The sequence below is a fragment of the Stenotrophomonas maltophilia genome (assembly GCF_003970865.1).
Classification (GTDB): domain Bacteria; phylum Pseudomonadota; class Gammaproteobacteria; order Xanthomonadales; family Xanthomonadaceae; genus Stenotrophomonas; species Stenotrophomonas maltophilia_AR.
Genome location: NZ_RXLZ01000003.1, coordinates 1 through 55,911, shown reverse-complemented (window position 1 = coordinate 55,911; position 55,911 = coordinate 1). Strand labels below are relative to the sequence as shown.

Sequence of the window (55,911 nt, the reverse complement as noted above, 5' to 3'; positions counted from 1 at the left end):
AGGTGGCGCTGAAGGGCATCGAGGAACTGAGCCAGCATTGCGACTCGCTGATCACCATCCCGAACGAAAAGCTGATCACCGTGCTGGGCCGCAACGCGACCATGATCCAGGCCTTCCGTGCCGCCAACGACGTGCTGCAGGGCGCCGTGCAGGGCATCGCCGACCTGATCGTGCGTCCGGGCCTGATCAACGTCGACTTCGCCGACGTGCGCACCGTCATGTCCGAAATGGGCCTGGCGATGATGGGTACCGGCACCGCCCGTGGCGATGACCGCGCCCAGGCCGCTGCCGAATCGGCCATCCAGAACCCGCTGCTGGACGATGTGAACCTGGCCGGTGCCAACGGCATCCTGGTCAACATCACCGCCGGTGCGGACTTCACCATGGCCGAGTTCGACGAGATCGGCCGCACCATCGATGGCTTCGCTTCGGAAGACGCCACCGTGGTGGTCGGTACCGTGCTGGATCCGGACATGCAGGACGAAGTGCGCGTGACCGTGGTCGCTACCGGCCTGAACCGCGTGTCGGCCAGCAAGACCCAGCGCCCGGGCGAGCGTGCGCCGATCAAGCTGGTCCGCAATGCCACCACCGGCCAGCCGGAATTCGGTGACTTCGACAACGGCGGTGACGCTGTGTCCAAGGCCGTCGGCGGCATGGGCCTGGGCCTGCGTCGCGCCAGCAGCGACACCGCGGCAGCCTCCACCCCGTCGGTCCCGGCGGCGTCGGCCCCGGCTGCAGCGGAACTGCCGAACGATTACCTGGACATCCCGGCGTTCCTGCGCCGCCAGGCGGACTAAGCGGGGCGCCCGGGGCTTGTCCTCCCCGGGTTGCGCCACCATGTCCTGAAAATGCGGGCGCCGGGCCAGGATGGGTCCGGCTGCCCTGCTTCACGCGCGTCCCCACGGCGTGCCGGTGCGTCCTGCCGGCGGCCTTCACTGGCGTTTCAGCCAGGGTAGGGGAGGGCGCGTGTTAATCTAATGTGTCACTTCCGGCCCATCCCCCATGATCCAGCAACGCACCCTCAAGAACACGATCCGCGCCACCGGCGTTGGCCTGCACAGCGGTGACAAGGTCTACATGACCCTGCGCCCGGCACCGGTCAACCATGGAATCGTGTTCCGTCGCGTGGACCTGGACCCGGTGGTGGAAGTGCCGGCCAAGGCCGAGCTGGTCACCGAAGTGACCCTGTGCACCGGCCTGACCTGCAACGACGCCAAGATCCAGACCGTCGAACACCTGATGTCGGCGCTGGCCGGCCTGGGTGTGGACAACATCATCGTCGAACTGTCCTCGGCCGAGCTGCCGATCATGGACGGTTCGGCCGGCCCGTTCGTGTTCCTGCTGCAGTCGGCGGGCATCGTGGAACAGGATGCGCCCAAGCGCTTCATCCGCGTGCTGAAGACCGTGGAAGTGACCGAGGGCGACAAGGTGGCCCGCTTCAGCCCGTACGAGGGCTACAAGCTGGGCTTCACCATCCAGTTCGATCACCCGATGATCCCGGCCAAGCAGTCGCGCCAGGAAATCGAGTTCTCGACGCTGGCCTACACCAAGGAAATCTCCCGCGCGCGCACCTTCGGCTTCATGCGCGACCTGGAATACATGCGCGAGCGCAACCTGGGCCTGGGCGGTTCGATGGACAACGCCATCGTGCTGGACGAGTTCCGCGTGCTCAACGAAGACGGCCTGCGCTACGCCGACGAATTCGTGCGCCACAAGATCCTCGACGCGATCGGCGACCTCTATCTGGCCGGTGGCCAGGTGCTGGGTGCCTACGAAGGCTTCAAGTCCGGTCACGCCCTCAACAACAAGCTGGTGCGGGCGCTGATGGCCGACGCCACTGCCTGGGAATGGGTCAGCTTCGACTCGCCGGCGACGCCGGACCCGGTGGAATATGCCACTCCGGCCTACGCCTGATTCCTGTAGATCGTTGAATTTAAAGACAAAAACGCCGCCTTCCAGGGCGGCGTTGTCGTTTCAGGCGTCTTCGGCGCATTCAGCATGCTTGAGGCGCGTCAAGGCCGGTTCGAGGTCACGGTTTTGTGAACCTGTTGGATCGGAAGCCTGAATTTAACGTAGTTTTAACAACAATCTAACGACAGGCCCCCGGATGGCAGCTAGGATGCGACCCGGCCCCCGAAATGTTTCACGCCGTGGTGACACGTGCGACGGGGAGCGGAGCCGGATGCTCCGTTGTCGTCAGGACCGCTTCTTCGGCTTCGAAGGAACGTCCTGCAGGCAAGCCAAGGCGTCGCGTAGCCCTTTGTGCGTGGCGGCTGAAACTGCGTGGGGTCCATTCCGGTTGTCGAGCGCTGGGGAGCGCGTGGGAGTGGGAGACGCAGTCTTGATGGTCACCCTGGTGGCCTTCAGCCCGATGGAACGGGCCGCGTCGAGCAACTGGGCTTCGGCAAGCCGCAACTTGGCATGCCAGACCGGGGACTCGACGAGAAAAACGAGGTGTTCCCCGTCCACATTGGCCAGCCGGCAACGGCTGCGCAGAGGTGGCGGCAACTGGGGGCGCAACTGACGGTCCAGCGCGTCGAGCCACAAGGCACGCCGCAGCGGGTTCCCGCTTTTGTCCGCCATCACCGCATCCAGCGCCGGTTTCGGCACTGACGCGGGGCGAACGCTGGATTTCGGCTCAGACATGAAAACTCACTGATGGCATTCAAAAAGATCGTAATCAAAACGCGTGAAGGACAGGCCAAATCGTCGCCCATCGCGCGTTTGCGGTTCTATTTCGAGGACCGCCCCCGCGCCCTGCTGGGCAGCGTGCTCGGGGTAGGCTGCATTATCGGCCTTGCCGGCGGCATTGGCGCCAGCGCGCTGAATGACTCCCGCCTGCAGGCCAAGGTCGAGCGCCAGGATGCGGAGCTGGCCAAGGTCAAGCGCGATGCGCAGACCCAGGTCAACGCGCTGGCGGCCCGCCTCGGCGAGCTGCAGGCCCAGGCCACCCGCCTCAACGCCCTCGGCGAACGGCTGACCCAGATGGGCAAGCTGGAAGACGGGGAGTTCGACTTCAACGAGACCCCCGGTCTCGGTGACGGTGACGCCGGCGGCCCGACCAGCGACATCCCGGTCAAGGACGTCAACGCCGACTTACAGGTGCTGGAGCAGCGCTTCGCTGCTTCAGGCCGCCAGTTGTCGGTGATGGAATCGCTGATGTTCGACCACCAGCTGCAGCAGAACGCCGTGCCCTCGCGCATGCCGATCCGCAACAGCTACGTGACCTCCGGTTTCGGCACCCGTGCCGACCCGTTCGGCCGCGGTGCCGCCACGCACAAGGGCATGGACTTCCACGCCAGGGTCGGTGACCCGGTGATGGCCGTGGCCGAAGGCGTGGTCAGCTTCTCCGGCGTGAAGGGCGGCTACGGCAACGTGGTCGACGTCGACCACGGTAACGGCTACGTCACCCGCTACGCGCACAATTCGCGCCTGGTGGTGAAGGTCGGCGACCTGGTCCGTGCCGGGCAGGAAGTGGCCAAGGCCGGTTCCACCGGTCGTTCGACCGGCGCCCACGTGCACTTCGAGGTGTGGGAAAACGGCAACGTGGTCAACCCGCGCAAGTTCCTCGGCGACGGCGGCAACACGCCGGTCGGCCGCGTCAGCCGCGGCTGATGCCCGGGTCGGATCCCTTCCGCGCCGCGGGAGGGCTCTGACCCGATGCGGTTGATCTGGTAGTGCCGGCCGCTGGCCGGCAACCTCATGATCTTCGGCAGCATCGCGTACCCGGCCAGCGGCCGGCACTACCCCTTGGGGTTGAAACCTCAGCCGGCCGTCCCAAGCTACAATGGGTGTTGCCATCGACAGGGCGCCAGGCGCCCTGTTTCGTTTGCGGCGGACGGATCCCAAGGGGGAGGCCGGGCGTCGTGTCCATCCAACCCGGTTCCTTCAATGATCAACAGCCTGCTTACCCGCGTATTTGGCAGTCGTAACGAACGACAGCTGCGCCAGCTCAACCGCATCGTCGCCAAGATCAATGCGCTGGAGCCGGAGATCGAGAAGCTTTCCGACGAGCAGCTTCAGGCCAAGACGCCGGAGTTCAAGCAGCGCATCGCCGATGGTGAAGCCCTGGACAAGGTGCTGCCGGAAGCGTTCGCGGTCTGCCGCGAAGCCGGTCGCCGCGTGCTGGGCATGCGCCATTACGACGTGCAGCTGATCGGCGGCATGGTGCTTCACCTGGGCAAGATCGCAGAAATGCGCACCGGTGAAGGCAAGACCCTGGTGGCGACCCTGCCGGTGTACCTCAACGCGCTGGAAGGCAAGGGCGTGCACGTGGTCACCGTGAACGACTACCTGGCGCGCCGCGACGCCGCGCAGATGGGCAAGCTGTACAACTGGCTGGGCCTGAGCGTGGGCGTGGTGTACCCGGGCATGCCGCACAGCGACAAGCGCGAAGCCTACGCCTCGGACATCACCTACGGCACCAACAACGAATTCGGTTTCGACTACCTGCGCGACAACATGGCGCTGTCCAAGGCCGACCGCTACCAGCGCGGCCTGCACTACGCCATCGTCGACGAAGTCGACTCCATCCTGATCGACGAAGCACGTACCCCGCTGATCATCTCCGGCCCGGCCGATGATTCCCCGGAGCTGTACATCCGCGTCAACCGCGTCGTGCCGAACCTGGTCAAGCAGGAAGTGGAAGACGGCGAAGGCGACTTCTGGGTCGACGAGAAGGGCAAGCAGGTGCACCTGTCCGAAGCGGGCATGGAGCACGCCGAGCAGCTGCTGGTCGAGGCCGGCATCCTCGATGGCGAGACCGAAGGCCTGTACGCGCCGCAGAACCTGACCGTGGTCCACCACCTCAACGCCGCACTGCGCGCGCACGCGATCTACCAGCGTGACGTGGACTACATCGTGCGCGATGGCGAAGTGGTCATCGTCGATGAGTTCACCGGCCGCACGCTGTCCGGCCGCCGCTGGTCCGATGGCCTGCACCAGGCCGTGGAAGCGAAGGAAGGCGTGCCGGTCCAGCGCGAGAACCAGACGCTGGCGAGCATCACCTTCCAGAACCTGTTCCGCATGTACAAGAAGCTGTCCGGCATGACCGGTACGGCCGATACCGAAGCATTCGAATTCCAGAGCATCTACGGCCTGGAAGTGGTGGTGATCCCGACCAACCGCCCGACCATCCGCAAGGACAGCCCGGACCAGGTGTTCCTCAACCGCAAGGGCAAGTTCAATGCGGTGCTGGCCGACATCGAAGAGTGCGCCAAGCGTGGCCAGCCGGTGCTGGTGGGTACCACCTCGATCGAAACCTCGGAAATGCTGTCCGAGCACCTGCGCAAGGCGGGCGTGAAGCACGAAGTGCTCAACGCCAAGCAGCATGACCGCGAAGCAACCATCGTCGCCAACGCCGGTCGTCCGGCCGCGGTCACCATCGCCACCAACATGGCCGGTCGTGGTACCGACATCGTGCTGGGCGGTTCGCTGGAAGCCGAAATCCACGAGCTGGGCGAAGACGCGACCGACGAGCAGAAGGCCGCGGTCAAGGCCGAATGGCAGAAGCGCCACGAGGCCGTCAAGGCTGCAGGTGGCCTGCACATCGTCGGCACCGAGCGCCATGAATCGCGCCGTATCGACAACCAGCTGCGTGGCCGTTCGGGCCGCCAGGGTGACCCGGGTTCGTCCCGCTTCTACCTGTCGCTGGAAGACAACCTGATGCGCATCTTCGCCTCCGACTGGGTGCAGAAGGCCATGCGCATGATGGGCATGAAGGAAGACGACGTCATCGAAGACCGCCTGGTCAGCCGCCAGATCGAGAAGGCGCAGCGCAAGGTCGAGGCCCACAACTTCGATATCCGCAAGAACCTGCTGGACTTCGACGACGTCAACAACGATCAGCGCAAGGTGATCTACGCACAGCGCGATGAACTGCTGGACGCCGAGTCGGTGAAGGACAACGTCGACGGCATCCGCGACGACGTGATCTTCGACGTGGTGGCCCGCTTCGTGCCGCCGAACTCGATCGACGAGCAGTGGGACCTGCGTGGCCTGGAGGCGACCCTGGAGTCGGACTTCGGCCTGCAGATGTCGCTGACCGACCTGGTCAAGTCGCACGAAGAGCTGGACGCCGAAGCCATCGCCGCAAAGGTGCAGGAGCGCGTCAACCAGCACTTCGCCGAGAAGGAAGCCGGCGTGGGCGAAGAGACCATGCGCGCGCTGGAGAAGCACGTGATGCTGACCGTGCTGGACCAGAGCTGGAAGGAGCACCTGGCCCGCATGGATTACCTGCGCCAGGGCATCTACCTGCGTGGTTATGCGCAGAAGCAGCCGAAGCAGGAGTACAAGAAGGAAGCCTTCGAACTGTTCTCGGACATGCTGGAAAACGTCAAGCGCGAAGTGGTGACCCTGCTGTCGCGCGTGCGCATCCGCAGCGACGAGGAAGTGCAGGCGCTGGAAGCGGCCGAACGCCAGCAGGTCGAAGCCCGCCTGAGCCAGTCGCAGTTCCAGCACCAGGACGTGGGCGGCTACAGCGCCGACGAGGAAGCCGCGCAGGTGCAGGCTGCCCAGCAGGGCATCGCACAGGTGCAGCGCGACGAGCCGAAGATCGGCCGCAACGATCCATGCCCGTGCGGCAGTGGCAAGAAGTACAAGCACTGCCACGGCCAGCTGAGCTGACCCCGAAGAGCCCCGCGAAAGCGGGGCTTTTTTTTCATGGCGGCTGTTTCGCGGGGCTGATCCGGCCCGATCCGAGATTGCGCGGGTCGCCCTGTTCTGGGCATTCTTCCCTCATGGCTTCCCCCACCCGATCGATCCACGTTGTGGCCGCCGTCATCACCGACGCCCGTGGCCGCGTGCTGCTCAACCGCCGTACCGAGAACCGCGACATGGCCGGCCTGTGGGAGTTCCCCGGCGGCAAGCGCGAATCCGGCGAGACCTCCGAACAGGCGCTGGTGCGTGAGCTGCGCGAGGAACTGGGCATCGAAGCCGATGTCGGCGAATGGCTGATGGATGTGCCGCAGCGCTACCCGGACAAGCACCTGACCCTGGAAGTGCGCCACGTGCGCAGCTGGAAGGGGACGCCGCGTGGGCGGGAGGGCCAGGCCATTACCTGGGTGGCACCGGACAAGCTGGGTCGCTATTCGATGCCACCGGCCGATCTGCCGGTGGTGGCCGCTCTGCGCCAGCCCGACAGCTACCTGATCACCCCGGCGCCGGCCGATGATGAGGGCGGCTTGCAGCATTGGCATGAACAGCTGCAGCACGTGGTGGCCGCGGGCCAGCAGCGCATCCAGCTGCGGCTGCCATCGGCGCATCCGCAGCGGCAGGCGATGGTCGAACAGGCCGTGCGGGCGCATCGTCGCAGCGGGGTGCAGTGGCTGCTCAACCGCGATATCGAGCTGGCACGCGCATTGGGCGTGGGCGTGCATCTGGGCAGCGAACAGCTGCTGGAGCTGTCGCAGCGTCCGCTGCCCGAAGGCCAGCTGGTGGCCGCGTCCTGCCACGACCTGCAGCAGCTGCAGGCCGCGCAGCAATTGGGGTGCGACTTCGCCGTGCTGGGCCCGGTGCAGGCCACGGCCAGCCATCCGGATGCGGTGCCTTTGGGTTGGGACGCGTTCGCCGAGCTGCGCGCGCAGGTGTCACTGCCGATCTATGCGTTGGGCGGAATGGGCCGCGGCCATATCGCCGAAGCACGTCGGCATGGCGGGCAGGGCATCGCCGCCATTCGCGGGCTCTGGCCGGCGTAAAGCTGCTTCGCTCGCCGGGCATGACCCGGCGCTACCGTGTGGGATGGAGGCAGTAGATCCGCGCCATGCGTGGATGGATGCTCGCGATCACAACGTGATCCAGAAACACCCGTACTGCCGCCGCAACCCCAGCACCGTCGAAGCGCGCGACGCGCTGCCGGGCAAGGTCTGTTCCAGGCGCAGGCCAACCGGATGCCGAGCGGCCGGCGGCTCGAGGCCGGATCCCTGCGCAGCAGGGCTCTGACCCTCATCCTGCGATAGCGGCAGCGCCTGCGAGGGATACACCGGCACCACGTCCACCAACGGTCGCCGCGTCAACGATTCCAGCTGGCCGAGGATGCGCTGCGCACCCGCATCGGAGACCGCGCTCCACAGGTACAGCGAGGACAGCCGGTTCACATCGTTGCTGAGGATGCCGATGCGCAGCGCGTCCACCAGTTCACTCAGCCGCCGCGGGCAGCGTGCCCCCAGGGTATCGCGCTGCAGGGTGTTGCCGGCGGGCGCAGGCGGTGGCAGCCGCGACTGCGCGCCCAAGCTGTTGCAGGGACGGTCGGTATACACGCTTTGGCCCTGGGCATCGGTGCAGCGGTTCAGGCGCGTGGACTGCGCGTGGGCGACGCTCGACAGCACGCACAGCGGTAGCAGCAACAGCAGGAGGGAAAGCCGGATCATCCTCGCAGGGTAGCGCCGATCACGCTTGCGCGCCGTGCTTTCAGCCCTGCAGCAGCTTCAGCACCGAGGTGGTCGGCTTGGCCAGGTTCAGGGTGTAGAAGTGCAGGCCGGGTGCGCCGCCTTCGATCAGGCGCTGGCACAGCCGGGCCACCACTTCCGTGCCGAATGCTCGCACCGATTCGGCGTCATCGCCATAGGCCTGCATCTTGCGGCTGATCCAGCGCGGGATCTCCGCACCGCACTGTTCGGAGAAGCGGCGCAGCTGGCTGAAGTTGGCGATCGGCATGATGCCGGGCGTGATCGGCACCTGCACGCCCAGCCGCCGCACTTCGTCGACGAAATGGAAGTACGCGTCCGGGTTGAAGAAGTACTGGGTGATCGCCGCATCGGCACCGGCATCGATCTTGGCCTTGAAGTGCTTCAGGTCGGCCAGTGCGTCGGAGGCCTGCGGATGCGTTTCGGGGTACGCGCCCACTTCGATATGGAACGCATCGCCGTGCTCGGCGCGGATGAAGTCGATCAGTTCGGCGGCATAGCGCATGTCGCCGGGAAAGCCCATGCCCGACGGCAGGTCGCCACGCAGCGCGACCAGGCGGCGGCAGCCGATGGCGCGGTACAGCTTGAGCAGCTCGCGGATCTCCTGGCGGGTGCCGCCCACGCACGACAGGTGCGGCGCGGCATCGAAGCCATGGTGCTGGTTGAGATGGCGCACGGTCTCGGAGGTGTAGCTCAGGGTCGAGCCACCGGCGCCGAAGGTACACGACACATACTCGGGGCCGTAGTCCTTCAGCTTGGCTGCGGCGCGGTCCAGCTGGCTGCGCTGTTCGTCGGTCTTGGGCGGATAGAACTCGAAGCTGATGGCAGTCATGGTGCGGGCGGCGGCGGCGGCGGCGGGTGCGGATCAGTATATCGCTTCATCAAGATGGATGTGCGATTGATGCGTGAGGACAGGCCATCCATGGCACGCGACCGTTCGCCCCGGTGCCCGGCCGTTGCTCCGAAATCGCAACCGGGGCCACTGGAGCGGCGGCACGCTGCTCCCATCCCGACACCACCCACCCGACGAAGGAGCAGACGATGAAGATCTTCCTGGCACTGTGGTACGCAATGAAGGCCCTGGCCCGGCTGGCGATGATCGGCATGGCAATGGCCGTGCTCGGTTCCGGCTCGGCGCATGCCGCCACTGCCGCCACTGCCGGCGCCCCGGCTGCGGGCAAGGTGCAGGTCGAGGTGGTCGGCAAGGGCCGCCCGCTGCTGATGATTCCCGGCTTGAACAGCAGCGCCGAGGTCTGGCGTGAAACCTGCCTGGCATTGAAGGATGTGCAGTGCCACCTGGTGCAGTTGCCGGGCTTTGCGGGCGCTGCGCCGGCAGACCCGCGTCCGGCGGATTTCCTTTCGGCCATGCGCGGGCAGCTGCTGGCCTACCTGCATGACCGGCACCTGGGACCGGTGGTGGTGATCGGCCACAGTCTTGGCGGCCTGCTGGGGCTGCAGTTGGCGCAGGCCGAGCCGAAGGCGGTCAGCGCACTGGTGGTGGTCGATGCACTGCCGTTCCTGCCAGCCGCGCGTGCCCCGAAGGCCACCGCAGACGGCGTGCGGCCGATGGCCGACCAGCTGCGCAAGGGCATGCTGGCTGCCGACGCCGCGCAATGGCAGGCGCAGTTGAAGGCAGGCCTGCCAGGCATGACCCGCGATCCGCAGCGCCAGGCCGAACTGGGCCGCTGGGGCGAAGGCAGTGACCGCCAGACCACCGCCGATGCCATGCATGCGGTGATGACCACCGACCTGCGCGACAGCATCGCCTCGATCACCGCACCGACGCTGGTGCTGGGCAGCTGGGCCGCCTACCAGCCGATGGGCAGCACCGAGGACAGCATCCGGGCCGTGTTCCAGGCGCAGTACGCGAAACTGCAGGGCGTGCAGATCGTGATGAGCGCGCAGGGTTTCCATTTCCTGATGTGGGATGATTCGCGCTGGCTGCACGGGCAGGTGCAGGACTTCCTCGACCGCCACCACTGAGTTTCAAAACGCCTCGGAATGGACATGCCGGATTCCTCCTCGACGGTACGCTTCTGGCTGCTCAATGCGCTGGTGTGGGCGCTCTATGGCGTTGCCGGAATCGGCCTGCGCCAAGCCTATTTCAGCGATGCCGGAAGCGCAGGCGTGTTGATCACGCTGGGCCTGGCGTTGGCCCTGTTCGGGTGCAGCGGTGCCATCCGCGCGCTGGCGCTGCGTGCCGACTGGTGGGCGCGTGGCACGGCCGGGCTGTTGCTGCGGCTGGCGCTGTCGGTGGCATTGGGCGCGGCAGTGGCGCAGCTGCTGGTGAACATCGCGCTGCACTCGGCGCTGGCCTGGAACTGGGTGAGCCTGGGGCGGCAGACTGCCGACTTCAGCCCCAAGGCGCTGCTGCTCTACTGGTACACCACTGCTGTGATGCTGGCCCTGTGGGCAGCGCTCTGGGCAGGCCTGCACAGCCTGCGCCGGATACGCAGTGCGGAACTGGCGCGCCTGCGTGCCGAGGCCGATCGCAGCGCGCTGGAGCGCGATGCACTGCGTGCACGGCTCAACCCGCATTTCATGTTCAATGCGCTGAACAACCTGCGTGCGCTGATCCTGGAAGATCCTGAACGTGCGCGCGACATGGTCACCCGCCTGTCGCGCACGCTGCGCCAGGCGCTGGCGCACAACCGCAGCGAGCAGGTCACGCTGGCCGAGGAGCTGGCGGTGGTCGACGACTACCTGGCCATCGAGGCGGTCCACTTCGAGCAGCGCCTGAAGGTGCTGCAGCAGGTCGATGCCGATGCCATGCAGGCACAGCTGCCGGCGATGGCGCTACAGCTGCTGGTGGAAAACGCGATCAAGCACGGCATTGCCAGCCGCCCGGGCGGCGGTGAGGTGCAGATCCGTGCCACGCTGGACAATGACGTGCTGCGCCTGCAGGTGGACAATCCGCTGGGCAGCGCCAACGAGCCCACCCATGGCCATGGCGTCGGCCTGGCCTACCTGCGTGCGCAGCTCGGTAGGCAAGGTCGTTTCACCCTGCAGCCGGTCGGCGACCGCATGCAGGCCCTGCTGGAGATTCCGCAATGAGTGGCGTGCTGCGTGTGTTGATCGTTGATGATGCACGGCTGGCGCGGCAGGAGCTGCGCACGTTGTTGTCGGCGCTGCCCTGGGTGCAGTGCGTGGGCGAGGCCGACGATGTGCCCGCTGCACGCGAGGCGATCGCCACACTGGCGCCGGACCTGGTGCTGCTGGATGTGCAGATGCCCTCCGGCAGTGGCTTCGACGTGCTGGATGGACTGGAGACGGTGCCGGCGGTGGTCTTCGTTACTGCCTACGACACCTACGCGGTGCGCGCGTTCCAGGCCAATGCGCTGGACTATCTGGTGAAGCCGGTCGAGGCACCGCGCTTGCTGGAAGCGTTGCAGCGGGCGCGCCAGCGCGAGGTGGTGGCGGGCGAAACGCCGGAGCCGCGCAGCACGCTGGCTGCGCAGGACCAGGTGTTCGTGCGCGAGGGCGAACGCTGCTGGTTCGTCGCGGTCTCGGAGATCCGCCGGCTGGTGGTGGATGGCAACTACACGCGGCTGTGGTTCCGCGACCAGAACGCCCTGCTGACCCGCAGCCTGAGTGCGCTGGAAGCACGCCTGCCGGCGGAGCTGTTCTTCCGCGCCAACCGCAATACGCTGGTCAACCTGCGCCGCATCCGAGGCGTGACGCCCAGCATCGCTGATGGCTACGACCTGGCGCTGGATGACGGCAGCGAGGTGGAGGTATCGCGGCGGCAGGCGCGTGAACTGCGCGAGCGGATGGCGTTGTAGCTGCCGCTACAGCTCGGCACTGACCGGGCTGGACCGCCGGAGGCGCTTCATGCCTCGGCTGGCTGCCCCCTCAAGCGGGCCATCACCCCGCCACCGCCGTGCTGGATGACCAGTTCGAGCCCGTAGTGGCTGCACAGTCGCCGCATGATATCCAGGCCCAGGCCGTTGCCCTCGCTGCCATCACGCTTGTCGAATGGCCGCGGCTCGGGCCAGTTGCCAAGGAAGGGCGAAGTACCTGCCGTGTTGTGCACCAGCAGCTGACCGTCCTGCCATGCAATCAGGACCTGTCCCTGCGCGGTATGCGCGAACGCATTGCCGACCAGATTGGCCAGGACTACGCGCAGGGCCGCCTCGGGCGCGCGCAGCGTGGCCCGGTCGGGCACGGTCAGCTGTACCTCGACCGGACGTGCAGCCAGCAACGGAGACTGTTCGATGATCACCCGTTCCAGTAGCGGCACAAGTTTGACCGGCGGAGCGCCGTGGCTGGCGGTTTCCTCGCGAGCCAGCGCGAGCAGCGCCGCAATGGCCTGCTGCAGCTGCAGTGCCGAAAGACGGATATGCTGCACATGCTGGCGGCCACGCTCGGACAGGCCCGACTCGCCGGCCAACTGGCCTGCCGCACTGGAGATGACGCTCAAGGGGGTGCGCAGTTCGTGGCTGGCATCGCGCGTGAACGCATGTTCGCGGGCAACGAAAGCAGCGACGCGTGCGGACAATCCATCCAGGGCGCGCGCGAGCACGCCAATCTCGTCATCGTCGAAACGTGCTGCCAGGCGCACGCCGGGGCCTGGTTCCGGCTGCAGCGCTTCAACCTCCTCGACCAGCGCGTAGAGCGAGCGTGTGCTGCGATGGGCGAGCCAGATGCCTAGGACAATCGCCGCGATCAGGACCAGCAGTGCTGTGCCGGCAAGCAGCATTACGACCCGATCGCGGATCGGCCGGACCACCAGTTGCGCACTGACCTCCGACACAAGCCAAGCAGGGCGGGCGCCGGCCGGGGGATCGATGCGCTTGAGATGGTAGTGCCGACCATCGACACCCGCGAACTCCGAGCGCCATGGTTCCTTTGCGAACTCGCTGCGCAGATCGTCGGGGAAGGTAGAGGGTGAACGATGCAGCTGGATTGCGGCATCGGCAGGTGTCCGCCAGTCCCCTTCGTGCGCGTGCCGGGCGAGCTGAGCCTGTGCTTCACGGTCCAGTTGGGCGTTGAAGATGCTGTCTTCCACCACATACATGAACACCAGCGAGTAGGTGCCGAACACCATGGCGGTGAACAGCGCGAAGGCTGTGAATGTGATCAGCAGTCGACGGCGCAGGTGCTGGGTGGGCCGCGGTTTCATGGCGAAGCTTCCAGACGGAAGCCGACACCGTGGACGGTGCGCAGCATCTCGCCTTCGAACGGCCTGTCCAGTACCTGCCGCAACAGGTACAGATGCGAGCGCAGCGGATCGGAAGGAGGTGCTTCATCCCCCCACAGGCGTTGAACGAGCTCGCTGCGGGTGACGGTTCGCGGCCAGGCCTCGGCCAGTACGAGCAGGATGCGCTGCGGAACCTGTGCCAGCTCCAGCAGCAATCCCGCGCGCCAGGCCTGGCCGCTGCGGCGGTCGATGCTCAACGGTCCAATCTGCAGGAGGTTCGGTTGACCCACGCGATGGCGGCGGGCGAGGGCGAGACAGCGGGCGAGCAGCTCGGCATCGTCGAAGGGCTTGACCAGATAGTCATCTGCGCCCACAGCGAAGCCCCGCAGCTTGTCGTCGATCGCATCGTGTGCGGTCAGCATCAGGATGGGGACGTGCCGATCACTGCACTCGCGCAACCGACGGCAGACCGTCGTACCATCGGTGCCCGGCAACCCGATATCGAGCAGCAGCACATCCGGCGGTGACGCCAGCGCCAACTGCAGCCCGACGTGTCCGTCAGCGGCGAAATCAACCAGATGGCCATGCGCCTGCAGCATGTCGATGATGGCCGAGGCCAACGGCAGGTTGTCTTCAATCAACAGCAGGCGCAGGCGCTCGGCGTCCATGGTCAGGGCTGCATGCGGGCCAGGAGAGCGTTAGCTTCGTCCAGACCGGGCTGCTTTTCCAGCACAGCCAGTACCTGCGAACGGGCCAGATCGGTCCGGCCCAGGCGCCAGTGCGCTTCTGCCATCGCGACCTGCAGCCTCGGCTCGTCCATATGCGGGCTGGCCAACTGCATGATGGACAGCGCGTCGGCGGTCGCAGTGGCGTTCTTTGCTGCTTTCAGCTGGTAGAAACCCAGCATGCCGATCAGCTCGACGTGATGGTCGGACGGGCGCTGCGCCAGTATCTGCGCCGCCTGCCCATCGCGCTGCTGCAGGTGCTGCTCCACCAGCGCCATGCTCCGCTCATCGCGCCATGCCTGGCGTGCCAGTGGCACACGCCCGCTGGCGCGCACGAAGGCGTCAGCCAGTGCGGCGGTCGAGAACGGGTTCTGACCGGTCAGCAGGCGTCCATCGACTACGACCTTGGGCATCATCAGCGGTGCCTCCTGCCAGCGTGCGCCCAGCTCGCGCATGCGCGGTTCAAGCTGGAACGCGAACTCCTTCGCCCAACGTTTGCCGAACAGTGCTTCTTCCTCTTCCGTGAATCCGGTCATGGCGCGGCCTTCCACCATGGCCCGGCCATTGGGAAGGCGAACACCCGCCAGTGCGGCCGGACCATGGCATACCGCCGCGACCAGTCCACCCTGCTGCCAGATTCCGGCAATCGTGGCATGCAGGGCCTTGTCGGCCGGAAGGTCGAACATGGCACCCTTGCCGCCGATCACCAGGACGCCCTGGTAGTCGCCCGCGCGCAGTTGTGCAGTGGGCAGCGTCGCGGCAAGCTTGCCCATGGCCTGGGAATCGGCAAGGACGGCTGCGTTGAAGGCCTCAGTGGGGTTGTACTTGTCAGCCTCGACGGCGCCGCCACGCGGACTTGCCACGTCGATGTCGAAGCCGTTCTGCTTGAGGATGAGCCAGGCCTGGGCGAATTCGTCCATCTCGAAGCCCGGGCGGGTCTTCCCTTGGTCCCGGCCTTCGCTGCTGACAACGAGCAGCACCCGCGATGGTGCGGCAAACGCGGAAGATGGGGCCATGGCAGGGAGGAGAAGGACGGCCAGCAGGCCGGACAGCAGGGGGGAGCGGAAGCGGTTCATGCAGGACTCTCCGGGAGATGTGCGCGCACTGTGGCCGGCAAATGTGAAGCAGACTTCAAGCGCATCGACCGTTACCCTGAGGGCCTGTTCCCGTTCGTGCATGCCATGTCCATCGTCCTCACCGATTTCGCCCGTCCCCGCCTGTTCCCGCGTGTGCCGCGCGGCAACACCATCCAGGACTGCACTGCCGAGCAGTTCGAGGCACACCTCAATGCGCACGCGCCGCTGAAGGTGCTCGACGGCTACGCCCCGTTCTGCAAGTTGTTCGTCTACGAGAACTGGACCAGCACGCGCTGCCTGACGGTGCCGGTCACCGAGGCCAACCGTCACCAGCTGCGTAGCGGCTACGAGGCGCGCAACCGCGAGGAACTGCCGGTGCTGGTGCGCTGGTTCGAGGGCGTGGAATCACCGCGTGCGAACTACCTGGTGGTGATCCTGTACAGCGCCGGGCAGCTGGCGAAAGAAGGTTCACCGATCGAGGCCGACTGGGGCATCGTCGGCTGCATCTACACTGCCGAACCGGAAGAGGTGCCGATGGCGCCGATCACCATGATGCGCAATGCGCTGGGCGTGGAGGAAGGCGGTTCCGGTGTGCCGCTGGACCGGGAGGCCTACCGGCGCTCGGTGGAGTTCTGGGAGAACAACGCCAACTGGCGACCGTGAGCCCACGCTGTGGCCGGACAGTCGGCATGTGAACAGGGCGGATTGCAGCGGGGCGCTACCATGGCGGTGAATCAACGCAGGGAGCACAGGGATGAATGTTCGCAGCTGGATGCCGTTTGCATGGGTCGCCGCAGGCCTGCTGGCCGCAAGTGAAAGCCCGGCAGCGAAGTACGATGCAGGCGCCGCCTGTGGGGCCCTGTCCGATGTGACGCAGATCCGCGACGTGGGCGTGGGTTCACTGCAGGCGCAGGCAACGTCGGGGCGCTGCACGTTCCATGTGGAAGCGGATGACGCAGCAGCGCTTTCGCGTCAGCAGTCGTTGCTCCAGAGCGTGTCGGCGATCGCCTGTGGTGCGCCAGCCACCACCCGGCCTTCGCAAGGGGCTGCGGGCTTCGACCTGCAGATGCCTGCACGTTGCCCACTCTCTTCCAGCACGCCGTTGATTGCCCGGGAAGGAGGCTGGCACCAGCGGCGACTTTCGTCGGTTCCGACGTATCCTGCGGCCGCCATGCGCGAGGCCCAGCAGGGAGGTGTCGAGCTGATGCTGCTGCTGGATGCACAGGGCAAGACCCAGGCGATCATCCTGGCCCGATCCAGTGGGTACCCGCTGCTCGATGCGGCGGCGCTCAAGCACGCGCGTGACTGGCGCTATGAGCGTGAAGCGGCAGGCAAGGCGCCAGGCATGAGCCTGATACGCGGCACGGTCACGTTCAAGCTCAACTAAGGCGTCTGCAGGGCGGAGCGCATCAGCGTGACTTGCCGATGGCAGCGTAGTGGCCGGTTGTCAGGCGCAGCAGGTCGGCCGGCGCCAGTTCCACTTCCAGGCCGCGGCGACCGGCGCTGACATGCAGCGCTGGCAATGCCTGCGCGCTGGCGTCCAGGAAGGTGCGCAGGCGCTTCTTCTGTCCGAGCGGGCTGATGCCGCCGACCAGGTAACCGGTCGCGCGCTGTGCGGCATCCGCAGCGGCCATCTCGCACTTCTTGCAGCCGGCGGCTTCGGCCAGTGCCTTCAGGTCCAGCTGGCCGGCCACCGGCACGATCGCCACCAGCAGTTCGTGGGTCTCGGTGCTGGCCAGCAGGGTCTTGAACACCTGGGCCGGATCGAGGCCGAGCTTGTCCACGGCTTCGCCGCCATACGATTCGGCGTGGGCGTCGTGCACGTAGCTGCGCACGGTGTGGGCGATCTTCTCGCGCTTGAGCAGGTTGATGGCCGGGGTCATGGGGGCATCGTAGCGTGAGGCGGGGGTGTTGCCTTGACCGAGGCTATTGTTCCCGCTCCGGTGGGGAACATCCACGCATGGCGTGGATCTACTGAGGGTTGTCTGTGGGTGCGGGGTGTACGGCCACACGCAAATGCAGAACGGGCGCCCGAAGGCGCCCGTTCCGTGTGTTGCATGCACCGGTGGTGCCGGCCGCTGGCCGGCACTCCGCAGGTATCAGTAGCGGTAGTGATCCGGCTTGAACGGGCCTTCCACCGGCACGCCGATGTAGTCGGCCTGTTCCTGGCTCAGGGTGGTCAGCTTCACGCCGATCTTTTCCAGGTGCAGGCGCGCCACTTCCTCGTCCAGCTTCTTCGGCAGCAGGTACACCTTGTTCTCGTAGCTGTCCTTGTTCGCCCACAGGTCGATCTGTGCCAGGGTCTGGTTGGCGAAGCTGTTGGACATCACGAAGCTCGGGTGGCCGGTGGCGCAGCCCAGGTTCACCAGGCGGCCTTCGGCCAGCAGGAAGATCGCGTTGCCGTTCGGGAAGATGTACTTGTCCACCTGCGGCTTGATGTTGACGTGCTTGACGCCGGCGAACGACACCAGCGCGTCGACCTGGATCTCGTTGTCGAAGTGGCCGATGTTGCAGACGATGGCCTGGTCCTTCATCGCGCTCAGGTGCTCGATGCGGATGATGTCTTTGTTGCCGGTGGTGGTGACGTACAGGTCGGCACGGCCCAGGGTCGATTCGATGGTGTTGACTTCATAGCCTTCCATCGCCGCCTGCAGGGCGCAGATCGGGTCGATCTCGGTGACGATCACGCGCGCGCCGTAGGCGCGCAGCGACGCGGCGCAGCCCTTGCCGACGTCGCCGTAGCCGCAGACCACGGCCACCTTGCCGGCCAGCATCACGTCCATCGCGCGCTTCAGGCCATCGGCCAGCGACTCGCGGCAGCCGTACAGGTTGTCGAACTTGCTCTTGGTGACCGAGTCGTTGACGTTGATCGCCGGGATCAGCAGGGTGCCGGCCTGGGCCAGCTGGTACAGGCGGTGCACGCCGGTGGTGGTCTCTTCGGAGACGCCCTTCCAGTCCTTGACCACGCGGCCCCAGTAACCCGGACGCTCCTTGGCAACGCGCTTGAGCAGGTTCTTGATGACCTGTTCTTCGTGCGAGGCGGCCTTTTCGTCAACCCAGGTGCTGCCGTTTTCCAGCTCGTAGCCCTTGTGGATCAGCAGGGTCACGTCACCGCCATCGTCCACCACCAGCTCCGGGCCGGTCAGGGTGCCGTCGGCCAGGGTGAAGGTCAGCGCGTCCAGGGTGCAGTCCCAGTACTCTTCCAGGGTCTCGCCCTTCCAGGCGAACACCGGGGTGCCGGTGGCGGCAATGGCGGCAGCGGCGTGGTCCTGGGTCGAGAAGATGTTGCACGAGGCCCAGCGCACGTCAGCGCCGATGTCCTTCAGGGTCTCGATCAGCACCGCGGTCTGGATGGTCATGTGCAGCGAGCCGGTCACGCGCACGCCCTTCAGCGGCAGCTCGGCCTGGTACTTGCGGCGGATCGACATCAGGCCCGGCATTTCGTGCTCGGCGATGTCCAGTTCCTTGCGGCCCCAGTCGGCCAGCGTGATATCGCGGATCTTGTAATCACCTTCGGTGGAGAAGGTCTTGGCAACAGCGTTCATTGGTGTGCTCCGGTTGTGGACGAGCGGGTGCTCGCATCTAGCCGGGCGCCGTTGTTACAAAGCCACCTCACCGAGCCTGGCCGGGCCTCATGGGATCCGGTCGCAGCGCCCCTCGGCAGGGGAGAACCCCCATTATATCGCGGCCCCGGCGTGACATCGGGATGACCCAACCATCGGCAGGTGGGATCGCGTGCACGGCCTGTTAAGGTCGGTGTTTTCACGCATCACACAGGTGGAACGATGAGCATGCACGCGCGCCGCACACGGCGCTGGACCGGCCTGGTCCTGTCGATGGGACTGCTGGCAGTGGCCCCGCTGGCCTGGGCGGCAGCGCCGCAGCCCGCGGCCGCACAGGCCCAGGGCGTCAACGGCTACGAACTGCCGTCGGCCGCGCTGCAGGCGGTGGTGGACGCGCCCCGTGCGCCCTCGTTGTACCTGTCGCCGCGCCGCGACGTGGCCGCGATGATGCAGATGCCGTCGCTGCCGTCGATCCAGGTGGTGGCGCAGCCGGAACTGAAGCTGGCCGGCCTGCGCATCAACCCGCGCACGTTCTCCGACAGCCGCTTCAGCTTCGGCGAGAAGCTGTGGCTGATGAACGTAGCCGACGGCAAGGAGCGGCAGATCAGTGGCCTGCCGGCCAAGCTGTCGATCGCCAGTGTGATGTGGTCGCCGGACCAGAAGTGGCTGGCCTTCAACCAGGTCGACGCCGCCAGCGGTGCCAACGAACTGTGGCTGGTGGACGTGGCCGGTGGCAGTGCCCGTCGCCTGGTTGCCGGCCTGAACACGGTGATCGGTAGCGGCTATCAGTGGCTGCCGGACAGCCGCGGCCTGGTGGTGTTCACCCGCCCGGCCAACCTCGGTGCGGCCCCGGCCGCCGACGGCATTCCGACCGGCCCGGCCGTGCAGCAGACCAGCCAGGGCGGCGGCGTGGTGTCGATCCGTACCTACCAGGACCTGCTGAAGAACGAGGCCGACGCGCGCCAGTTCGATTACTACGCCACCACCCAGCCGATGGAAGTCAGCCTGGATGGCAGCACCCGCGCGATCGGCGCGGCCGGCATCTTCATGGGCTTTGCAGTGTCGCCGGATGGCCGCTTCGTGCTGCGCCAGCCGGTGCAGCGCCCGTATTCCTACGTGGTGCCGGTGGACAGCTTCCCGCGCCGCATTGAAGTGATCGACCGTGCCAGCGGCAAGCTGGTGCACACCGTGGCGGTGCGCCCGCTGGTGGAAGGCCTGCCGACCGGCAACGACGCCGAAGTGACCGGCGTGCGCGACATCCGCTGGCGCGGTGATGCCGACGCCACCCTGGTCTGGGCCGAAGCGCAGGACGGCGGCGACCCGAACAGGGAGGCCAAGGTGCGCGATGCGGTGCTGATGCAGGCCGCGCCGTTCGACAAGCCGCCGGTGACGCTGGCCCAGCTTGGCAGCCGCCTGGCCGGCATCAGCTGGGGCCGCGGTGACCTGGCCCTGCTGACCGAATCGTGGTGGAAGACCCGCAAGACCAGGACCTGGCTGATCGCCCCGGACAATGCCGGTACCGAGCCGCGCCTGCTGTGGGACCGCGATGCGCAGGACCGCTATTCCGATCCGGGCCGTCCGCAGCTGTCCAGCGACGATCGTGGCCGCTCGCTGCTGCAGACCAGTGCTGATGGCAGCAGCCTGTACCTGGTTGGTGCGGGTGCTTCGCCGGAAGGTGACCGTCCGTTCGTGGACCGCTTCGACATCGCCAGCGGCAAGGCCACCCGCCTGTTCCACTCGCAGGCGCCGAGCTATGCGCTGCCGGTGGCGTTGCTGGACGACCAGGCCAGCTCGCTGCTGCTGAGCCGCGAGAGCCCGGACGAGCCGGCCAACTTCTACGTGCAGTCGCTGGCCGATGCGGCCACCCAGCCGCGCGCATTGACCCACTTCGCCCATCCGCTGCCGCAGCTGAAGGGCGTGCAGAAGGAGCAGATCCGCTACAAGCGCAAGGATGGCGTCGACCTGACCGCGACCCTGCTGCTGCCGCCGGGCTACGACCCGAAGCGCGACGGCCCGCGGCCGTTGCTGATGTGGGCCTACCCGGGCGAGTTCAAGAGTGCGGCTGCGGCCAGCCAGGTGACCGATTCGCCGTACCGCTTCAATGCGGTCAGCTACTGGGGCCCGCAGGCGTTCCTGGCCAAGGGCTATGTGGTGCTGGCCAGCCCGTCGATGCCGATCATCGGCGAGGGTGACAAGGAGCCGAACGACACCTACATCGAACAGCTGGTGGCCAACGCGCAGGCAGCGGTGGATGAAGTGGTGCGTCGTGGCGTGACCGATCGCGATCACATCGCCATTGGTGGCCATTCCTACGGTGCGTTCATGACCGCCAACCTGCTGGCGCACACGCGCCTGTTCAAGGCCGGCATCGCCCGCAGCGGCGCCTATAACCGCACGCTCACCCCGTTCGGCTTCCAGGCCGAAGAGCGCAACTACTGGCAGGCGCAGGACGTCTACCAGAAGATGGCGCCGTTCAACTACGCTGACAAGATCAAGGATCCGATCCTCTTCATCCACGGCGTGGACGACAACAACTCCGGCACGTTCCCGATGCAGAGCGAGCGCATGTTCGCGGCGGTGAAGGGCCTGGGTGGCACCGCACGGCTGGTGATGCTGCCGAACGAATCGCATGCCTATCGCGCACGCGAATCGATCATGACCATGCTGGCTGAGAGCGAGCGCTGGCTGGAGCAGACCATCGGCCCGGCTGAGCAGGGCAAGGCGAAGAAGAAGCGCTGACCGGACCCGGTAGTGCCGGCCGCTGGCCGGCAACCTCATGGAGCCATGCAACCTGAGGTTGCCGGCCAGCGGCCGGCACTACCAGATGAAACCATTTTTGCATCGCAGCACGACGCCCGATCTGGGATAGGCTTGGGGCCTGGATCCGTTGACCGAGGCCTGTGCGTCGCCGATGAACGAGTACCGCAGCAGCATCGAGTTTGCTTCTCCCGATCTTCCGCTTCGCGATGACGTGCGCCGACTTGGCGCGCTGGTCGGCGACCTGCTGGTTGAGCAGGTCTCCGCCGCCTTCCTCGACGATGTCGAAGACGTGCGCACCCGCGCCATCGCCCGCCGCGAGAACCAGGCGCCGCTGTCGGAGCTGGCTGATGGCCTGGCCGGGCGTACGCCACAACAGGCCGAGACCATGGTGCGGGCCTTCAGTACCTACTTCCAGGTGGTCAACATCGCCGAGCGCGTGCATCGCATCCGCCGCCGCCGTGACTACCAGCGCGCCGGTACTGCAGGTGCACAGCCCGATGGCCTGCAGGATGCGCTGCAGCACTTGAAGGCGCAGGGCGTGGGCCTGGACGAGTTGGGGCAGTGGCTCCCGCGCATCGACATCGAACCGGTGTTCACCGCGCACCCGACCGAAGCGGTACGCCGCGCGCTGCTGGAAAAAGAGCAGCTGATGGTGGCCAGCCTGGTCGACAACCTCGACGGCCAGCGCACGCCTGGGGAGGCCGCTGCCGATGCTGCGCGCTTCCGCATGGCGCTGACTGCCTCGTGGCAGACCACCGATTCCTCGCCAGTGCGGCCTACCGTGGATGACGAACGCGAGCATGTCGGCTTCTATCTGGTGCAGGTGCTGTACCGGGTGATTCCGGTGCTGTACGAATCGCTGCAGCAGGCGCTGCGCGATACCTACGGCGAAGAACTGCCGCTGCCGCGCCTGCTGCGTTTTGGCACCTGGGTGGGCGGCGACATGGACGGCAACCCGAACGTGGATGCCAGCACCATCCGCAACACGCTGGATGCGCAGCGGCAGGCGGTGCTCGGGCGCTACCAGAAGGAACTGCTGCAGCTGGCCAGCCTGCTCAGCCAGTCCACCGAGCGGGTGGGCGTGAGCGATGCGCTGCAGGCGCGCGTGGTGCAGTACCAGCAGCTGCTGCCGCAGGTGCAGTCGCGTCCGCGCCACGCCGACATGCCGTACCGCCTGCTCAACGACCGCATGCGCGCACGCCTGCAGGCGACGCTGGACGATGGCGAGGGCGCCTACGCCGGCCCCGCCGAACTGATCGACGACCTGCAGCTGATCCTCGACAGCCTGCGCGCCAATCGCGGCGAACATGCCGGCGGCTTTGCCGTGCAGCGCCTGCTGTGGCGGGTGAAGACGTTCGGCTTCCATCTGGCGCGGTTGGATGTGCGCCAGGAATCGAGCGTGCATGCGCGTGCGCTGGCGACGGTGCTGGGCGGCGACGCGGCGTGGGAGGGGCTGGATGCCTTGGGCCGCGCGCACCTGCTGGCACCGCATGCCAGTGGTGAGGCACCGTTGCCGAAGGGCGACGACGAGGGCAACCAGCGGCTGGATGCGGTGTTCGCCGCGCTGGCCGATGCGCGTGCGCGGCATGGCGGCGATGCACTGGGCAGCTACATCATCTCGATGGCGCACGATCGCAGCGATGTGCTGGCGGTGCTGGCGCTGGCGCGCCGTGGCGGCCTGGTGGAAGAGGGCGGTGCAGTGCCGCTGGACATCGCCCCTCTGTTCGAGACCGTGGATGATCTCAAACGCGGCACCGCGACCCTGCGTGACCTGCTGGCCGACCCGATCTATCGCGCGCACCTGCAGGCACGCGACGACGTGCAGATGGTGATGCTCGGCTATTCGGACAGCAGCAAGGATGGTGGCATTGCTGCTTCGCGTTGGGGCCTTCAGCGAGCACAGGTGGAACTGCTGGAGGTGGCGGCCGAAGCCGGCATCCGGCTGACCTTCTTCCATGGCCGTGGCGGTTCGATCAGCCGTGGCGGTGGCAAGACCACGCACGCGGTCGATGCGTCGCCGCGCGGCAGCATCGATGGCCGCCTGCGGGTGACCGAGCAGGGCGAGGTGATCCATCGCAAATACGGCATCCGCGCGCTGGCCCTGCGCTCGCTGGAGCAGGCCACGGGTGCGGTGCTGCGCGCCAGCCTGCGCCCGCGTGCCGCCGAGCCGCGCGAGGATGAGTGGCGACCGGTGATGGACGTGGTGTCATCGGCCAGCAGCGAGGTGTACCGCGCCTTCGTCGGCCAGTCTGGCTTCATGGACTACTTCCGCACGGCCACGCCGATAGACGTGATCGAGCGGATGACGCTGGGCTCGCGTCCGTCGCGCCGGCTCGGTCAGGACGCGGCATTGGGCAACCTGCGAGCGATTCCCTGGGTGTTCGCCTGGAGCCAGGCGCGTGCAGTCATTCCCGGGTGGTATGGCGTGGGCAGCGGCCTACAGGCGGCGGTCGATGCTGGTCACGAACAGACCCTGCGCGAGATGGCACGTGACTGGCCGTTCTTCCGCACCTTCCTGGATGACATCGCGATGGTGCTGTCCAAGGGCGACATCACCATCGCCGAGCAGTTCTCGCTGCTGTCGGGCGACCTGCACGACCGCTTCTTCCCGCAGGTGCAGCGCGAACTGGAACTCACCCGGCACTGGCTGCTGACGTTGATGGACCAGCAGACGCTGCTGGACCACGATGCGCGGCTGGCGCTGTCGATCCGCCTGCGCAATCCCTACGTTGATCCCATCAGCGTGCTGCAGGTGGACCTGCTGCAACGCTGGCGGGCCAGCGGACGCGAGGATGACGATCTGCTGCGCGCGCTGGTGGCGTGCGTGAACGGTGTTTCGCAGGGCGTGCAGAACACCGGGTGAAATGCATCCGCCGGGCGTGGCCCGGCGAATTCGAAATGGTAGTGCCGGCCGCTGGCCGGCAACCTCATGATGTTCGGCAGCACGCGCGAGGTTGCCGGCCAGCGGCCGGCACTACCGGGTTCACGCTCATTCTTCCGGCGACGGCGGATTCGATGCCAGCAGTTCCAGATGGCGCTGCTCCATTTCCTGACGCAGCTGGCGGCGGATCAGCGCGGCCGCCTGGCGACGCTTCTCGTCCGATGTAACCGGCTGCAATGCCGGCACCGGCGTCGGCCGGCCTTCCTCGTCCACTGCCACCATCGTGAAGAAGCAGCTGTTGGCGTGGCGCACGCTGCGCTTGAGGATGTCCTCGGCCACCACCTTGATGCCGATCTCCATCGACGAGGTGCCGGTATGGTTCACCGAGGCCAGGAAGGTGACCAGCTCGCCCACCGCGATGGGCTGGCGGAACATCACCTGGTCCACCGACAGGGTGACCACGTAGCTGCCGGCGTAACGGCTGGCGCAGGCGTAGGCGACCTGGTCGAGCAGGCGCAGGACCGCGCCGCCGTGGACCTTGCCGGAAAAATTGGCCATCTCCGGCGACATCAGCACGGTCATGGACAGCTGGTGGGTTTTCAGTTCGGTCGACATGGGGCGATTGTATCGGGCGCGGGCCGGGCGTGCCCGGCCGCGGCCATGGCACGGGACGCGTCAGCCGGGCTGCACGCGCGTGCGCAGATCCGCGTCGGGGAAGCCGCGGGTCAGGTAGCGCGGCGGGTGGATGTGCCGGGTATCGGCTTCCAGCAGGTGGCCGAATTCGCGCATCGCCACGTGCCACTCGACCATCTGGGTATCGCTCTCTTCCACCACCAGCGCGATGAAGTCGGTCTGCGGCAGTGAGGTCTCCACGCCTTCGGACCAGCAGCCGATGGAGATATGGTTGCTGCCGTCGACGATGAAGTTGGCCACGAACACGTCGTGCGCGTGCAGCTCATGCACCTTGTCCAGCTGTTCCTTCTGGGTGGCGTACAGCCCCGCGTGCAGCTGCAGGCGCAGGGCACGCAGTGCCTGCTGCAGCGCTTCGCTAGCCGGGGTGAAGGGCTGCAGCTGGCCTTCCACGTAGTGATGCATGTCGCCGCTGATCACCCGGCCATCGTCCATGGCCTCGCTGGCCTGGGCAATCATCGCCTGCTGGGCCTCTTCATCACGTTCACCGGCCACCAGCAGCACGTCACGGGTGGGCAGCATGAACACCGGCGGGCCTGCCAACGGAAGACGGTGCAGCAGTTCGGGCAGCAGCACGCGGCTGCTGTCATAGGCATCGCTCCAGGCGGAGCGGAACAGCCCCGGGGCGATCTCGATGAAGGGCGCATCGTCCAGTGCACGCAGGTTGTCGCGCGCGATCGTCAATGCCTGGTCCAGGGTGATGCCCCATTCCCCGGGCAGGTCGCGGGTCTGGGTAGTGGTGTGCTGGTCGTAGTCCACGGCCAGCAGTTCCACGCATTCCCCGGTGAGCGGGCGGTACTGCAGGGACACCCGGGCGTCGAGGCCGTTTTCTTCCATCTCCTGCAGGATGATCTGATCGAGGAGGTTGCGGTTGCGGATCACCGGGCGCAGCCGGTCGCGGATCTCGGCAAAAGGCGGCTGCTCGTCGTCTGCCATGCCCAGGATGCTGGTGAAGCGTTCCAGCACGTCGCGCTGGCGGCTCCGCTCCACGTCCAGGTAGGCGTGGTAGGCGTTGTGCAGGTTGAAGAACGAGCTGCCGTTGTAGGCGATGCGGAACAGGCCCGCGTCGTATTCCAGCCGCTTGTCGATGCCCAGCCGGCGCGCGGTCTGGATGACCTTCGCGGCAAATGCCTCGGGCGTGGGCTTGTCCCTGAACCAGCGGTCCAGCAGTCGGGAAATCATGCACCATCTTCCTTGATAGAGGGCCGCGTGCTCACGTGGGGGATTGCTTTGCAAGGCGGTAAAAGAAAGCCGGCCAGCGGCCGGCTCTACCAGAAAAGAGAAGGGCCGCGTGAGCGGCCCTTCGTGTTTCTTACTTCAGCTTCGCATCGGCGCGCAGGGCGGCGGCGCGGTCGGTCTTCTCCCAGGAGAAGGCCGTGGCGTTGACGGTCTCGCCTTCGCCGTTGAGGTAACTGAACTCCTTCGGCTTGCGGCCGAAGTGGCCGTAGGCCGCGGTCTGCTGGTACATCGGGTGCACCAGGTCCAGCATCTTGATGATGCCGTACGGGCGCAGGTCGAAGTGCTTGCGGATCAGCTTCTCGATCTTGTCGTCGCTGATCTTGCCGGTGCCGAAGGTGGTGACCGAGATCGAGGTCGGCTCAGCCACGCCAATGGCGTAGGAGACCTGAACTTCGCAGCGGTCGGCCAGGCCGGCGGCGACCACGTTCTTGGCGACGTAGCGGGCCGCGTAGGCTGCCGAACGGTCGACCTTGGACGGGTCCTTGCCGGAGAAGGCGCCACCACCGTGACGGGCCCAGCCGCCGTAGGTGTCGACGATGATCTTGCGACCGGTCAGGCCGCAGTCGCCCACCGGGCCACCGATCTCGAACTTGCCGGTCGGATTGATGTGGAACTTGGTGCCCTTGTGCAGCCACTTGGCCGGCAGCACCGGCTTGATGATCTCTTCGCGGACGGTCTCGATGAGGTCCTTCTGCTTGATGCCCGGGGCGTGCTGGGTCGACAGGACCACGGCGTCGATGGCCGAGACCACGCCGTTTTCATAGCGCAGGGTGACCTGGCTCTTGGCGTCCGGGCGCAGCCACGACAGCGGCGAGTTCTTCTTCTTGCGGATCTTGGCCTGCTGCTCGACCAGGCGGTGCGACAGGTGGATCGCGGCCGGCATGTAGCTGTCGGTCTCGTTGGTGGCATAGCCGAACATCAGGCCTTGGTCGCCAGCGCCCATTTCTTCCGGCTTCTTGCGGTCCACGCCCTGGGCGATGTGCGGCGACTGCTTGCCGATCAGGTTCAGCACGCCGCAGGTGGCGCCGTCGAAGCCGACGTCGGAGCTGTCGTAGCCGATGTCCGTGATGACCTTGCGGGTCAGCGCTTCCAGGTCGATCCAGGCGCTGGTGGTGATCTCACCGGCGACGATGGCAACGCCGGTCTTGACCATGGTCTCGCAGGCCACGCGGGCGCGCTGGTCCTGGGTCAGGATCGCGTCCAGCACCGCATCGGAGATCTGGTCGGCAACCTTGTCCGGATGGCCTTCGGAGACCGACTCGGAGGTGAAGAGATAGCTGGACATCAGGCGTAATATCCCTTGATTCGGATGGAAAGATGGGCGCGAATGATACACGGGGTGCGCCGCCTGTGCATTGTGAACCTGTACCGGTTGCCGGTGGTTAAGCCCGCGTAGGCCCGGCAGGGGCCGTCCGGCCGGGATTGGGGGCCAGCCTCGAGGCCCAGTGTTCCACCAGCGTGACAACGCACCGGCCTGCGACCGGCCTCGACTGTGCGGGCGACCCCGCCCGCCCCAGGACTGGCCAGCCGTCATCGTTCTGCCCAAAAACCGCCATCTGGCTGCCGCCTGCCGGGCGCAGGCTGTCGGCCAATCCGGCCGCCGGGCATGAGTGGATCCGCCATGCAGGAACTTGAACAGCGTCTCCAGCAACGCTTCCCCGATTGGTTCCATGGCCGCCGGGGGCAATTGGCGCGGCCGTTGCTGCGCAGCGTCGGCCGCTGGTCGCGCTTGGACCAGATCGAAGCGTTCCTGCAGCGCAGTGCGGGATTGCGTGGATTCGGCTTCGTCGCCGCCGGCCTGGAGTTCATCGATGGCCAGTACCAGGTCGATCCGGCGGCGCTGGCGAAGATTCCCGCCACCGGTCGCCTGCTGATCGTCGCCAATCACCCTTCCGGAGCGCTGGACGCCCTCGCATTGCTGGACGCGGTCGGCCGCATCCGTCGTGACGTGCGTATCGTGGCCAACGATCTGCTGGGGGCCATCGCGCCACTGCAGGACCTGCTGCTGCCGATGCGCATCCTCGGTGGCAAGGCCCAGCGTGGCAGCCTGCATGCCGTCGAAGAGGCGCTGGCCGCCGAGCAGTGCGTGATCGTGTTCCCGGCCGGCGAGGTCTCGCGGCTGTCGCTGCGCGGCATCCGCGATGGCCGCTGGCAGCGCGGCTTCGTCCGCTTTGCCCGTGCCGCCGGCGCGCCGGTGCTGCCGGTGCGCGTGGAGGCGCGCAACTCGGCGCTGTTCTACGGCGCCTCGACCCTGTTCAAGCCGGCCGGCACCGCGCTGCTGGCGCGCGAGATGTTCACCCGTCGTGGCCGTCCGCTGCGGCTGAGCATCGGTGAGCCGATGCAGCTGGGCAAGGGCGGTGACCCGGGCGCACAGCTGCTGGCGGTACGCCGCGCGCTGTATGCGCTGGGCCGTAATGGCGCGGCCGGCAGTGCCGCTGTCTTCGCAGGCCCCGAGCCGCTGGCGGCCCCCGTGCCGCCTTCGCAGGTCGCCGCGGGGATTGCCGCAGCCACCCAGCTGGGCCAGACCGCCGATGGCAAGCAGATCCTGCTGGCCACCTGTACTGCCGATTCGCCGCTGCTGCTGGAGCTCGGCCGCCTGCGCGAGCTGACCTTCCGCCAGGTGGGCGAGGGCACCGGGCGCAGCCGCGACCTGGACGATTACGACCCGCAGTACGAGCACATCGTGATCTGGGACGCGGCCGCGCAGCGCATCGCCGGCGCGTACCGGATCATGCGCGGCGCCCATGCGCTGGCCCGGCACGGACTGTCAGGGCTCTACAGCGCGTCGCTGTTCCGCTATTCCGACGATGCCATCACCCACATCGCCGAAGGCCTGGAACTGGGCCGCAGCTTCGTGGTGCCCGACTACTGGGGCAGCCGCAGCCTGGACTACCTGTGGCAGGGCATCGGAGCCTACCTGCAGTGCCGGCCGGGCATCCGCTACCTGTTCGGCGCCGTGTCGATCAGCGCGGCGCTACCACGCGATGCGCGCGAGCAGCTGGTGGCGTACTACCAGCGCTATTACAGCGGTACCGCTGGCCTGGCCGAATCGAACCGGCCGTTCCAGTACTTCGCTGCACCGCCGAGTTTCGGCGAACTGGATGCAGGCGCCGCGTTCGACGTGCTGAAAGCCAACCTGGCCGCGCTCGGCACCGGCGTGCCGACGCTGTACCGCCAGTACACCGATCTGTGCGAACCCGGCGGTGCGCGTTTCCTGGCTTTCGGTGTCGATCCGGACTTCAGTGATTCGATCGACGGCCTGATCGAAGTGGACCTGTGCGCGATCCGGCCGAACAAGCGCAAACGCTACCTGCGCGACGCGGGGACGCCGGCATGAGCGCGCTGGCGAACCTGTCGCCGCACCGGCGCGCAGTGTTCGTCTCCGATGTGCACCTGGGTTCACGTCATTGCCATGCCACCGAGCTGGCACGGTTCCTCTCGCAGCTGCGCTGTGAACGGTTGTATCTGGTCGGCGACATCATCGACCTGTGGTGGATGGCGCATCGCCGCGCCAACTGGCGGCAGTCGCACAGCGAAGTCATCCAGGCCCTGCACGCGCTGCGCCGTGCCGGGACCGAGATCGTCTACATCCCCGGCAACCATGACGCATCGCTGCGCCACGTGTGCGGGCTGATGCTGCCAGCGATGCAGGTGCGCCGTCGCGCCATCCATGTGACCGCCGATGGCCGTCGCCTGCTGGTCGCGCACGGGGACGAGTACGACGGCGTGACCCACTTCGGCGGCCTGCAGGAAAAGTTCGGCGACTGGCTGTACTACCGCATCCTGACCGGCAACCAGGCGCTGAACGCGGTGCGGCGCCGGCTGGGCATGCGCTACTGGTCGCTGTCGGAGTTCCTGAAGAAGCGCAGCGGCGCCGCCGAACGCTACATCGAGCGTTTCGTGCAGGCTGGGCTGGATGACGTGCGCCGGCGCGGACTGGATGGCATCGTCTGTGGTCACATCCATCGCGCTGCGCTGATCGAACGCGATGGCCTGGTCTACGCCAATGATGGCGACTGGGTGGAGAGCCTGACCGCACTGGCCGAAGACCATGATGGCGCGCTGCGCCTGCTGGACCACAACGGCCAGACTCTGGTGGAACTGCCAGGGGCGCGGTTGTCGCAGGCGGCATAACGCGCGTCTGTCCTCCTGTAGAGCCGAGCCCATTCTCGGCTGACGTGGCGCCAAACGAAGAGCAGCCGAGCATGGGCTCGGCTCTACATACACCGCCCGCAAGCCGCTAGCATCGGCCCATGGATTCCCTGACCCAGATCGTGCTCGGCGGCGCCGTCGCTGCTGCCATCGCTCCGCCCGGCCACCGCCGCGCGGCCCTGCTGGCCGGTGCCGCGCTCGGCACCCTGCCGGACCTCGATGCCCTGTGGCTTGGCTTCACCGCCGCCGACCCGGTGGTGAACATGATCGAGCACCGCAGTTTCAGCCATTCGCTGCTGGTGCTGCCCTGGGTGGCGGCGCTGATCTGGTGGTTGTTCAAGCGCTTCGGCAATGGCCGCGTCGCGCAGTCACCGGTGCGCTGGTTCTGGGCGATCCAGCTGGCGCTGGTCACCCATCCCGTGCTGGATGCGTTCACCGTCTACGGCACCCAGTTGTGGTGGCCGCTGCGCCCACACCCGACCATGGGTTCCAGTGTCTTCATCATCGATCTTGGCTACACGGTGTGGCTGCTGCTGGGCTGCGTGCTGGCCTGGTTTGGCCGCGCCCGCCCCTGGGCTGGCAAGGTGCTGGGTGCGGCGTTGCTGGTCAGCAGTGCCTACCTGGGCTGGGGCCTGATCGCAAAGGCCCAGGTCGACCGTGCTGCCCAGCAGAGCCTGGCGGCGATGGGCCTGGGCGATGCGCCGCGCTTCTCGGTGCCGATGCCGTTCAACACCCTGCTGTGGCGCGTGGTGGCGATGACGCCGAACGGCTACGTGGTGGGCGACCGCTCGCTGGTGGCTGACCATGGGCCGATGCAGTTCGAAGGCCACGCGTCCAACGTGCAGGCATTGCGCGAAGCAGGGGGCATCCCGGCGGTGCAGCAGCTGACGTGGTTCAACCGTGGCTTCATGCGTGCGCAAGTGGTGGACGGGCGGCTGGTCCTGAGTGACCTGCGCATGGGGCTGGAGCCCGACTACACCTTCAACTTTGCCGTGGCCGAGCAGGTCGACGGGCAGTGGCGACCGATCACGCCCGAGCAGGTGCGGACGGATTACAGCAGTCCCGCCGCGCGTGCTGACGCCGGTCGCCGGCTGGCCGCGATGTGGCAGCGGATCTGGCATGCGCCCGTAGCCGGCGCCGTTGAGTAGATCCACGCCATGCGTGGATGGCGGGACATCGGCGCTGGCAGCCACGCATGGCGTGGCTCTACGGACAGTGCCGCGTCGGCTCAATACACCGTGGCGCGGCCCTGCACGAACGAATAGAAGAACACCGCGTTCGGGTCGTTCTGCACCAGGCGGAACTCGCGACGCATGCCTTCCACGGTTTCCTCGTCCACCGAGCCGGCCTGCAGCAGCTGGTCAGCGGCCGACAGCAGCAGCTGTTCCCAGAACGCGATCATCGTCTTGCGGCGTGCCGGTTCGCGGTTGTCCAGGTGGATGGTCTTGATCTCGGTGTGCACGTCGCGGAAGCCGCCGGCCAGCAACAGGTTGCCCAGCTTGGCGCCGACGAACGGGTCGCCCCCGTGGTCGTACTGGAAATCGTTGAACGCCATCCAGTAACGCCAGATGTGCGGCGAATACGGGTCGAGCAGGAACGAGGCATTCATCACTTCGGTGATGTACACCGGTGACCCCGGGGCCAGCACGCGGCGCACTTCACTCAACACACGTGCGGGTGACGGAACGTGTTCCAGCACCCAGCACAGGAACGCCGAATCGAAGCTGCGTGCCTCGAACGGCAGTTCACCGGCGTCGGCCTGCTGCAGGGTGTAGCGGTCGCTGCACCACGGCGTGCGCGCCAGGTTCTCGCGCGCGGTGGCCAGCTGCGTTTCGCTCAGATCCACGCCGGTCACGTGCAGCTCGGGGAAGCGGCGCAGCAGGATCTCGGTCTGTGCGCCGACGCCGCTGCCGACTTCCAGCAGGCGCCGCGCGCCGCTGTAGTCGATCTGGCCGAAGATGCTCGATTCCAGCAGCCGGGCCTGGGTCATCAGGCGCTGCTGCTCGGTGCCGGAGAACCCGTGCAGGTAGGTCGGGGAGGAGATCGGCGGGGTCATGACGGCGGGCTCTTGTAGCGTCGAGCTGGCTCGACTGTTCGGAAACGCGGGGCGGGCGGCTCAGGCCGCCGAAGACAGCGCCGGTTCCCCGGCGATCAGGCGGTCGAAGTATTCAGTGGTCAGCGCGATCTGGCTCTGCGGGTCTTCGGCACGATTGACCACCGCGCGGAAGGCGGCATTCTCCGGCTGGTCCTTGGCATACCAGCCCAGGTGCTTGCGCGCGATGCGCACGCCCTGCGGCTCGCCATAGAACGCATGCAACGCGTGCAGGTGGCCGAGCAGGATGTCGCGCACTTCCGCCAGCGAGGGCGGCGGCAGTTCCTCGCCGGTGGCCAGGTAGTGCGCCACTTCGCGGAAAATCCACGGCCGGCCCTGCGCCGAGCGACCGATCATCACCGCGTCCACGCCGGTTTCCTTCAGGACATAGGCCGCCTTCTGCGGCGAATCGATATCGCCGTTGGCGATGACCGGAATGCGCAGCGCGGCCTTGATCTCGCCGATCGTGGCGTACTCTGCCTGGCCGGTGTAGTGCTGGTCGCGGGTACGGCCGTGCACCGCCAGTGCCGCAATACCGCTGTCCTCGGCGATGCGTGCGATCAGCGGGCCATTGCGATGGTCGCAGTCCCAACCGGTGCGGATCTTCAGCGTGACCGGCACGTCCACCGCGTTGACGACGGCCTCGAGGATGCGCGCCACCAGCTGCTCGTCGCGCATCAGTGCCGAACCGGCCCAGGCGTTGCAGACCTTCTTGGCCGGGCAGCCCATGTTGATGTCGATGATCTGCGCGCCGTGGTCGACGTTGTAGCGTGCGGCCTCGGCCAGCTGCTGCGGCTCGGTGCCGGCGATCTGCACGCTGATCGGAGCCGGTTCGCCGTCATGGTCCATGCGGTGGATCGACTTGCGCGTGTTCCAGAAGCGCGGATCACTGATGGTCATTTCCGAGGCGGCCAGACCCGCGCCCAGCCGTTTGCACAGCAGGCGGAAGGGCTTGTCGGTGACGCCGGCCATGGGCGCCAGCACGACGTTGGGGGCAATGGTGTACGGGCCGATCTGCATGCGGCCATTGTAGGGCGCGCGCGGCGATACGGCCGCGTCGGGCGCGGTCCGGTTCAGGCCGATCGGCACCGACCTCATGCCGTACTGGCATCAGCAGATGCTTGACGGTTGCTTCCGCCGCCCCCAAGGGCGGGCGATGGTGGGCGGCTACCCCAGGCTCTGCCAGGCCTGGCGGGTACCCACGGCGAAGGCCAGCCCCAGGCCCAGGCAGACCAGCGAACTGGCCGCCCAGAAGCGTACGCCGTTGTAGCCGGGGCGGAACAGGGCCAGCGCGAAGCCCATCGCCGCGCGCAGCAGCAACAGCAGGGCGATGCCTGACAGGACCAGACGGCTGGCCGGCAGCGGCGAATGCCAGCCCGCGGCGGCCAGTGCGTACAGCGTCCAGGCCACCAGCACGGCAGTAATGCCGGCGGTCATCAGCGGCGGCCACCAATGCCCGGCCTGTGCCAGCCGGACCATGCGCTGGCCAGCACCGAAGTACCTGTACCACGCGGCGCCGAAGGCAATGCAGCCGATATGCAGCAAGGCTGCGATGGCACTACCGGCGGCAGCAACCAGCAACCAGGGGAATCCGTCCATGTCCTGCCCACGCTGAAACGCTGCGCGGATGGTGGGTGAGGGGCCGGATGCGGGCAATGCGACCGGCAGTCGCAGCCGTTCGATGCGACCGCCGCTGATGGCGCTGCGCTCAGCGCGGCGGATCGATCTGCAACCCGGCGCCGAGACGGTCCAGGGCCACGTCCACGCGTGGCAGTCGCTGCCGGCCCTGCGGCCACAGCAGGCGCAGCGGCAGGCCGCGGCAGTCCAGCGACGGCAGGATCGAGACCAGGCTGCCGCGCGCCAGCGCGTCATCGACCAGCCAGGTGGCCAGCTGCGCGATGCCGAAGCCGGCCTCGACCGCCGCCACCTGGGCCTCGGCGCTGCCAACCACCAGGCGCGCGCGGGCCTGCAGCGGTGTAGTGCGCTGCCCGCCATCGGCCACCTGCCACGGCCCGATGCTGCCGTCCGCGCGTCCGAACAGCACACCGTCATGTCCGGCCAGCTCGGCGGCCGAGCGGGGCTGGCCATGGCGAAGCAGGTAGGCCGGGGAGGCGCAGAAGCGCAGGCATTCGTAACCGAGCAGGCGGCTGCCCAGAGGGGCGGGCAGCGGCTCGGGACCGCCGATGCGCACGGCGAGGTCGACGCCGTCCTCGGCGAGGTCGCTGAAGCGGTCGCTGAAGGTCACCTGCGGATGCAACTGTGGAAACTCGGCGGCCAGCTGCAGCAGCAACGGCCAGACTTTGAGGCGCCCGAAGGTGGCCGGCGCATCCACCCGCAGGCGGCCCACGGGCGCGTCTGCGTGCGCGACCAGCACCGACTCGGCATCGGCCAGTTCGCCCAGCACCCGCACGCAGGTGCGGTAGAAGCCCTCACCGGCCTCGGTCAGGCGAAGGCGGCGCGTGCTGCGTTCGAACAACCGCGCGCCCAGGCGTGCCTCCAGCCGTGCGATGGTCTTGCCCACCGCCGAACTGGTCAGGTGCAGGCGTTCGGCGGCGGCAGTGAAGCTGCCGGCATCGGCGGTGGCGACGAAGGCCTCGATGCCGCGCAGGCGCTCGGTGGGAAGCATGGGGAATTTCTGTCCGGAATCGATGGAAAACATAGCAGCAATCGGAATCCAGGGAGGAAATAGGCTGGCGGCCCCTGTTCTGATGCCCGCTCATGTCCTCCCTCGATTCCGCCGTGGCCGCTGTCCACGCAAATGCCCGCGCACGCCTTTCGGTCGTCCTGCTGGCGGTGTCCGCCTTCGTCATCGTCACCACCGAGTTCCTGATCGTCGGCCTGCTGCCCGCGCTGGCGCGCGACCTTGGCCTTGGCATCGCCCGAGCGGGGCAGCTGGTCACCTTGTTCGCGTTCACCGTGATGCTGGCCGGGCCACCATTGACCGCGCTGCTGTCACACGTCGGCCGGCGCCGCCTGTTCGTGGTCATCCTGCTGTTGTTCGCGGGTTCCAACGCGCTGGCCGCGATGGCCACGCAGCCGTGGCTGCTGGCGCTGGCGCGGGTGCTGCCGGCACTGGCCCTGCCGGTGTTCTGGGGCACCGCCAGTGAGACTGCTGCGCAACTGGCCCCTGCAGGGCAGGGAGGTCGTGCGGTCGCGCGGGTCTACCTGGGTATCACCGCCGCAATGCTGTTCGGTATCCCGCTGGGTACGTTGGCCGCCGACGCCCTCGGTTGGCGCGGCAGCTTCTGGCTGTTGGCGGCCCTGTCGCTGTTGATGGCGGGCGCGCTGGCGTTGTGGATGCCGGAGACCGTGGCCGGACCGCGGCGCGCGCTGGGCGAACAGGCACGGTTGCTGCGCCAGCCGCAGTTGCTGGGCCATGTGCTGCTGTCGGTGCTGGTGTTCACCGCGATGTTTGCTGCCTATACCTACCTGGCCGATGTGCTGGAGCGGCTGATGCAGGTACCGGCGGCACAGGTGGGCTGGTGGCTGATGGGCTTCGGAGCTGTCGGGTTGATCGGCAATGCACTGGGTGGGCGCTGGGTCGATCGTGCGCCGCTGGGCGCGACCCTGGTGTTCTGCGCGGTGCTGGCGCTGGGCATGCTGGCCAGTGTCGGGCTGGCCGGCCACGGCACGTTCGTGCTGATCGCACTGGCCCTGTGGGGTGTGGCGCATACCGCATTGTTCCCGCTGTGCCAGGTGCGGGTGATGCGTGCGGCGCCCCAGGCGCAGGCGCTGGCGGGAACCTTGAATGTGTCCGCGGCCAACGCCGGAATCGGCCTGGGCGCGCTGCTGGGAGGTGGAGCCATCGAACGCTTCGGGCTTGCCTCGCTGGGCGTGGTGGCTGCTGCCGTGGCGCTGCTGGCAATCGTCGCGGCCCTGCTGCTGCGGCGGCTTGCCCGGTCTCGCTCATCCACGCATGGCGTGGATCTGCCTCATTGAAAGGCAAACAAAAAAGCCCGGGTGTCTGCACACCCGGGCTTCTTCATCCACGCATGGCGTGGATCTACTTCATCCGCGCGAGGCGTGGAATTACTTTGCTTCGGCGTCGGCCGGGGTGAAGCGCGGCATCGCCGCTGCAGCGCCTTCCTTCTCGGTCGAACGACCGGCGAACTGGTTGGCGAAGCGCACGTGGCGGGCGAACGGGGCGTCGGCCACCTGCGCCAGCGACGCGGCCAGCGCACCGTTGAAGGCGTCACCGGCACCGGTGGTGTCGATCGCCTGCACCTGTTCGGCACCCACGCGGTAGTACGCCTGGGTATCGCCGCGCAGGTTCTCGTCGGCATGCGACACGAACACGCCCACCGAACCCAGCGTGACCACCACCGTGCCGTTGCCGACCAGCTTGCGGCACAGCGCGTGCAGGCTGGCGCCATCCAGCGCAGCGACGTCGTTGGCATCCACGCGCTCACCGACATGGCGGCCGAGCAGGGCGGCGAACTCGGTCTCGTTCGGGGTGATCACATCGGCCAGCTTGAGCAGGCCGATGGTCGAGGGGGCGTCGGCCGGTGCGGTGTTGAGCACGGTGGTGACGCCGGCCTCGCGGGCCGTGGCCAGCGCCGCTTCAATGGTCTGCACCGGCGATTCCAGCTGCACCAGCACCACCTTGGCGCCGGTCAGCAGGGCCTGCTGCTGTTGCAGGAAGTCGGTGCTCAGCGCGGCGTTGGCCCCCGGGCCGATCACGATGGTGTTGCGGCCACGGGCATCGACATAGATGCCGGCGGTTCCGGTCGGCTCGCTGCTGGCCTCGGCGATCAGCGCGAAACCATCCTGCGCGGCCAGCTCACGGGCGGTGGTGCCACCGGCGTCGTCGCCCAGCGCACACACGAAGTGGGTGTCCGCACCGGCGCGGCAGGCCGCCACGGCCTGGTTGAAGCCCTTGCCACCGGGGCCGGTGCTGTAACGGCCGGCAATGGTCGCACCCGGTGCCGGCAGCGACTCGCACCGCCACACGTGATCGACATTGAAGGAACCGACGACAACGACACTGCTGCTCATAGGGAATCTTTTCTCAACCAAGGGTTCAACTGAAGTGCGTCAGCACGCCGGCGATGGTCGCCGTCATGAAGGTGGCAATGGTACCGCCCAGCACGGCGCGCAGGCCGAACTTGGCCAGGTCGTGGCGACGTTCCGGGGCCAGGCCACCGATGCCGCCGATCTGGATCGCGATCGAGCTGAAGTTGGCGAAGCCGCACAGCGCGTAGGTAGCGATCAGGCGACCTTCCTCGGACAGGCTCACGCCGGCGATCTGGCCGTTCACGATCTGCGACAGCTCGGTGTAGGCCACGAACTCGTTGATCACGACCTTCTGGCCGATCAGCGAGCCGACGGTGGTGGCATCGGCCCACGGCGTACCGATCACCCAGGCGATCGGGGCCAGCACGTAGCCGAAGATGGTCGACAGGTTGGTCGGCTTGCCGATGGCAGCGGCCAGGCCGGTCACATCGCCGATCCAGGTCAGCGGTGCGTTCAGCAGCGCGATCAGGGCGATGAAGGCCAGCAGCATCGCGCCGATGTTCAGCGCCAGCTTCAGGCCGTCACCGGCGCCGGCAGCGGCCGCGTCGATGATGTTGCTGGAGGTCTTTTCGACTTCCATCTTCACCGTGCCGCGGGTCAGCGGGGTGCCGGTTTCCGGGATCAGCAGCTTGGCCACGACCAGGGTGGCCGGGGCCGCCATGATGCTGGCTGCCAGCAGGTGCTTGGCGTAGAAGGCCTGCTGCGCCGGATCACCGCCGCCAAGCATGCCCACGTAGGCCGCCAGCACGCCGCCGGCGATGTGCGCCATGCCGCCGATCATCATGGTCAGCAGCTCGGACTGGGTCATCTTGGCGATGTACGGGCGCACGGTCAGCGGCGCCTCGGTCTGGCCGATGAAGACGCTGGCGCAGACGCTGGTGGTTTCCGCACCCGACACGCGCATCACCTTGGTGATGGACCAGGCCATCACGCGCACGATGCCCTGCATGATGTTGAGGTGGTACATCACCCCCATCAGCGCAGAGAAGAAGATGATGGTCGGCAACACCTGGAAGGCGAAGATGAAGCCGTAATTCTTGGTGTCCATCAACGAGCCGAAGATGAAGCCCGAGCCCTCGTTGACGTAGCTGAGGATCTTGACGAAGCCCTTGCCCAGCGCGTCGAACACGTCGCGCCCGCCCGGCACCAGGATCACCAGCGCCGCGAAGGCGATCTGCAGGGTGATACCGGTGGCAACCAGCTTCCAGTCAACCGCGCGCTTGTTATTGGAAAACAACCAGGTGATGCCGATCAGCACCGCCAACCCGAACAGGCCGAAGCCGATCCTGCCCAAACCTTCGACCATGTGAGTGACTCCCCTGGGGCGTCGCGAAAAACGGGAAGCCTAGTGCAGGGCAGGGGCCGGGGCAAGAAAAAGCAGCGTGCGCGCGGGCATCGGTGCCGATCAGGCCAGCAACGGCAAGGGCTTGCGGCTGGCGGCGGCAGGTAGAATGGGGGTCGATCCCGGCCCGGATGCGGGCCCGCAGCAGGAGATTCGCATGCAATACCGTCGCCTGGGCTCCACCGGCCTGCCGATTTCCGCCTTGTCCTTCGGCGCCTGGGTGACCTTCGGCGACCAGGTCCCGCGCGATGAGGCCCGCAACCTGGTGGCCGCCGCCTGGGATCATGGCGTCAACTTCTTCGACAACGCCGAGGGCTATGCCAACGGCCGTGCCGAACAGGTCATGGGTGACGTGATCACCGACCTGCGCCTGCCGCGCGACGGTTTCTGCGTGTCCAGCAAGGTGTTCTTCGGCAGCGCCAAGGACCCGCGGCCGACCCAGCGCGGGCTGTCGCGCAAGCACGTGACCGACGCCTGCCACGCCGCACTCAAGCGCCTGCGGGTGGACTACCTGGACCTTTATTACTGCCACCGCCCGGATCCGGACGCGCCGATCGCCGAGACCGTGCACGCGATGGACACCCTGGTGCGGCAGGGCAAGATCCTCTACTGGGGCACCTCGGAGTGGTCGGCGGCGCAGATCCAGCAGGCGCTGGACATCGCCGAGGCGCACAACCTGCAGGGCCCGTCGATGGAGCAGCCGCAGTACAACCTGCTGCACCGCGAGCGGGTCGAGGTCGAATACGCGCCGCTGTATGCCGGTGCCGGCCTGGGCACCACCATCTTCTCGCCGCTGGCCTCGGGCCTGCTCACCGGCAAGTACGACCAGGGCATCCCGGCCGATGCACGGCTGGGGCGGGAAGGCATGGAGTGGTTGCAGGACCTGGTGCTGGGTGCTGACGCCGGGGCCCGCCTGGGCCAGGTGAGGCGCTTCAGCGAGGTGGCACGCGCGCTGGGCCACGCCCCGGCCACGCTGGCCATCGCCTGGTGCCTGCGCAACCCGAACGTCTCCAGCGTGATCCTCGGCGCCAGCCGGGTCAGCCAGCTGCTGCAGAACCTGCAGGCACTGGACGTACTGGAGCAGGTCGACGCGGCCGGCTGGGCCCAGGTCGAAGCCGTCTTCGCCTGACAGCCCTTTGTAGAGTCGAGCCACGCTCGACTCCGCGCGCAGCGCGGGTTTCACCTGGCTGCGTTCGAAGAGCAGTCGAGCACGGCTCGACTCTACAGAAGCGGGTTTGCCCTTAATTGATTGATGAGATCTATCGAATTTGTGAATTCGATCATTAATCTCATCAATGAAATTGAGAATGGTTGTTGATTGTTAACTGAGAATCATTATCATTTAACTCGTCCCTCGCACGAGTCCAGATGCTCATGAATGCTCAACCTGTACTGCTGCGCCCCGAAACGCTGACCCTCCGCGATCGACCGGTCCGCGTCGTTCCGCCGGAAGAGGTCATCGACAGCGAAGCCCTGCTCAAGGGCCGTCGTGAAATCCTGATCCAGCACGGCGACCGCTTCTATCGCCTGCGGCACACCAGCAACGACAAGCTGATCCTGACCAAGTAATCGCGGTCTGGTCGCCCGCCTCCCTCCCTCCTGCCGGCAGCGCCGACAGGGTGGGCGGCCCGTCCGCTCCCGCTCTCTCCCCCTCGGTCTACCGCGTGCACCTTCCGGGTGTGCCGGTAACCGGGGGTTCCCCTGCCTGACCGAACGAACCCGATGACCCGCCATACCGCCCTTTGCCTTGCTGTCTGGATGGCGCTGCCGCTGTCCGCCCACGCTGCTGCCACTGCTGCCCCCGATGCGCGCGAATTCGATCGGGTGCAGGTCATCGCCACCCGCACCGAGCGGGCCGTGAGCGACGTGGCGGCCACCGTGGATGTCATCGACCGTGAGCAGATGGACCGGCACCTGGTGCAGGACATCAAGGATCTGGTGCGCTACGAGCCGGGCCTGTCGGTCACCCGCAGCGCGACCCGCTTCGGCCTGGATGGTTTCCGCATCCGTGGCCTGGACGGCAACCGCGTGCGCATCCAGACCGACGGCATCGTCATGCCGACCCGGTTCGACATCGGTTCGTTCGCCAGTTCCAACCGCAACTTCACCGATCTCGATACGCTCAAGCGCGTCGAGATCGTGCGTGGCCCGGCCAGCTCGCTGTACGGCTCCGATGCACTCGGTGGCGTGGTCGCGTTCGTGACCAAGGACCCGGCCGACTACCTCAAGGACGGCAAGAACAGCTACTTCGGCCTGAAGTTCGGCTACGACGGTGAGTGGAAGGGCCTGCTCGGCGGTGCCACGGCCGCCTTCGGTGGCGACCACTGGAGCGGCCTGGTCAACGTCAACCACCACCAGGGCCAGGAAACGGACAACAAGGGCACGGTTCGCAGCGACAACGACACCCGCACCGCGTCCAATCCGCAGGATCGCGACGGCCGCAGCCTGCTCAGCAAGCTGGTCTATGCACCCAGCGAGGACCAGCGCTTCCGCTTGACCGTGGAAGGCAACGAAGACACCACCGATACCAATGTGCTGTCGGCGATCGCCAGCGTTGCACCGCGCCCCGGCGCGATGGCAGCGGCCACTGGCATGAAGTCTCACGACACCCAGAAGCGCAACCGCGTGTCCTTCGCCCACGAGATGGATGCGCTGGACCAGCCGTTCGCCGACAGCCTGCATTGGCAGGTGTACGCGCAGAACAGCGAAACCCGGCAGCAGACCGACGAAACCCGCACCGACGGCACCCGCCGCCACCGCGTGTTCTCCTTCGACCAGCATGCCTATGGCCTGCAAGCGCAGTTCAACAAGGCGTTCACCACCGGCAGCGTCGAGCACGCATTGACCTACGGTTTCGAAGGCACCCGTACCGAGATCCGCCAGAAGCGCGACGGCTATCAGGTCAGCAAGGCTGGCGTGGTCAGCAACACGGTGCTGCCGGACACCTTCCCGGTGCGTGACTTCCCGATCAGCAAGACCACCGAGCTGGGCCTGTATGCACAGGATGAGATGCGCTTTGCCGATGGCAGGCTGTCGCTGGTGCCGGGCGTGCGCGTGGACCGCTACGAGCTGAAGCCGGAAGTGGACAGCATCTTCGCCGAAGACAATCCGACCACGGCTGTGGCGCAGCTGAAGAAGACCAGCGTGTCGCCGAAGCTGGGCATGGTCTGGCGCTTCACCGACGAATGGTCGCTGTTCGCCGGTTATGCGCGTGGCTTCCGTTCGCCGCCGTACAACGACGTCAACATCGGCCTGACCAACGTCGCCTTCCGCTATACCGCCATCGCCAATCCGGACCTGAAGCCGGAAACCAGCGACGGCTACGAACTGGGCCTGCGCTTCATCGCCCCGGCGGCGTACGTCAGCGTCAGCGGCTACTACAACGACTACAAGGATTTCATCCAGTCCAACGTCGATACCGGTCGCAACGCACAGGGTTTGACCGTGTTCCAGTCGCAGAACATCGCCGACGCGCGCATCTATGGCGCGGAAATGAAGGCCGGCATCGAGTTCGGCGAACTCAGCCCGGCGCTGAAGGGCTGGGCGCTGCGCAGTGCGTTGGCATGGTCGCGTGGTGACAACCGGACCGATGACGAACCGCTGGCCTCGGTCGATCCGTTGCGTGGCACGCTGGGCCTGATGTACGACACCGATACCTGGGGCGTCGAACTGGCCGGTACCTTCGTGCAGCGCAAGAAGCGCCTGCCGCCGCCTGCTGCGCAGACCAATCCGAACGCACCGGCGCCGTTCGTCTACCAGCCGGCCGGCTACGGCGTGCTGGACCTGATGGCGCACTGGAACTTCGCGCCGGGTGCCACCTTCAATGTCGGCGTGTTCAACCTGGCCGACAAGCGCTACATCGAATGGTCGTCGATCACCCCGAGCCTGATCACCAATCGCGCACTGAGCGATCGTTTCAGCAGCCCGGGCCGCACCTTCTCCGCCAGCCTTGCCGTTTCCTGGTGACCTCATGAGCCGAGCACTGTCCGCACGCAGGAATGACTCCATCGCCGCGCCGCACAGCGCGGCCTGGCCGACCCCGGCACAGCTGGCCACGCTCGGCACCGTGTTGTGCCTGTACCACGCCGACGGCAACGAGCTGGGCGGCTGGCGCCAGGCCGTACGCGTACACGCCTGCCAGGGCGTGGACAGCGAGGGCCTGCGCGAAAGCCTGTGCTTCCTCGATGGCCGCGGCCGCTGTGTGTGGCGTCTGTACCTGCTGCCCGACAGCGATTTCCTGGCCTGGGACCGTCTGGTCGCGGCGCTGCCGCCAGGACCGGAACATGACAGCGAAGCGAGCGTTGGCGAACGCCTGTGGCGGCGCCTGGCCGGCCATCTCGGCGGCCAGCGCTGGCGCCTGTGCGCGCTGCGCCTGCACGCCGCCGACGACGGCCGCACCCTGGCTGCCAGCCTGTCGACCCTGTCCTCGCTGGGCGCGGCCACCGCGCGCCGCATCGCACGCCTGGAAGGTGCCGAAGGCGAGCTGGCGATCGACGACTGCTGCTGTGCCGACGCCGCCCGGCGCCCGGCGCCGCGGATCCCCGGCGACCTGCCGCTGATCCGCCTGTGACCCTCTCCTGATGGAACGCCCGTTGGCCACGGATGGCCCCTCAATGAATCTGCAACCCCGAAGGAAGACCCCGATGAAGCTCCAGACAGCCAGCGCCATGCTGCTGCTCGCCGCCAGCGGCGTGGCCAGCGCGCAGCCCTCCGATATCGCCCGCGACCACGACAGCATCCTCGCCATGCAGGGTGAGTACACCGTGGACTTCGCCTTCGACGAGACCGTGCTGCTGAAGCCGGGCTACGAGCGTGCATCGGCGATGCGCAGCGGCGGCAGCGAAGTGGTCATCGTGGTCGAGGACACCCCGAAGCGCATCGTGCTGCAGCACCTGCTGCTGGATGAAAAGAGCGGCCACATCACCAAGCACTGGCGGCAGGACTGGGTGTACGAAGCACCCAACCGTTTCGAGTTCAGTGCCGACCAGACCTGGAACGTACGCAGCATTCCGGCGACGGTGAACCAGGGCGCCTGGACCCAGTGCGTGTACGAAGTGAGCGACGCACCGCGCTACTGCGGCACCGGCACCTGGACCTACACCAACAACGTGCCGAGCTGGACCAGCGATCTGAGCTGGCGCCCGCTGCCGCGCCGTGAGTACACCAAGCGCAGCGACTACAACGCGCTGGCTGTGATCAACCGCCATACGCTGACCCCGAACGGTTGGACCCACGAACAGTTCAACACCAAGGTGCAGCGCAATGCCGATGGCAGCCAGGTGGAGATCGCACGCGAGTTCGGCTTCAACGACTACGTGAAGACCACCGAGGTCGACTTCACCCCGGCGCGCAATTACTGGAAGGCTACTGCCGGTTACTGGGCCAAGGTGCGCCAGCGCTGGGACGGTTTCCTCGGCCAGGCCCCGGGCGTGCACCTGAAGACCAAGATCGACGGCATGGCGATGATCATTCCGCTGTTCACCCAGGCCGAAGAGATCCAGTCCGGCAAGAAAGTGAAGGACAAGCAGATCGACGAAGTGTTCGCCAAGTACGTGGAAAAGGCGCCGAACTGAGGCCGCGTGTGGAGTCGAGCTGTGCTCGACTCCACAACCGCATCCACTCATGGCGTGGCTCTGCCGGGCCGTCCATGTGCTCTTGGTAGGTGCCGAGCTTGCTCGGCACGCTCTCTGCGTTGATCGCGCACGCCATGCGTGGGTGCACTGCACTCAGGACGCTGGCCCACCCAGGGTGGTCAGGTCCAGACCCGCATCCTGGAAGGTACGGAGGGTGGCCTGCAGGCTCGCCTCGTCATCGCGGGTGCGGACGCCCATGACAGCTTCGTGGCAACGCACTCGATCCGTACTGCAGGCGCTCCGGTCCGGCAGCAGCAGCGCAGTCTGCGAGACCAGGATCGCCATGTGCGCCACTTCCTTTCTTGGCTTCGGTTGACCCTGGTAGAACCGGTTGAACTCCGCGCGCAGGTCGGCCATCACCTCGGCATCGGTGCGCGTGCGTGACACGCTGGCCGGAACCAGATAGGTCGGGTGGCCCTCGTGGAAGGCTTGCGCCTCGTCGGCCAGCACCGTTTCCAGTATGAAGGCCTGCACCGGATCCGGGACGTGGCCAGCCGCGGTGCGGGCGCCTGCGGGTGGCAACGCGGCGAGCAGCAGGACGCCGACGAGAAGGATGCGCAAACAGAATCCATGTTTCATTTCTACTCCTTGAACATCAGAAATTCTGCCACCACGATCAACCCGAACGCGGCGTAGTGGTTCCACTTCAGCGGCTGGCCCAGGTAGAACGCGGAAAACACCGCAAATACCAACAGCGTGATCACTTCCTGCATGCCCTTCAGCTGCGGCGCCGAATACACCGCGCTGCCCAGCCGGTTGCCCGGCACCTGCAGGCAGTATTCGAAGAAGGCGATGCCCCAGCTGACCAGGATCACCATCATCAACGGCGCGCTCTTGTACTTCAGGTGGCCGTACCAGGCGAAGGTCATGAAGATGTTGCTGCCGAGCAGCAACAACACCGGGTACAGGTAAGCAGCGAACGACGTGCCGGGCATCCGGGCGATCTCATCGGGTGGGGCGCGCAGCATACAGCCGGCCCCACCCGCAGCGTGTCACGAGCGCGTCAGGCTTCGCGCAGGGCCAGTGCCGGCGGGGTATGCAGGATCGCCCGCGTACCCCACCAGCCCGCCAGCAGGCTCAACCCGATGCCGACCACGCCGCCGATCAGCAGGCCCGGCCACGGCGGCAGCAACGGCAGCTCGAACACCTTCTGCGAGACCGCCACGCCGATTGCAGCTGCCGCGCCTACCGCCAGCATCGCCGCCAGCGTGCCCAGCGCGCCGAATTCCACCAGCACCGCGCCGCGCAGTTGGCGCCGGGTTGCGCCCAGCGTGCGCAGCACCGCGCTGTCGTAGCGACGCTCACCCGCCGTGGCCTGCAGCGCGGCCAGCAGCACCAGTACGCCAGCCAGCAGGCTGAACACCATCACCAGCTGCACCGCCTGTGCCACCCGTTCCATCACATCGCGCACCTGCGAGATCACCGCGTCCACGTCCAGCAGCGACAGGTTGGGCTGCGCGCGTACCAGCCCGCCCAGCCCGGCCGCCTTGCCGGCCGGCAGATGGAACGCCGACAGCAGGTTGTGCGGGGTGTCGCCCACCGCATTCGGGTTCAGCAGCACGAAGAAGTTCGGCCGGAAGGTGTTCCAGTCGGCCTTGCGCACACTGGTGACGGTGAACTCGCGCTCCTGCTCGCCGACTGCAATGGTGATGCGGTCGCCCGGATACACGCCGTAGCGCTTGGCCCAGCCGATTTCAACCGACGCCTCCGCCGCCGTGCTGTCGGGCGTCCAGAAGGTGCCGTTCATCAGCGTGTTGGCCGGCGGGAAGCTGCTGCGCCAGCTGAAGTTCAACGGCCGGTTCTCGTCGTCGTCATCGCGCTGGGCTTCGCCTGACGCCGGCTGCCCGCTCTGGTCCGGCGAGCGATCCACGCGCAACGGCGGCTTGCCGTTGATCGCGATCAGGCGGCCGGTGGCCATCGGTTCGATGCTGGCGTCGTTGGCGCCCAACCCGCGCAGTGCGGCCAGCACGCTGTCGCGCTGTTCGGGCTGGATGTTGATCAGGAAGTAGTTCGGCGTATCCGCGGGCAGACGCTCGCGCCATTGCTGCAGCAGGCCCGGACCGGTCACCGCCAGCAACAGCAGCGCGCACAGCGACAATGACAGCCCGACCAGCTGCATCACCGCCAGCATCCGGCGCCGGGTCAGCGCCGCCAGGCCCAGCCGCCAGTGGCCGTGCAGACGGTGCTGCAGGCCGCGCAGCAGCTGCAGCAGCACGAAACCGACCACGCCGGCCGCCACCGCCAGCCCGCCCAGGCCGCCCAGCACCCACAACGCGAGCTTGAGGTCGCCGGTGACCTGCACCGCCAGCACCAGGCTGGCGGCCAGCGCCGCCACATAGGCCAGCAGTGAGGCCGGTGGCAGGGTGGCGAAGGAGCGGTTGAGCACGCGCATCGGCGGCACCCCGCGCAGGCGCAGCAGCGGCGGCAGGCCGAAGCCGAACAGCAGCAACAGGCCGATGCCGGCGCCGGTCAGCGCCGGCATTGCCTCGGGCAGCGGCAAGCGCTGCGGCACCAGGCTGCCCAGTACCTGCACCAGGCCTTCCTGCGCAGCCATGCCCAGGCCGATGCCGAGTGCGCAGGCCGGCACTGCCAGCATCAGCAGCTGCAGTGCCAGACCGGACAGGATGTCGCGCTGGCGCGCGCCTAGGCAGCGCAGGATCGCCACCTGGTCGATGCGGCGCAGCGCGAATCGGTTGGCTGCCAGCGCCGTGGCCACACCGGCCAGCAGTACCGCCAGCAGCGCGCTCAGGCCGAGGAAGCGCCCGGCAAGATCAAAGGCCTGGCGCACGCCGCGCTGGGTGTCGTCCACGCTCAGCAGGCGAAGGCCCTTCACCTGCGGCAGCAGCCATTGCCGCAGCGCGGCGATCTGGTCGGCTGCTCCGGCGAACATCAGCCGGTAGTTGATGCGGCTGCCGGGGCCGAGCAGGCCGGTGCCCTCCACATCGGCGCGGTTGACCAGCAGGGTGGGGGAGAGGGTCAGCAGGTCGCCGCCGGCGTCCGGCTCGGCCTCGATGATGCCGGCGATGCGCAGCGTGCCGGCGCCGAATTCGAGGTCATCGCCGGCCTTCAGCCCCAGTCCCTGCAACAGGCGCGGGTCTGCATAGGCCTGGCCCTTGGGCGGCATGCCGGCCTCGGCGATCAGGGCGCCGCCGGGTGTGGCCCGCACCCGCAGCGTGCCACGCAGCGGATAACCCGCTTGCACCGCCTTGATGCTGGCCATCTGGCTGGCATCACCGTTGAACAGCACGCTGCCGAAGCTGGCGATACGGGTGAAGGCCAGTCCACGCCGCTGCGCCTCGTCGGCGAACGCCTGCGGCGGGTCATCGCGCCCGGCGATGCCGAGGTCGCCACCGAGCATTTCCGCCGCGCTGCCGGTCAGTGCCAGGTTGACCCGGTTCACCAGCGTGCCGACCGCGGTCATCACCGCCACGCCCAGCACCAGTGCGGCGAACACGGTCAGCAGGTCGCCGGCCAGCGCCTCGCGGCGCAGCGCGCGCCACGCGTGCCGCAGCAGGTTCATGCCTGCGCCCCGCGCTCGACCGGCAGCAGCTGGCCGTTGTCGATGCGGTGGATGTACTGGCAGCGCTGGGCCAGGCGCAGGTCGTGGGTGACCAGCACCAGGGTTGTGCCGCTGCCGGCGTTGAGTTCGAACAGCAGGTCGCTGATGTGCTGGCCGGTGGCATGGTCCAGCGAGCCGGTCGGTTCATCGGCGAACAGGATGCGCGGGCGGGTGACGAAGGCACGTGCCAGCGCCACGCGCTGCTGCTCGCCGCCGGACAGCTGGCGCGGGTAGTGGCGGGCGCGATGGGCCAGGCCGACCTGGGCCAGCACCTCATCGACGCGCGCGCGGTCCTCGCGGCCGGCCAGCTCCAGTGGCAGTGCGACGTTCTCGGCGGCGGTCAGTGCCGGCAGCAGGTGGAAGCTCTGGAACACGAAGCCGACCTCACGCGCGCGCAGCTGGGCCCGTGCTTCCTCGTCAAGGTTTCCCAGGTCGTGCCCGGCCAGGCTGATGCGGCCGCGGCTGGGCAGGTCCAGCCCGGCCAGCAGGCCGAGCAGGGTGGTCTTGCCGGAACCGGAGGCGCCGACGATGGCCGCGCTGGTGCCTTCATGGACGGTCAGGGTGATGTTGTCCAGTATGTGGACTTCACCCTCCGGGCCCTGCACGGATTTGCCGACCTGGTCGACGGCGATGGCAACGGACGCGCTGCGGGGGGACAGGCTGTCGATGAGGAGACTCCAATGCGCAAGACGGGATGGAGCCGGCGAGCCGGCGTGATGATGGTGCTGCTGCTAGGGTTCCTGCTGCTGCCCGGGCTGGCCTGTGCCAAAGGTCCGGCCGGCACCGTGCTGGTCCTCGGCGACAGCCTCAGTGCAGCCCACAATATCCCCGCCGACGCCGGCTGGGTCAGCCTGCTGCAGCAGCGGGTCAGGCAGCAGTCGAAAACCCCGGCGCGCATCGTCAACGCCAGCATGAGCGGGGAAACCACCGCCGGCGCGCTGACCCGCCTGCCGGGCCTGCTGGCGAAGGAAAACCCGACCGTGGTGGTGATTGCCCTCGGCGGCAATGACGCACTGCGCGGGCTGACCCCGGCGCAGGTGCAGGGCAACCTGGAAAAGATGGTGCAGGCCAGCCAGAAGGCAGGTGCCAAGGTGCTGCTGCTGGGCATCGACGTGCCGCCCAATTACGGGCCAGCCTATCGCCAGCGCCTGGCGGCGGCCTACAAGGCGCTGGCCACGCAGTACAAGGTGCCGCTGCTGCCCTTCCTGCTGGAGGGTGTGGCGCTGCAACCGGGCATGATGCAGGCCGACGGCCTGCACCCGACCGCACAGGCGCAGCCGAAGGTGCTGGACAACGTCTGGCCGCTGCTGCGCCCCCTGCTCTGAACGATTTACATCCCTCTTGACGGAACTTCACATCGCGTCCACCGTCGATCCGGCATGTTTCACAAAGCTGAAGTTAGAGGGAATCACATGCGTCAGACGAAGGAGACCTCCGGCTTGGTGCTGGTGGTCGAAGACAACCGCAACATCTCCGAGATGATCGGGGAGTACCTGGAAGGTCGCGGCTTCGAAGTCGACTATGCACAGGACGGCCTGGATGGCTACCGCCTTGCGGCGGAAAACAGCTATGACGTCGTGGTGCTCGACTTGATGTTGCCGCGCCTGGATGGCATCGAAGTGTGCCGTCGCCTGCGCAACGATGCGCGCAAGTCCACCCCGGTGCTGATGCTCACGGCACGCGACACGCTGGACGACAAGCTCACCGGCCTCGGTTTCGGCGCCGATGACTACCTGACCAAGCCGTTCGCGATCCAGGAGCTGGAAGCCCGCCTGCGCGCGCTGATCCGCCGCGAGCGTCGCCAGGTCGGTTCGGAAGTGCTGAAGGTCGCCGACCTGGTGCTCGATCCGGTCAGCATGCGTGCCACCCGTGCCGGTACCGAGCTGCAGCTGTCGCCGATCGGCCTGCGCCTGCTGACCATCCTGATGCGCGAATCGCCGCGCGTGGTCACCCGCCAGGAGATCGAACGCGAGATCTGGGGCAACGGCCTGCCGGATTCGGACACCCTGCGCAGCCACCTGTACAACCTGCGCAAGATCATCGACAAGCCGTTCGACCGTCCGCTGCTGCATACCGTGCAGAGTGCCGGCTACCGCATTGCCGACATCGCCCAGCCGATGGCCTGAGCAGGCCCGCGCCGGTGCAGCCGCAGGCCGGGCCGGGCTGCGGCCGGGCACAAGGGCAGGGGATGACCGTCCGGCAGTGCCGCCGGTCATCGCCCGTGCATCCCAACGGCGCGGTGCGCTGCCTATAATCGCAGCGCTCTGACCGGGACCCCGCAATGCCGCACGGCCTGCCGCGCAAGATCCGTATCGCTTTCATCCTGCAGGCAGTGCTGGCCAGCCTGGGCATCCTGCTCGGTGCGTGGCTGGTTTCGCTGGTGATCAAGCACAGCCTGGTCGGCGCCGCCCTGCGCGAGGAGGCGGCGTACTTCTGGACGCTGCACGAGGCCTCGCCGGTGCAGCCGCCACCCAACACCCAGAACATCCGTGGCTACCTGCTGGAAAGCGGGCAGTCGGCCCTGTCGTTGCCGGCCAACCTGCGCAACCTGGAGCCGGGCTTCCACGAACTGCGTGGGGACGACCAGCTGGTGCTGGTCGATGTGCGCCCGGCCGGCCGCCTGTATCTGGTATTCCTGCGTTCGCGCGCGGAGATGCTGGCGTTCTGGTTCGGCATCGTGCCGGTGCTGCTGACCCTGCTGGCGGTGTATGGCGCCAGCTGGGTCACCTATCGTGCTTCCAAGCGCCTGGTGTCGCCGGTGAACTGGCTGGCGCGGCGCGTCTCACGCTGGGACCCGGGCCACCCGGAGGCGGCCGACCTGGAGCCGAACAAGCTGCCGGCGGACATGCAGGGCGAGACCCGGCAGCTGGCGGCCGCACTGCATTCGCTGGCCAACCGGGTCAGCGCGCATGTGGCGCGCGAGCGCAATTTCACCCGTGATGCCAGCCATGAGCTGCGCACGCCGCTGACCGTCATCCGCGTCGCCAGCGACATGGCACTGGGCGATGACAGCCTGGAGCCGCGCCTGCGCCGCAGCCTGCAGCGCATCCAGCGTGCCGGCCGTGACATGGAGGCGGTGATCGATGCCTTCCTGATCCTGGCCCGCGAGGCCGACGTCGAGCCCCAGGTCGAGCTGTTCGACGTCAATGACATCGTCCGCTACGAAGTGGACAACGCCAACGAGTTGCTGGGTACGCGCCCGGTGTCGGTGCACCTGCACAGCGATGGCCCGGTGCAGCTGCATGCGCCGCCGCGGGTGCTGCAGGTGGTGGTCAGCAACCTGGTGCGCAACGCGTGCAGCTACACCGATGAGGGGCGCATCGACGTGCATGTGCACAACGACCGGGTGGTGGTGCGCGATACCGGTATCGGCATGTCGGCCGACGCGCTGTCGCGGGCCTTCGAGCCGTTCTACCGCGCCGAGCCGAGCCGCCCGCAGGGCACCGGCCTGGGCCTGTCGATCGTGCGCCGGCTGTGCGATCGCTTCGGCTGGAAGGTCAGCCTGGCCAGCGAGCCGGGTCAGGGCACCGAGGCCACGGTGATCTTCCGCTGACGCGGCACCTGCTGCCTCGGTAGATACCGACCTTGGTCGGCGCTTTCAACAGGATTCACGCCGGTGCCCCATGCCAACCAAGGTTGGCATCTACCGCCCCGTCTTCGACAGTTTCCCGCGATCCGCAGTAGGTCCACGCCATGCGTGGATGGGGTTGCTCAGTTGCAGTTGACCTTCGGCGCCAGCGCCCTGGTCCAGATCGCATACCCGGCCGGGGTCATGTGCAGCATGTCCTCGCGGAACAGCGACGCATCCGGCTGGCCATCGGTGCCGAGCATCGGTGTGTAGACGTCGGTGAAACCGGTGTTGGGCAGCTTGGCCAGCGCCGCCTTGATCAGCGTATTGGCTTCGTTGATCGCCGGCAGCAGATGCGCACGCGACGGGCTCGGCTTGATCGACAGGTACTCGACCCTGGTCTTCGGCAGGTCGCGATGCACGCGCTGCACGAAGGCAACCACATCGTCGCGCACCTGCACGGCACTGCGGCCGCTGTTGAGGTCGTTGTCACCGGCGTAGAAGAACACCTTGCACGGTGCATACGGCACCACGATGCGGTCGGCATACCAGGTGCTGTCGCGCACTTCCGAACCGCCGAAGCCACGGTTGAACACCGGCTGGCCGGGGAAGTCGGCTGCCAGGCCTTCCCACATGCGGATCGAGGAGCTGCCGATGAACTCGATGCCGCCCCGTGGCGGTGGGCTGGCCTGGTCGGCGCTGGCGAAGTGGGCCATGTCGCCGGCCCAGGCCACGTTGGAGACCTGCTCGGGCACGCGCGGCGGCTTGGCCGGGCTCAGCGCCTGGGCAAGCGGTGCGGCGGTCAGCAGGCCCAGCATCAGCAGGCAGGTACGGCGACGGGACATCAGGCGCTCCAGCAGGGAAGGGGGAAGCCATCATAGAAGCTGGGGCGGGCCGGGGCTTGCCCCTGGCAGTCCATTCACCGGGCCGGTGCCGGGATGCGGCTGGCGGCCTTGTGGCAAAATGGCGGCCATCTGCCTATCCCTGTGCACCCATGATTCCCTGCCGTGCGTCTGAGCGGTCGCTGCGCCGCGCCCCTGTTGCTGGATGTTCCACCCGTGGCTGATCAGTTCGGCCATCTGCCCCGCGGCCCGCGCCGCATCTTCCAGGCCGCCCGCTGGTCCTGGCAGGGCCTGCGCGCCGCCTGGCTGCATGAGTCCTCGTTCCGGCTGGAGGTCTACCTGCTGATCCTGCTGGCCCCGGTCGCGATCTGGCTGGGCCAGACCCCGGTCGAGCGCGCGCTGCTGATCGGCTCGATGCTGCTGGTGCTGGCGATGGAACTGGCCAACTCGGCCATCGAAGCGGTGATCGAACGTTACGGCAGCGAGATCCACGAGCTGGCCGGCCGCGCCAAGGACATGGGCTCGGCGGCGGTCTTCGTGCTGATGATGAACGTGCTTCTGTGCTGGGCGCTGGTCGTGGTCCCGCATGCAATGGCCGGCAATTACGGCTGATCCCCATTCCCCCTTGTTGAAGACTTCCCATGTCCCTTGAGTTTCTTGCCGATCCGAATGTCTGGTTGACCCTGTTCACGCTGAGCGCGCTGGAAATCGTGCTCGGCATCGACAACCTGGTGTTCATCTCCATCGCCGTCAGCAAGCTGCCAGAGCACCGCCGCCCGTTCGCGCGCCGGCTCGGCATCGCGGTGGCCTGTATCACCCGTATCGGCCTGCTGGTATCGCTGGCGTACCTGGCGCACATGCAGGCGAACCTGTTCACCGTGGCCGGCATGGGCATTTCCATCCGCGACCTGGTGCTGATCGTTGGTGGCCTGTTCCTGATCATCAAGGGTTGGATGGAGATCAGGGAAATGATCACCGGTGGCGAGGATGAAGATCCGAGCACGACCAAGACCTCGGCCGTGTTCGGCTACGTGATCGCGCAGATCGCGGTCATCGACATTGTGTTCTCGCTGGACTCGGTGATCACCGCGGTCGGCATCGCTGACCACGTGCCGGTGATGGTCGCCGCGATCCTGCTGTCGGTGGCGGTGATGCTGCTGGCCGCCAACCCGCTGGGCCGCTTCATCGACGCCAACCCGACCGTGAAGATGCTGGCCCTGGCCTTCATCCTGCTGATCGGTGCGGTGCTGATCCTGGATGGCCTGGACGTGCACATTCCCAAGCCTTACATCTACGCCGCCATGGGCTTCTCGGTGCTGGTGGAGTGGCTGAACCTGCTGATGCGCCGCCGCGCACGCGAACACCACGTGCCGGGTGCCGGCGACTGGTAAGCGCGCCGCTGGCGTGTGAGTCCCTCAGAACCCCCGGCCTGGCCGGGGGTTCTGCGTTGTGGGGGCCCGGCTCTGCTACGGCGCTGCGGTTTTTGCACCTGTGGCGGGGTTCCGGCCTCCACTTGTGAACCAGGATCAACAGTGTTTTCCCGGGGCGAGGCTTAATCCGCTACAGCAAAGCGCGCAGGCTACGCACTCCCGATTCCCGCCCCCAGGAAACCCTCCCATGAATTCCAGAGCCGCCTTGCTGGCGCTTGCCGTCGGCGCCTTCGCCATCGGAACCACCGAGTTTGCGCCGATGGGCCTGTTGCCGGTCATCGCCGACGGCGTGGGCGTGGGCATTCCCACCGCCGGCATGCTGATCACCGCCTACGCCGTGGGCGTGATGCTGGGTGCCCCGGTGATGACCCTGCTGATGGGACGGTTCGGCAAGCGCACCGCGCTGATGCTGCTGATGTCGATCTTCGTGGTCGGCAACCTGCTCTCGGCACTGGCCCCGAACTACGGCCTGCTGTTGCTGTCGCGCCTGGTCACCAGCCTCAATCACGGTGCCTTCTTCGGCATCGGTGCGGTGGTCGCCGCCAGCCTGGTACCGAAGGAAAAGCAGGCCGCGGCCGTGGCCACCATGTTCATGGGCCTGACCATCGCCAATATCGGTGGCGTGCCGCTGGCCACCTGGGTGGGCCAGCAGCTGGGCTGGCGCCTGTCCTTCGCCGGTACTGCGGTGCTGGGCCTGGTCGCGATCACCGCGCTCGGCTTCGCGCTGCCGGCATCTGCACCGGGGCCGCGCCCGGACGTGCGCCGCGAACTGAAGGCGATCCTGCAGCCGCAGGTGCTGCTGGCGATGGCCACCACCGTGCTTGGCGCCGGCGCGATGTTCACCCTCTACACCTACGTGGCGCCGGTGCTGACCGAGCTGACCGGTGCCTCCAACGCCTTCATCGCGATGTCGCTCGCCCTGATCGGTATCGGCTTCACCTTCGGCAACGGCATCGGCGGGCGCATGGCCGACTGGTCGCTCGATGGTGCCACCCGCATCCTGCTGGCGGTCCTGGCCGTGCTGATGTTCATGCTGCCGCTGGCCTTCATGAGTCACGCCACCGCGGCGCTCGGTGTACTGCTGTTCGGTGCGGCGACCTTCGCCCTCGTGCCGCCGCTGCAGATCCGGGTGATGCAGGTGGCCAGCGAGGCGCCGGGCCTGGCGTCGTCGATCAACGTGGGTGCGTTCAACCTGGGCAATGCGGTGGGTGCGGCGCTGGGTGGTGCGGTGATCAGCTCGGGGTTGGGTTACGCGGCGATTCCGGTGGCCGGTGGCCTGCTGGCGGCATCGGGGTTGCTGCTGGCGTGGCTGGGGCGTCCGCGCGCTGCGGTGGCTGAGGCCTGCTGAGTGATGTGGGGTTCCGGCAGGGCTTGCAGCCCTGCACCCGCTGCAATCAACGTCAACGTCAACGGCAAAAGCCTGCATTCCGTGGGGTGGCGGGGTGGGTCCGGTTGAGGGGGACGCTGCAAGTACGTCCATGTAAGCTCGGTCGCCGCATCCATGCGGCTCACGCCCCCTCAACCGGACCCACCCCGCCTTCGACAGATTCCCGCGGTCTGTCGGAACGGCGTTCTGCTCTGGTAGGTGTCGACCTTGGTCGACACGAATGCCTGAAGAACCGCGTTTTGCTTTTGATTTTTCTTTTGATCTTCCCGCGGTGCGCAGGAAATTGTCTGTGGCCGGGAGGGTGGGTTGGCTGGGGGCTTGAGCCCCCTGGCTGCGGCGGACCAGCGTACATGGCGGGAGTTGCAGCGCCCCCCCGCCACCCCCTGCCGCTGCTAACATCTCACCCTCTCCGCCGCC

49 protein-coding genes and 1 riboswitch (1 of these 50 only partly in view) are annotated in these 55,911 nt (G+C 67.2%); of the genes, 27 read left to right on the top strand and 22 right to left on the bottom strand.

The genetic code is table 11. The features are described from left to right. Positions 1-797, top strand: partial view of a cell division protein FtsZ gene (gene ftsZ, locus EKL94_RS01565; protein WP_126927710.1) — the 3' portion only. Its footprint begins 439 nt before the window's first position; 797 of the gene's 1,236 nt are visible here — the last part of the coding sequence; the start codon falls outside the window, past its left edge; its stop codon occupies positions 795-797. 205 nt (positions 798-1,002) lie between these two features. Beyond that, entirely contained in the window at positions 1,003-1,914 is a 912-nt protein-coding gene (lpxC, locus tag EKL94_RS01560) for a UDP-3-O-acyl-N-acetylglucosamine deacetylase (RefSeq protein ID WP_005408085.1), read from the top strand. 282 nt (positions 1,915-2,196) lie between these two features. Here lpxC and EKL94_RS01555 read toward each other — a convergent pair whose 3' ends face one another. Beyond that, positions 2,197-2,646 carry a DciA family protein gene (locus EKL94_RS01555; RefSeq protein ID WP_005408086.1) on the bottom strand — a complete coding sequence of 150 codons (450 nt, stop codon included), beginning with the start codon at positions 2,644-2,646 and terminating at the stop codon, positions 2,197-2,199. Positions 2,647-2,658: 12 nt separating this feature from the next. On the opposite strand from EKL94_RS01555, the gene EKL94_RS01550 reads away from it, so the two are divergent. The 3 genes from EKL94_RS01550 to EKL94_RS01535 all read left to right on the top strand — a co-directional run bounded on the left by EKL94_RS01550 (position 2,659) and on the right by EKL94_RS01535 (position 7,694). Continuing rightward, complete coding sequence (locus EKL94_RS01550; protein WP_024957280.1) at positions 2,659-3,615, top strand: M23 family metallopeptidase; 957 nt, start codon at positions 2,659-2,661, stop codon at positions 3,613-3,615. A 276-nt stretch (positions 3,616-3,891) separates the two neighbouring features. Beyond that, on the top strand, positions 3,892-6,624 hold the full coding sequence (gene secA, locus EKL94_RS01540; RefSeq protein WP_126927708.1) for a preprotein translocase subunit SecA: 2,733 nt from the start codon (positions 3,892-3,894) through the stop codon (positions 6,622-6,624). Positions 6,625-6,737: 113 nt separating this feature from the next. Continuing rightward, positions 6,738-7,694, top strand: coding sequence for a Nudix family hydrolase (locus tag EKL94_RS01535; protein ID WP_126927707.1), 957 nt, complete (start codon positions 6,738-6,740; stop codon positions 7,692-7,694). Between the two features lie 87 nt (positions 7,695-7,781). On the opposite strand, the gene EKL94_RS01530 is transcribed toward EKL94_RS01535, so the two are convergent. Beyond that, entirely contained in the window at positions 7,782-8,366 is a 585-nt protein-coding gene (locus EKL94_RS01530; RefSeq protein WP_126927706.1) for a DUF4124 domain-containing protein, read from the bottom strand. Between the two features lie 40 nt (positions 8,367-8,406). Beyond that, positions 8,407-9,234, bottom strand: a complete 828-nt coding sequence (gene metF, locus EKL94_RS01525; RefSeq protein WP_004143823.1) for a methylenetetrahydrofolate reductase [NAD(P)H] — start codon at positions 9,232-9,234, stop codon at positions 8,407-8,409. A gap of 209 nt (positions 9,235-9,443) precedes the next feature. On the opposite strand from metF, the gene EKL94_RS01520 reads away from it, so the two are divergent. From EKL94_RS01520 to EKL94_RS01510, 3 genes are read left to right on the top strand one after another with little or no spacing between them, the layout of a single operon-like run. Further along, positions 9,444-10,385 carry an alpha/beta fold hydrolase gene (locus EKL94_RS01520; RefSeq protein WP_126927705.1) on the top strand — a complete coding sequence of 314 codons (942 nt, stop codon included), beginning with the start codon at positions 9,444-9,446 and terminating at the stop codon, positions 10,383-10,385. Between the two features lie 24 nt (positions 10,386-10,409). Further along, the gene (locus EKL94_RS01515; protein ID WP_126927704.1) at positions 10,410-11,456 is read left to right on the top strand and encodes a sensor histidine kinase; all 1,047 of its coding nucleotides are present in this window, start codon (positions 10,410-10,412) and stop codon (positions 11,454-11,456) included. Continuing rightward, positions 11,453-12,184 carry a LytR/AlgR family response regulator transcription factor gene (locus EKL94_RS01510; protein ID WP_126927703.1) on the top strand — a complete coding sequence of 244 codons (732 nt, stop codon included), beginning with the start codon at positions 11,453-11,455 and terminating at the stop codon, positions 12,182-12,184. The genes EKL94_RS01515 and EKL94_RS01510 overlap by 4 nt, the downstream gene beginning before the upstream one ends. Before the next feature lie 47 nt (positions 12,185-12,231). Here the strand turns inward: EKL94_RS01510 and EKL94_RS01505 are convergent, their stop codons facing one another. From EKL94_RS01505 to EKL94_RS01495, 3 genes are all read right to left on the bottom strand, one after another. Beyond that, a complete protein-coding gene (locus tag EKL94_RS01505) occupies positions 12,232-13,449 on the bottom strand; it encodes a sensor histidine kinase (RefSeq protein WP_185829973.1) in 1,218 nt (405 codons plus the stop codon). Positions 13,450-13,520: 71 nt separating this feature from the next. Continuing rightward, positions 13,521-14,210: a response regulator transcription factor gene (locus EKL94_RS01500; RefSeq protein ID WP_126927701.1), complete on the bottom strand. Its 690-nt coding sequence runs from the start codon at positions 14,208-14,210 to the stop codon at positions 13,521-13,523. 2 nt (positions 14,211-14,212) lie between these two features. Next, a complete protein-coding gene (locus tag EKL94_RS01495) occupies positions 14,213-15,343 on the bottom strand; it encodes a type 1 glutamine amidotransferase domain-containing protein (RefSeq protein ID WP_126927700.1) in 1,131 nt (376 codons plus the stop codon). Positions 15,344-15,448: 105 nt separating this feature from the next. On the opposite strand from EKL94_RS01495, the gene EKL94_RS01490 reads away from it, so the two are divergent. Both EKL94_RS01490 and EKL94_RS01485 read left to right on the top strand, forming a co-directional pair. Beyond that, positions 15,449-16,006 carry a DUF3228 family protein gene (locus EKL94_RS01490; RefSeq protein ID WP_024957288.1) on the top strand — a complete coding sequence of 186 codons (558 nt, stop codon included), beginning with the start codon at positions 15,449-15,451 and terminating at the stop codon, positions 16,004-16,006. Positions 16,007-16,097: 91 nt separating this feature from the next. Then, complete coding sequence (locus tag EKL94_RS01485; protein WP_126927699.1) at positions 16,098-16,730, top strand: energy transducer TonB; 633 nt, start codon at positions 16,098-16,100, stop codon at positions 16,728-16,730. A gap of 22 nt (positions 16,731-16,752) precedes the next feature. Here EKL94_RS01485 and ybaK read toward each other — a convergent pair whose 3' ends face one another. After that, positions 16,753-17,226 (bottom strand): Cys-tRNA(Pro) deacylase, encoded by a 474-nt coding sequence (ybaK, locus tag EKL94_RS01480; protein ID WP_126927698.1) that lies wholly within the window; start codon positions 17,224-17,226, stop codon positions 16,753-16,755. A gap of 216 nt (positions 17,227-17,442) precedes the next feature. Continuing rightward, complete coding sequence (ahcY, locus tag EKL94_RS01475; protein ID WP_126927697.1) at positions 17,443-18,888, bottom strand: adenosylhomocysteinase; 1,446 nt, start codon at positions 18,886-18,888, stop codon at positions 17,443-17,445. A gap of 36 nt (positions 18,889-18,924) precedes the next feature. After that, positions 18,925-19,008, bottom strand: a riboswitch (S-adenosyl-L-homocysteine riboswitch). Positions 19,009-19,128: 120 nt separating this feature from the next. Between ahcY and EKL94_RS01470 the strand changes: the two genes are divergently transcribed. Together EKL94_RS01470 and ppc are read left to right on the top strand one after the other, a co-directional pair. Beyond that, entirely contained in the window at positions 19,129-21,645 is a 2,517-nt protein-coding gene (locus EKL94_RS01470) for a S9 family peptidase (RefSeq protein WP_126927696.1), read from the top strand. A 172-nt stretch (positions 21,646-21,817) separates the two neighbouring features. Continuing rightward, positions 21,818-24,529, top strand: coding sequence for a phosphoenolpyruvate carboxylase (ppc, locus tag EKL94_RS01465; protein ID WP_126927760.1), 2,712 nt, complete (start codon positions 21,818-21,820; stop codon positions 24,527-24,529). Positions 24,530-24,655: 126 nt separating this feature from the next. Here ppc and EKL94_RS01460 read toward each other — a convergent pair whose 3' ends face one another. From EKL94_RS01460 to metK, 3 genes are all read right to left on the bottom strand, one after another. Next, positions 24,656-25,162 carry an acyl-CoA thioesterase gene (locus EKL94_RS01460; protein ID WP_126927695.1) on the bottom strand — a complete coding sequence of 169 codons (507 nt, stop codon included), beginning with the start codon at positions 25,160-25,162 and terminating at the stop codon, positions 24,656-24,658. A gap of 60 nt (positions 25,163-25,222) precedes the next feature. Next, the gene (locus EKL94_RS01455; RefSeq protein WP_126927694.1) at positions 25,223-26,419 is read right to left on the bottom strand and encodes a DUF1444 domain-containing protein; all 1,197 of its coding nucleotides are present in this window, start codon (positions 26,417-26,419) and stop codon (positions 25,223-25,225) included. Positions 26,420-26,549: 130 nt separating this feature from the next. Then, on the bottom strand, positions 26,550-27,761 hold the full coding sequence (gene metK / locus EKL94_RS01450) for a methionine adenosyltransferase (protein WP_126927693.1): 1,212 nt from the start codon (positions 27,759-27,761) through the stop codon (positions 26,550-26,552). Between the two features lie 336 nt (positions 27,762-28,097). Here metK and EKL94_RS01445 point away from each other — a divergent pair, with 336 nt between their 5' ends. From EKL94_RS01445 to EKL94_RS01435, 3 genes are all read left to right on the top strand, one after another. Further along, the gene (locus EKL94_RS01445) at positions 28,098-29,813 is read left to right on the top strand and encodes a bifunctional ornithine lipid synthase OlsF (RefSeq protein WP_126927692.1); all 1,716 of its coding nucleotides are present in this window, start codon (positions 28,098-28,100) and stop codon (positions 29,811-29,813) included. Next, positions 29,810-30,610, top strand: a complete 801-nt coding sequence (locus tag EKL94_RS01440) for a UDP-2,3-diacylglucosamine diphosphatase (protein ID WP_126927691.1) — start codon at positions 29,810-29,812, stop codon at positions 30,608-30,610. The genes EKL94_RS01445 and EKL94_RS01440 overlap by 4 nt, the downstream gene beginning before the upstream one ends. A 119-nt stretch (positions 30,611-30,729) precedes the next feature. After that, complete coding sequence (locus EKL94_RS01435) at positions 30,730-31,776, top strand: metal-dependent hydrolase (protein ID WP_126927690.1); 1,047 nt, start codon at positions 30,730-30,732, stop codon at positions 31,774-31,776. 80 nt (positions 31,777-31,856) lie between these two features. On the opposite strand, the gene EKL94_RS01430 is transcribed toward EKL94_RS01435, so the two are convergent. The 4 genes from EKL94_RS01430 to EKL94_RS01415 all read right to left on the bottom strand — a co-directional run bounded on the left by EKL94_RS01430 (position 31,857) and on the right by EKL94_RS01415 (position 35,346). Beyond that, positions 31,857-32,684: a class I SAM-dependent methyltransferase gene (locus EKL94_RS01430; protein ID WP_005415318.1), complete on the bottom strand. Its 828-nt coding sequence runs from the start codon at positions 32,682-32,684 to the stop codon at positions 31,857-31,859. Positions 32,685-32,744: 60 nt separating this feature from the next. Next, positions 32,745-33,740: a tRNA dihydrouridine synthase DusB gene (gene dusB / locus EKL94_RS01425; RefSeq protein WP_126927759.1), complete on the bottom strand. Its 996-nt coding sequence runs from the start codon at positions 33,738-33,740 to the stop codon at positions 32,745-32,747. A gap of 147 nt (positions 33,741-33,887) precedes the next feature. Beyond that, entirely contained in the window at positions 33,888-34,319 is a 432-nt protein-coding gene (locus EKL94_RS01420) for a hypothetical protein (protein WP_126927689.1), read from the bottom strand. Between the two features lie 109 nt (positions 34,320-34,428). Beyond that, complete coding sequence (locus tag EKL94_RS01415) at positions 34,429-35,346, bottom strand: LysR family transcriptional regulator (RefSeq protein ID WP_126927688.1); 918 nt, start codon at positions 35,344-35,346, stop codon at positions 34,429-34,431. Between the two features lie 92 nt (positions 35,347-35,438). On the opposite strand from EKL94_RS01415, the gene EKL94_RS01410 reads away from it, so the two are divergent. Next, positions 35,439-36,659 carry an MFS transporter gene (locus tag EKL94_RS01410; RefSeq protein ID WP_126927687.1) on the top strand — a complete coding sequence of 407 codons (1,221 nt, stop codon included), beginning with the start codon at positions 35,439-35,441 and terminating at the stop codon, positions 36,657-36,659. Positions 36,660-36,749: 90 nt separating this feature from the next. On the opposite strand, the gene EKL94_RS01405 is transcribed toward EKL94_RS01410, so the two are convergent. Next, positions 36,750-37,715 (bottom strand): ribokinase, encoded by a 966-nt coding sequence (locus EKL94_RS01405; protein WP_126927686.1) that lies wholly within the window; start codon positions 37,713-37,715, stop codon positions 36,750-36,752. 25 nt (positions 37,716-37,740) lie between these two features. Next, the gene (locus tag EKL94_RS01400) at positions 37,741-39,039 is read right to left on the bottom strand and encodes a NupC/NupG family nucleoside CNT transporter (protein WP_032129935.1); all 1,299 of its coding nucleotides are present in this window, start codon (positions 39,037-39,039) and stop codon (positions 37,741-37,743) included. Between the two features lie 193 nt (positions 39,040-39,232). Between EKL94_RS01400 and EKL94_RS01395 the strand changes: the two genes are divergently transcribed. From EKL94_RS01395 to EKL94_RS01375, 5 genes are all read left to right on the top strand, one after another. Continuing rightward, on the top strand, positions 39,233-40,204 hold the full coding sequence (locus EKL94_RS01395; protein WP_126927685.1) for an aldo/keto reductase: 972 nt from the start codon (positions 39,233-39,235) through the stop codon (positions 40,202-40,204). 245 nt (positions 40,205-40,449) lie between these two features. Then, on the top strand, positions 40,450-40,644 hold the full coding sequence (gene hemP / locus EKL94_RS01390) for a hemin uptake protein HemP (protein ID WP_005412278.1): 195 nt from the start codon (positions 40,450-40,452) through the stop codon (positions 40,642-40,644). A gap of 153 nt (positions 40,645-40,797) precedes the next feature. Beyond that, a complete protein-coding gene (locus EKL94_RS01385; RefSeq protein ID WP_369333396.1) occupies positions 40,798-43,041 on the top strand; it encodes a TonB-dependent hemoglobin/transferrin/lactoferrin family receptor in 2,244 nt (747 codons plus the stop codon). Positions 43,042-43,045: 4 nt separating this feature from the next. Continuing rightward, a complete protein-coding gene (locus EKL94_RS01380) occupies positions 43,046-43,645 on the top strand; it encodes a ChuX/HutX family heme-like substrate-binding protein (protein ID WP_099553672.1) in 600 nt (199 codons plus the stop codon). Between the two features lie 73 nt (positions 43,646-43,718). Beyond that, positions 43,719-44,648, top strand: coding sequence for a DUF6607 family protein (locus tag EKL94_RS01375; protein WP_126927684.1), 930 nt, complete (start codon positions 43,719-43,721; stop codon positions 44,646-44,648). A gap of 153 nt (positions 44,649-44,801) precedes the next feature. Here EKL94_RS01375 and EKL94_RS01370 read toward each other — a convergent pair whose 3' ends face one another. The 4 genes from EKL94_RS01370 to EKL94_RS01355 form a co-directional block, all read right to left on the bottom strand. Next, positions 44,802-45,269 carry a hypothetical protein gene (locus EKL94_RS01370; protein WP_260473350.1) on the bottom strand — a complete coding sequence of 156 codons (468 nt, stop codon included), beginning with the start codon at positions 45,267-45,269 and terminating at the stop codon, positions 44,802-44,804. 20 nt (positions 45,270-45,289) lie between these two features. After that, positions 45,290-45,643 (bottom strand): DMT family protein, encoded by a 354-nt coding sequence (locus EKL94_RS01365; RefSeq protein ID WP_126927757.1) that lies wholly within the window; start codon positions 45,641-45,643, stop codon positions 45,290-45,292. Positions 45,644-45,711: 68 nt separating this feature from the next. Next, a complete protein-coding gene (locus EKL94_RS01360) occupies positions 45,712-48,228 on the bottom strand; it encodes an ABC transporter permease (protein WP_126927682.1) in 2,517 nt (838 codons plus the stop codon). Next, positions 48,225-48,872: an ABC transporter ATP-binding protein gene (locus EKL94_RS01355; protein ID WP_126927681.1), complete on the bottom strand. Its 648-nt coding sequence runs from the start codon at positions 48,870-48,872 to the stop codon at positions 48,225-48,227. The genes EKL94_RS01360 and EKL94_RS01355 overlap by 4 nt, the downstream gene beginning before the upstream one ends. A 75-nt stretch (positions 48,873-48,947) precedes the next feature. On the opposite strand from EKL94_RS01355, the gene EKL94_RS01350 reads away from it, so the two are divergent. The 3 genes from EKL94_RS01350 to EKL94_RS01340 all read left to right on the top strand — a co-directional run bounded on the left by EKL94_RS01350 (position 48,948) and on the right by EKL94_RS01340 (position 51,820). After that, positions 48,948-49,592: an arylesterase gene (locus EKL94_RS01350; RefSeq protein ID WP_004144386.1), complete on the top strand. Its 645-nt coding sequence runs from the start codon at positions 48,948-48,950 to the stop codon at positions 49,590-49,592. 87 nt (positions 49,593-49,679) lie between these two features. Beyond that, positions 49,680-50,393, top strand: coding sequence for a response regulator transcription factor (locus EKL94_RS01345; protein ID WP_002811889.1), 714 nt, complete (start codon positions 49,680-49,682; stop codon positions 50,391-50,393). Between the two features lie 155 nt (positions 50,394-50,548). Next, positions 50,549-51,820, top strand: coding sequence for a sensor histidine kinase (locus tag EKL94_RS01340; RefSeq protein WP_126927680.1), 1,272 nt, complete (start codon positions 50,549-50,551; stop codon positions 51,818-51,820). Between the two features lie 158 nt (positions 51,821-51,978). Here the strand turns inward: EKL94_RS01340 and EKL94_RS01335 are convergent, their stop codons facing one another. Further along, positions 51,979-52,680, bottom strand: coding sequence for an SGNH/GDSL hydrolase family protein (locus EKL94_RS01335; protein ID WP_126927679.1), 702 nt, complete (start codon positions 52,678-52,680; stop codon positions 51,979-51,981). Positions 52,681-52,893: 213 nt separating this feature from the next. Between EKL94_RS01335 and EKL94_RS01330 the strand changes: the two genes are divergently transcribed. The 3 genes from EKL94_RS01330 (at position 52,894) to EKL94_RS01320 (ending at position 55,455) form a co-directional block, all read left to right on the top strand. Next, on the top strand, positions 52,894-53,289 hold the full coding sequence (locus EKL94_RS01330; RefSeq protein WP_099529847.1) for a diacylglycerol kinase: 396 nt from the start codon (positions 52,894-52,896) through the stop codon (positions 53,287-53,289). A gap of 29 nt (positions 53,290-53,318) precedes the next feature. Next, on the top strand, positions 53,319-54,068 hold the full coding sequence (locus EKL94_RS01325; RefSeq protein ID WP_126927678.1) for a TerC family protein: 750 nt from the start codon (positions 53,319-53,321) through the stop codon (positions 54,066-54,068). 226 nt (positions 54,069-54,294) lie between these two features. After that, positions 54,295-55,455 carry an MFS transporter gene (locus EKL94_RS01320; protein WP_126927677.1) on the top strand — a complete coding sequence of 387 codons (1,161 nt, stop codon included), beginning with the start codon at positions 54,295-54,297 and terminating at the stop codon, positions 55,453-55,455. Positions 55,456-55,911 lie beyond the last annotated feature (456 nt).

What these genes read in the sequence shown, in the direction of transcription:
- EKL94_RS01470 (WP_126927696.1), top strand. Translation starts at nt 19,129, where the DNA reads ATGAGCATGCACGCGCGCCGCACACGGCGCTGGACCGGCCTGGTCCTG.
- EKL94_RS01440 (WP_126927691.1), top strand. Translation starts at nt 29,810, where the DNA reads ATGAGCGCGCTGGCGAACCTGTCGCCGCACCGGCGCGCAGTGTTCGTC.
- dusB (WP_126927759.1), bottom strand. Translation starts at nt 33,740, where the DNA reads ATGCAGATCGGCCCGTACACCATTGCCCCCAACGTCGTGCTGGCGCCC.
- EKL94_RS01375 (WP_126927684.1), top strand. Translation starts at nt 43,719, where the DNA reads ATGAAGCTCCAGACAGCCAGCGCCATGCTGCTGCTCGCCGCCAGCGGC.
- EKL94_RS01365 (WP_126927757.1), bottom strand. Translation starts at nt 45,643, where the DNA reads ATGCCCGGCACGTCGTTCGCTGCTTACCTGTACCCGGTGTTGTTGCTG.
- EKL94_RS01415 (WP_126927688.1), bottom strand. Translation starts at nt 35,346, where the DNA reads ATGCTTCCCACCGAGCGCCTGCGCGGCATCGAGGCCTTCGTCGCCACC.
- metF (WP_004143823.1), bottom strand. Translation starts at nt 9,234, where the DNA reads ATGACTGCCATCAGCTTCGAGTTCTATCCGCCCAAGACCGACGAACAG.
- EKL94_RS01515 (WP_126927704.1), top strand. Translation starts at nt 10,410, where the DNA reads ATGCCGGATTCCTCCTCGACGGTACGCTTCTGGCTGCTCAATGCGCTG.
- EKL94_RS01320 (WP_126927677.1), top strand. Translation starts at nt 54,295, where the DNA reads ATGAATTCCAGAGCCGCCTTGCTGGCGCTTGCCGTCGGCGCCTTCGCC.
- EKL94_RS01485 (WP_126927699.1), top strand. Translation starts at nt 16,098, where the DNA reads ATGAATGTTCGCAGCTGGATGCCGTTTGCATGGGTCGCCGCAGGCCTG.
- EKL94_RS01420 (WP_126927689.1), bottom strand. Translation starts at nt 34,319, where the DNA reads ATGGACGGATTCCCCTGGTTGCTGGTTGCTGCCGCCGGTAGTGCCATC.
- EKL94_RS01520 (WP_126927705.1), top strand. Translation starts at nt 9,444, where the DNA reads ATGAAGATCTTCCTGGCACTGTGGTACGCAATGAAGGCCCTGGCCCGG.
- EKL94_RS01530 (WP_126927706.1), bottom strand. Translation starts at nt 8,366, where the DNA reads ATGATCCGGCTTTCCCTCCTGCTGTTGCTGCTACCGCTGTGCGTGCTG.
- EKL94_RS01360 (WP_126927682.1), bottom strand. Translation starts at nt 48,228, where the DNA reads ATGAACCTGCTGCGGCACGCGTGGCGCGCGCTGCGCCGCGAGGCGCTG.
- EKL94_RS01345 (WP_002811889.1), top strand. Translation starts at nt 49,680, where the DNA reads ATGCGTCAGACGAAGGAGACCTCCGGCTTGGTGCTGGTGGTCGAAGAC.
- EKL94_RS01510 (WP_126927703.1), top strand. Translation starts at nt 11,453, where the DNA reads ATGAGTGGCGTGCTGCGTGTGTTGATCGTTGATGATGCACGGCTGGCG.
- EKL94_RS01325 (WP_126927678.1), top strand. Translation starts at nt 53,319, where the DNA reads ATGTCCCTTGAGTTTCTTGCCGATCCGAATGTCTGGTTGACCCTGTTC.
- lpxC (WP_005408085.1), top strand. Translation starts at nt 1,003, where the DNA reads ATGATCCAGCAACGCACCCTCAAGAACACGATCCGCGCCACCGGCGTT.
- EKL94_RS01380 (WP_099553672.1), top strand. Translation starts at nt 43,046, where the DNA reads ATGAGCCGAGCACTGTCCGCACGCAGGAATGACTCCATCGCCGCGCCG.
- secA (WP_126927708.1), top strand. Translation starts at nt 3,892, where the DNA reads ATGATCAACAGCCTGCTTACCCGCGTATTTGGCAGTCGTAACGAACGA.
- EKL94_RS01335 (WP_126927679.1), bottom strand. Translation starts at nt 52,680, where the DNA reads ATGTCCCGTCGCCGTACCTGCCTGCTGATGCTGGGCCTGCTGACCGCC.
- EKL94_RS01435 (WP_126927690.1), top strand. Translation starts at nt 30,730, where the DNA reads ATGGATTCCCTGACCCAGATCGTGCTCGGCGGCGCCGTCGCTGCTGCC.
- EKL94_RS01400 (WP_032129935.1), bottom strand. Translation starts at nt 39,039, where the DNA reads ATGGTCGAAGGTTTGGGCAGGATCGGCTTCGGCCTGTTCGGGTTGGCG.
- EKL94_RS01445 (WP_126927692.1), top strand. Translation starts at nt 28,098, where the DNA reads ATGCAGGAACTTGAACAGCGTCTCCAGCAACGCTTCCCCGATTGGTTC.
- EKL94_RS01410 (WP_126927687.1), top strand. Translation starts at nt 35,439, where the DNA reads ATGTCCTCCCTCGATTCCGCCGTGGCCGCTGTCCACGCAAATGCCCGC.
- EKL94_RS01395 (WP_126927685.1), top strand. Translation starts at nt 39,233, where the DNA reads ATGCAATACCGTCGCCTGGGCTCCACCGGCCTGCCGATTTCCGCCTTG.
- ppc (WP_126927760.1), top strand. Translation starts at nt 21,818, where the DNA reads ATGAACGAGTACCGCAGCAGCATCGAGTTTGCTTCTCCCGATCTTCCG.
- EKL94_RS01535 (WP_126927707.1), top strand. Translation starts at nt 6,738, where the DNA reads ATGGCTTCCCCCACCCGATCGATCCACGTTGTGGCCGCCGTCATCACC.
- EKL94_RS01385 (WP_369333396.1), top strand. Translation starts at nt 40,798, where the DNA reads ATGACCCGCCATACCGCCCTTTGCCTTGCTGTCTGGATGGCGCTGCCG.
- EKL94_RS01555 (WP_005408086.1), bottom strand. Translation starts at nt 2,646, where the DNA reads ATGTCTGAGCCGAAATCCAGCGTTCGCCCCGCGTCAGTGCCGAAACCG.
- EKL94_RS01505 (WP_185829973.1), bottom strand. Translation starts at nt 13,449, where the DNA reads ATGGTGTTCGGCACCTACTCGCTGGTGTTCATGTATGTGGTGGAAGAC.
- ybaK (WP_126927698.1), bottom strand. Translation starts at nt 17,226, where the DNA reads ATGACCCCGGCCATCAACCTGCTCAAGCGCGAGAAGATCGCCCACACC.
- EKL94_RS01455 (WP_126927694.1), bottom strand. Translation starts at nt 26,419, where the DNA reads ATGATTTCCCGACTGCTGGACCGCTGGTTCAGGGACAAGCCCACGCCC.
- EKL94_RS01550 (WP_024957280.1), top strand. Translation starts at nt 2,659, where the DNA reads ATGGCATTCAAAAAGATCGTAATCAAAACGCGTGAAGGACAGGCCAAA.
- metK (WP_126927693.1), bottom strand. Translation starts at nt 27,761, where the DNA reads ATGTCCAGCTATCTCTTCACCTCCGAGTCGGTCTCCGAAGGCCATCCG.
- EKL94_RS01460 (WP_126927695.1), bottom strand. Translation starts at nt 25,162, where the DNA reads ATGTCGACCGAACTGAAAACCCACCAGCTGTCCATGACCGTGCTGATG.
- hemP (WP_005412278.1), top strand. Translation starts at nt 40,450, where the DNA reads ATGAATGCTCAACCTGTACTGCTGCGCCCCGAAACGCTGACCCTCCGC.
- EKL94_RS01490 (WP_024957288.1), top strand. Translation starts at nt 15,449, where the DNA reads ATGTCCATCGTCCTCACCGATTTCGCCCGTCCCCGCCTGTTCCCGCGT.
- EKL94_RS01405 (WP_126927686.1), bottom strand. Translation starts at nt 37,715, where the DNA reads ATGAGCAGCAGTGTCGTTGTCGTCGGTTCCTTCAATGTCGATCACGTG.
- EKL94_RS01495 (WP_126927700.1), bottom strand. Translation starts at nt 15,343, where the DNA reads ATGAACCGCTTCCGCTCCCCCCTGCTGTCCGGCCTGCTGGCCGTCCTT.
- EKL94_RS01350 (WP_004144386.1), top strand. Translation starts at nt 48,948, where the DNA reads ATGCGCAAGACGGGATGGAGCCGGCGAGCCGGCGTGATGATGGTGCTG.
- ahcY (WP_126927697.1), bottom strand. Translation starts at nt 18,888, where the DNA reads ATGAACGCTGTTGCCAAGACCTTCTCCACCGAAGGTGATTACAAGATC.
- EKL94_RS01340 (WP_126927680.1), top strand. Translation starts at nt 50,549, where the DNA reads ATGCCGCACGGCCTGCCGCGCAAGATCCGTATCGCTTTCATCCTGCAG.
- EKL94_RS01430 (WP_005415318.1), bottom strand. Translation starts at nt 32,684, where the DNA reads ATGACCCCGCCGATCTCCTCCCCGACCTACCTGCACGGGTTCTCCGGC.
- EKL94_RS01500 (WP_126927701.1), bottom strand. Translation starts at nt 14,210, where the DNA reads ATGGACGCCGAGCGCCTGCGCCTGCTGTTGATTGAAGACAACCTGCCG.